Source organism: Microbacterium elymi, assembly GCF_021582895.2.
GTDB lineage: Bacteria > Actinomycetota > Actinomycetes > Actinomycetales > Microbacteriaceae > Microbacterium > Microbacterium humicola.
In genome coordinates this window covers 3,023,281-3,080,951 of record NZ_CP091139.2, presented here as the reverse complement: position 1 = coordinate 3,080,951, position 57,671 = coordinate 3,023,281, and the positions used below count along the sequence as shown (strand labels likewise).

29 protein-coding genes and 30 pseudogenes (2 of these 59 only partly in view) are annotated in these 57,671 nt (G+C 70.8%); 14 read left to right on the top strand and 45 right to left on the bottom strand.

What is annotated here, in order from left to right; genetic code table 11:
- The 13 genes and pseudogenes from miaB to L2X98_RS16700 all read right to left on the bottom strand — a co-directional run.
- A pseudogene (miaB, locus tag L2X98_RS16770) lies at positions 1-968 on the bottom strand (tRNA (N6-isopentenyl adenosine(37)-C2)-methylthiotransferase MiaB) (it extends 591 nt beyond the left edge of the window).
- Positions 969-1,014: 46 nt separating this feature from the next.
- Positions 1,015-1,350 (bottom strand): regulatory protein RecX, encoded by a 336-nt coding sequence (locus L2X98_RS16765; RefSeq protein WP_435526286.1) that lies wholly within the window; start codon positions 1,348-1,350, stop codon positions 1,015-1,017.
- 513 nt (positions 1,351-1,863) lie between these two features.
- A pseudogene (gene recA / locus L2X98_RS16760) lies at positions 1,864-2,853 on the bottom strand (recombinase RecA); the annotation flags it as partial.
- 413 nt (positions 2,854-3,266) lie between these two features.
- A complete protein-coding gene (locus tag L2X98_RS16755) occupies positions 3,267-3,494 on the bottom strand; it encodes a DUF3046 domain-containing protein (protein WP_259611644.1) in 228 nt (75 codons plus the stop codon).
- A gap of 3 nt (positions 3,495-3,497) precedes the next feature.
- Positions 3,498-3,806 carry a helix-turn-helix domain-containing protein gene (locus L2X98_RS16750; protein WP_259611643.1) on the bottom strand — a complete coding sequence of 103 codons (309 nt, stop codon included), beginning with the start codon at positions 3,804-3,806 and terminating at the stop codon, positions 3,498-3,500.
- Positions 3,807-3,960: 154 nt separating this feature from the next.
- Positions 3,961-4,506: a CinA family protein gene (locus L2X98_RS16745; RefSeq protein WP_259611642.1), complete on the bottom strand. Its 546-nt coding sequence runs from the start codon at positions 4,504-4,506 to the stop codon at positions 3,961-3,963.
- Positions 4,503-5,071: pseudogene (gene pgsA, locus L2X98_RS16740) on the bottom strand (CDP-diacylglycerol--glycerol-3-phosphate 3-phosphatidyltransferase). Before pgsA ends, L2X98_RS16745 begins: the two are co-directional and overlap by 4 nt.
- Before the next feature lie 23 nt (positions 5,072-5,094).
- Positions 5,095-7,791, bottom strand: a pseudogene (locus L2X98_RS22500) (DNA translocase FtsK).
- Positions 7,792-8,083: 292 nt separating this feature from the next.
- Positions 8,084-9,764 (bottom strand): annotated as a pseudogene (locus tag L2X98_RS16720) (ribonuclease J).
- A pseudogene (dapA, locus tag L2X98_RS16715) lies at positions 9,761-10,739 on the bottom strand (4-hydroxy-tetrahydrodipicolinate synthase). Before dapA ends, L2X98_RS16720 begins: the two co-directional pseudogenes overlap by 4 nt.
- A 252-nt stretch (positions 10,740-10,991) precedes the next feature.
- A pseudogene (locus tag L2X98_RS16710) lies at positions 10,992-11,540 on the bottom strand (SDR family NAD(P)-dependent oxidoreductase); the annotation flags it as partial.
- A gap of 94 nt (positions 11,541-11,634) precedes the next feature.
- Complete coding sequence (locus L2X98_RS16705; RefSeq protein ID WP_259611639.1) at positions 11,635-12,165, bottom strand: dihydrofolate reductase; 531 nt, start codon at positions 12,163-12,165, stop codon at positions 11,635-11,637.
- Position 12,166: 1 nt separating this feature from the next.
- Positions 12,167-13,004 (bottom strand): annotated as a pseudogene (locus L2X98_RS16700) (thymidylate synthase).
- 40 nt (positions 13,005-13,044) lie between these two features.
- On the opposite strand from L2X98_RS16700, the gene L2X98_RS16695 reads away from it, so the two are divergent.
- The 4 genes and pseudogenes from L2X98_RS16695 to L2X98_RS16680 all read left to right on the top strand — a co-directional run bounded on the left by L2X98_RS16695 (position 13,045) and on the right by L2X98_RS16680 (position 15,365).
- Entirely contained in the window at positions 13,045-13,479 is a 435-nt protein-coding gene (locus L2X98_RS16695) for a thioredoxin family protein (protein WP_259613369.1), read from the top strand.
- Positions 13,472-13,944 (top strand): annotated as a pseudogene (locus L2X98_RS16690) (DUF4395 domain-containing protein). Before L2X98_RS16695 ends, L2X98_RS16690 begins: the two are co-directional and overlap by 8 nt.
- A 52-nt stretch (positions 13,945-13,996) precedes the next feature.
- Entirely contained in the window at positions 13,997-14,422 is a 426-nt protein-coding gene (locus L2X98_RS16685) for an OsmC family protein (protein ID WP_259611637.1), read from the top strand.
- On the top strand, positions 14,415-15,365 hold the full coding sequence (locus tag L2X98_RS16680; protein ID WP_259611636.1) for a TIGR01777 family oxidoreductase: 951 nt from the start codon (positions 14,415-14,417) through the stop codon (positions 15,363-15,365). The genes L2X98_RS16685 and L2X98_RS16680 overlap by 8 nt, the downstream gene beginning before the upstream one ends.
- Here the strand turns inward: L2X98_RS16680 and L2X98_RS16675 are convergent.
- Together L2X98_RS16675 and dapB are read right to left on the bottom strand one after the other, a co-directional pair.
- Positions 15,323-15,775 carry a tetratricopeptide repeat protein gene (locus tag L2X98_RS16675; RefSeq protein ID WP_259611635.1) on the bottom strand — a complete coding sequence of 151 codons (453 nt, stop codon included), beginning with the start codon at positions 15,773-15,775 and terminating at the stop codon, positions 15,323-15,325. The genes L2X98_RS16680 and L2X98_RS16675 overlap by 43 nt on opposite strands.
- The gene (dapB, locus tag L2X98_RS16670) at positions 15,772-16,515 is read right to left on the bottom strand and encodes a 4-hydroxy-tetrahydrodipicolinate reductase (RefSeq protein ID WP_259611634.1); all 744 of its coding nucleotides are present in this window, start codon (positions 16,513-16,515) and stop codon (positions 15,772-15,774) included. The genes L2X98_RS16675 and dapB overlap by 4 nt, the downstream gene beginning before the upstream one ends.
- Positions 16,516-16,568: 53 nt before the next feature.
- On the opposite strand from dapB, the gene L2X98_RS16665 reads away from it, so the two are divergent.
- The gene (locus L2X98_RS16665) at positions 16,569-17,039 is read left to right on the top strand and encodes a GNAT family N-acetyltransferase (protein ID WP_259611633.1); all 471 of its coding nucleotides are present in this window, start codon (positions 16,569-16,571) and stop codon (positions 17,037-17,039) included.
- A 4-nt stretch (positions 17,040-17,043) separates the two neighbouring features.
- Here the strand turns inward: L2X98_RS16665 and L2X98_RS16660 are convergent.
- The 3 genes and pseudogenes from L2X98_RS16660 to L2X98_RS16650 all read right to left on the bottom strand — a co-directional run bounded on the left by L2X98_RS16660 (position 17,044) and on the right by L2X98_RS16650 (position 21,316).
- Positions 17,044-17,645, bottom strand: a pseudogene (locus L2X98_RS16660) (histidine phosphatase family protein).
- Between the two features lie 94 nt (positions 17,646-17,739).
- Positions 17,740-18,522 (bottom strand): aldo/keto reductase, encoded by a 783-nt coding sequence (locus L2X98_RS16655; protein ID WP_259611632.1) that lies wholly within the window; start codon positions 18,520-18,522, stop codon positions 17,740-17,742.
- A 521-nt stretch (positions 18,523-19,043) separates the two neighbouring features.
- A pseudogene (locus L2X98_RS16650) lies at positions 19,044-21,316 on the bottom strand (polyribonucleotide nucleotidyltransferase).
- Between the two features lie 221 nt (positions 21,317-21,537).
- Between L2X98_RS16650 and L2X98_RS16645 the strand changes: the two are divergent.
- A pseudogene (locus tag L2X98_RS16645) lies at positions 21,538-21,821 on the top strand (DUF5302 domain-containing protein).
- A gap of 44 nt (positions 21,822-21,865) precedes the next feature.
- Entirely contained in the window at positions 21,866-22,024 is a 159-nt protein-coding gene (locus tag L2X98_RS16640) for a hypothetical protein (RefSeq protein WP_259611631.1), read from the top strand.
- 2 nt (positions 22,025-22,026) lie between these two features.
- Here the strand turns inward: L2X98_RS16640 and L2X98_RS16635 are convergent.
- A pseudogene (locus L2X98_RS16635) lies at positions 22,027-22,670 on the bottom strand (CE1759 family FMN reductase).
- A pseudogene (locus L2X98_RS16630) lies at positions 22,667-23,840 on the bottom strand (LLM class flavin-dependent oxidoreductase). Before L2X98_RS16630 ends, L2X98_RS16635 begins: the two co-directional pseudogenes overlap by 4 nt.
- Here L2X98_RS16630 and L2X98_RS16625 point away from each other — a divergent pair.
- Positions 23,782-23,940, top strand: coding sequence for a hypothetical protein (locus L2X98_RS16625; RefSeq protein WP_259613423.1), 159 nt, complete (start codon positions 23,782-23,784; stop codon positions 23,938-23,940). The pseudogene L2X98_RS16630 and the gene L2X98_RS16625 sit on opposite strands and share 59 nt — an antisense overlap.
- A 57-nt stretch (positions 23,941-23,997) precedes the next feature.
- Here the strand turns inward: L2X98_RS16625 and efeB are convergent.
- From efeB to efeU, 3 pseudogenes are all read right to left on the bottom strand, one after another.
- Positions 23,998-25,299, bottom strand: a pseudogene (gene efeB, locus L2X98_RS16620) (iron uptake transporter deferrochelatase/peroxidase subunit).
- A pseudogene (gene efeO / locus L2X98_RS16615) lies at positions 25,296-26,524 on the bottom strand (iron uptake system protein EfeO). The pseudogenes efeB and efeO overlap by 4 nt, the downstream one beginning before the upstream one ends.
- Positions 26,521-27,500, bottom strand: a pseudogene (gene efeU / locus L2X98_RS16610) (iron uptake transporter permease EfeU). Before efeU ends, efeO begins: the two co-directional pseudogenes overlap by 4 nt.
- Before the next feature lie 235 nt (positions 27,501-27,735).
- On the opposite strand from efeU, the pseudogene L2X98_RS16605 reads away from it, so the two are divergent.
- Positions 27,736-28,738: pseudogene (locus tag L2X98_RS16605) on the top strand (isopenicillin N synthase family dioxygenase).
- Between the two features lie 119 nt (positions 28,739-28,857).
- Here the strand turns inward: L2X98_RS16605 and rpsO are convergent.
- Positions 28,858-29,126 (bottom strand): annotated as a pseudogene (gene rpsO / locus L2X98_RS16600) (30S ribosomal protein S15).
- A 203-nt stretch (positions 29,127-29,329) separates the two neighbouring features.
- On the opposite strand from rpsO, the pseudogene L2X98_RS16595 reads away from it, so the two are divergent.
- Positions 29,330-30,635 (top strand): annotated as a pseudogene (locus tag L2X98_RS16595) (MFS transporter).
- A 63-nt stretch (positions 30,636-30,698) separates the two neighbouring features.
- Here L2X98_RS16595 and L2X98_RS16590 read toward each other — a convergent pair.
- From L2X98_RS16590 to L2X98_RS16580, 3 genes and pseudogenes are all read right to left on the bottom strand, one after another.
- Positions 30,699-31,266 (bottom strand): annotated as a pseudogene (locus L2X98_RS16590) (YceI family protein).
- A 157-nt stretch (positions 31,267-31,423) separates the two neighbouring features.
- Positions 31,424-31,792, bottom strand: a complete 369-nt coding sequence (locus L2X98_RS16585) for an FKBP-type peptidyl-prolyl cis-trans isomerase (RefSeq protein WP_259611630.1) — start codon at positions 31,790-31,792, stop codon at positions 31,424-31,426.
- Positions 31,793-31,985: 193 nt separating this feature from the next.
- Positions 31,986-33,041 (bottom strand): PrsW family intramembrane metalloprotease, encoded by a 1,056-nt coding sequence (locus L2X98_RS16580; RefSeq protein ID WP_290427308.1) that lies wholly within the window; start codon positions 33,039-33,041, stop codon positions 31,986-31,988.
- A gap of 190 nt (positions 33,042-33,231) precedes the next feature.
- On the opposite strand from L2X98_RS16580, the pseudogene L2X98_RS16575 reads away from it, so the two are divergent.
- Positions 33,232-34,096: pseudogene (locus L2X98_RS16575) on the top strand (fumarylacetoacetate hydrolase family protein).
- Positions 34,097-34,145: 49 nt separating this feature from the next.
- Here L2X98_RS16575 and L2X98_RS21795 read toward each other — a convergent pair.
- The 5 genes and pseudogenes from L2X98_RS21795 to L2X98_RS16550 all read right to left on the bottom strand — a co-directional run bounded on the left by L2X98_RS21795 (position 34,146) and on the right by L2X98_RS16550 (position 39,249).
- Complete coding sequence (locus L2X98_RS21795; protein ID WP_354002834.1) at positions 34,146-34,853, bottom strand: DUF4190 domain-containing protein; 708 nt, start codon at positions 34,851-34,853, stop codon at positions 34,146-34,148.
- A gap of 25 nt (positions 34,854-34,878) precedes the next feature.
- Positions 34,879-36,350, bottom strand: a pseudogene (locus L2X98_RS16565) (aspartate ammonia-lyase).
- A gap of 112 nt (positions 36,351-36,462) precedes the next feature.
- Positions 36,463-37,387, bottom strand: a pseudogene (locus L2X98_RS16560) (metallophosphoesterase).
- 60 nt (positions 37,388-37,447) lie between these two features.
- Positions 37,448-37,780: a peptidase gene (locus tag L2X98_RS16555; protein WP_259611628.1), complete on the bottom strand. Its 333-nt coding sequence runs from the start codon at positions 37,778-37,780 to the stop codon at positions 37,448-37,450.
- The gene (locus L2X98_RS16550) at positions 37,777-39,249 is read right to left on the bottom strand and encodes an inorganic phosphate transporter (RefSeq protein WP_259613367.1); all 1,473 of its coding nucleotides are present in this window, start codon (positions 39,247-39,249) and stop codon (positions 37,777-37,779) included. Before L2X98_RS16550 ends, L2X98_RS16555 begins: the two co-directional genes overlap by 4 nt.
- A gap of 194 nt (positions 39,250-39,443) precedes the next feature.
- Between L2X98_RS16550 and L2X98_RS16545 the strand changes: the two are divergent.
- Positions 39,444-41,569, top strand: a pseudogene (locus L2X98_RS16545) (S9 family peptidase).
- Positions 41,570-41,769: 200 nt separating this feature from the next.
- Here L2X98_RS16545 and L2X98_RS16540 read toward each other — a convergent pair.
- The 5 genes and pseudogenes from L2X98_RS16540 to L2X98_RS16520 all read right to left on the bottom strand — a co-directional run bounded on the left by L2X98_RS16540 (position 41,770) and on the right by L2X98_RS16520 (position 49,226).
- Positions 41,770-42,183, bottom strand: a complete 414-nt coding sequence (locus tag L2X98_RS16540; RefSeq protein WP_259611627.1) for a hypothetical protein — start codon at positions 42,181-42,183, stop codon at positions 41,770-41,772.
- Positions 42,184-43,176: 993 nt separating this feature from the next.
- Positions 43,177-44,205 (bottom strand): ATP-dependent 6-phosphofructokinase, encoded by a 1,029-nt coding sequence (locus L2X98_RS16535; RefSeq protein ID WP_259611626.1) that lies wholly within the window; start codon positions 44,203-44,205, stop codon positions 43,177-43,179.
- 96 nt (positions 44,206-44,301) lie between these two features.
- Positions 44,302-46,459: pseudogene (locus L2X98_RS16530) on the bottom strand (DEAD/DEAH box helicase).
- Positions 46,460-46,729: 270 nt separating this feature from the next.
- A pseudogene (locus tag L2X98_RS16525) lies at positions 46,730-49,020 on the bottom strand (heavy metal translocating P-type ATPase).
- Positions 49,017-49,226 (bottom strand): heavy-metal-associated domain-containing protein, encoded by a 210-nt coding sequence (locus tag L2X98_RS16520; protein ID WP_259611625.1) that lies wholly within the window; start codon positions 49,224-49,226, stop codon positions 49,017-49,019. Before L2X98_RS16520 ends, L2X98_RS16525 begins: the two are co-directional and overlap by 4 nt.
- An 85-nt stretch (positions 49,227-49,311) precedes the next feature.
- Between L2X98_RS16520 and L2X98_RS16515 the strand changes: the two genes are divergently transcribed.
- On the top strand, positions 49,312-50,712 hold the full coding sequence (locus tag L2X98_RS16515) for an MFS transporter (protein WP_259611624.1): 1,401 nt from the start codon (positions 49,312-49,314) through the stop codon (positions 50,710-50,712).
- Between the two features lie 124 nt (positions 50,713-50,836).
- Here the strand turns inward: L2X98_RS16515 and L2X98_RS16510 are convergent.
- From L2X98_RS16510 to L2X98_RS16475, 8 genes and pseudogenes are all read right to left on the bottom strand, one after another.
- Positions 50,837-51,689 (bottom strand): annotated as a pseudogene (locus L2X98_RS16510) (aldehyde dehydrogenase family protein).
- Positions 51,686-52,165, bottom strand: coding sequence for an aldehyde dehydrogenase family protein (locus L2X98_RS16505; protein ID WP_259613366.1), 480 nt, complete (start codon positions 52,163-52,165; stop codon positions 51,686-51,688). Before L2X98_RS16505 ends, L2X98_RS16510 begins: the two are co-directional and overlap by 4 nt.
- Positions 52,161-53,207 (bottom strand): annotated as a pseudogene (locus L2X98_RS16500) (aldehyde dehydrogenase family protein); the annotation flags it as partial. The gene L2X98_RS16505 and the pseudogene L2X98_RS16500, both read right to left, overlap by 5 nt.
- Positions 53,208-53,218: 11 nt before the next feature.
- Positions 53,219-54,219: pseudogene (gene deoC / locus L2X98_RS16495) on the bottom strand (deoxyribose-phosphate aldolase).
- Positions 54,216-54,983, bottom strand: a complete 768-nt coding sequence (locus L2X98_RS16490; RefSeq protein WP_259611623.1) for a hypothetical protein — start codon at positions 54,981-54,983, stop codon at positions 54,216-54,218. The pseudogene deoC and the gene L2X98_RS16490 overlap by 4 nt, the downstream one beginning before the upstream one ends.
- On the bottom strand, positions 54,980-55,921 hold the full coding sequence (locus tag L2X98_RS16485) for a sugar-binding transcriptional regulator (protein ID WP_259611622.1): 942 nt from the start codon (positions 55,919-55,921) through the stop codon (positions 54,980-54,982). Before L2X98_RS16485 ends, L2X98_RS16490 begins: the two co-directional genes overlap by 4 nt.
- Before the next feature lie 92 nt (positions 55,922-56,013).
- Positions 56,014-56,973: a bifunctional riboflavin kinase/FAD synthetase gene (locus L2X98_RS16480; protein ID WP_259611621.1), complete on the bottom strand. Its 960-nt coding sequence runs from the start codon at positions 56,971-56,973 to the stop codon at positions 56,014-56,016.
- A complete protein-coding gene (locus L2X98_RS16475; RefSeq protein WP_259611620.1) occupies positions 56,970-57,389 on the bottom strand; it encodes a hypothetical protein in 420 nt (139 codons plus the stop codon). The genes L2X98_RS16480 and L2X98_RS16475 overlap by 4 nt, the downstream gene beginning before the upstream one ends.
- A gap of 120 nt (positions 57,390-57,509) precedes the next feature.
- Here L2X98_RS16475 and L2X98_RS16470 point away from each other — a divergent pair, with 120 nt between their 5' ends.
- Positions 57,510-57,671 carry the 5' end (the start) of a M23 family metallopeptidase gene (locus L2X98_RS16470; RefSeq protein ID WP_259611619.1) on the top strand. Its footprint extends 273 nt past the window's final position, so only the first 162 of its 435 coding nucleotides appear in the window; its start codon is at positions 57,510-57,512; the stop codon falls past the right edge of the window.

The window sequence follows — 57,671 nt, the reverse complement described above, 5'->3', positions numbered from 1 at the left end:
CGGTCGTGATGGCGGCATCCGGCATCCGCTCGCGCACGCGCTCGAGGATGCCGAGGAACTTCGCACTCCGATACGAGCGGCGCATCGCCTTGAGCACGCGGTCGCTGCCCGACTGGAGCGGCATATGCGCTGCGGCATCACGTTGGGCGTCTCGGCCATCGCATCGATCACGTCATCGGTGAACATCGCCGGATGCGGGCTGGTGAAGCGCACCCGCTCCAGCCCCTCGATCTCGCCGGTCGCCCGCAGCGCTTGGCGAACGCCTGCCGGTCGCCGAATTCGACGCCGTAGGAGTTCACGTTCTGTCCGAGCAGCGTGACCTCGATGGCGCCGTCGTCCACGAGCAGCCGCATCTCGCTCAGGATGTCGCCGGGGCGACGGTCCTTCTCCTTGCCGCGCAGGCTGGGGACGATGCAGAACGTGCAGGTGTTGTTGCAGCCGACCGAGATCGACACCCAGCCGCTGTACGCGCTGTCGCGCTTGGTGGGCAGCGTGGAGGGGAAGACCTCCAGCGCCTCGAGGATCTCCAGCTCGGCTTCGCCGTTGTGCCGTGCGCGTTCGAGCAGGTTCGGCAGCGATCCCATGTTGTGGGTGCCGAAGACGACATCCACCCAGGGTGCCTTGTCGAGCACGGTCTCCTTGTCCATCTGGGCGAGGCATCCGCCGACGGCGATCTGCATGCCCTCGTGCGCGTCCTTGCGGCTCTTCAGATGTCCGAGCGTGCCATACAGCTTGCCGGCCGCGTTGTCGCGGACCGCGCAGGTGTTGATCACGACGACGTCGGCCTCGGTGCCGGTGTCGGCGCGGCGGTATCCGGCGCTCTCCAGGGAACCCGCCAGCCGCTCGGAGTCGTGGACGTTCATCTGGCAGCCGAAGGTGCGCACCTCGTACGTGCGTGCGTGGCCGTCGGCGGTCAGCGCGGCGGGCGAGGGCGCGATCAGGGTCGGCGTGGAGGACGGGGCAGACATGATCTGGCCATTCTACGGGCCGCCCGCGGTGCGGCGGGCGGTGCGGTCAGAGCTCGTCCAGCGCCTGGCGCGCGGCATCCAGGGCGCCCACGCCGTACCCGCGGCGCGCGAGCTGCCCGACGAGCCGCCGCAGCGCCACCTCGTGGTCCAGCGCCCGCATCGACCGGGCCTTCTGCCGCGCGAACTCCAGCGCGCGATCCGCGTCGTCATCCGGGAGCGCTGTCATCGCGGCATCCACGACGTCCCGCGGGATCCCGCGCTTGGCCAGACTCTGCGCGATGACCATGCGCCCCTGTCCCTTGCGCTCCACCGCGCTGTACACGAGCTGGTCGGCCAGGGCCCGGTCGTCCAGGTACCCGCGCCGGATGAAGCCGTGCAGCACCGACGCGATCGCGACCGGGTCGAGGTCACGCTCGGCGATGACGGCCCGCGCCTCGGCCACCGACAGCTGGCGGGTGCGCAGCTTGCGGGTCAGATTGCGTTCGGCGGTCTCCACCTCGGCGCGGGTCTGCTCGTCCAGATCACCCGGATCGTCGAGGTCGGACCCGTCCGCGTCGTCCAGCGGCGCTCGCCAGACCGGATCGGACGACGCCGGCCGCGGTGGAGGCGCGTGCGGCGGCGGATCGGCGGCCTCGGCACCCGGCCGTGCCGGGTCGGCGGTCACGGCCTCGACGGGGACCGCCGGTTCTGTGATCACGGACTCGGAGGGCGCCGGGGCAGTAGCGGGCCGCTCGGCGACGTACGGTGGCTCCGGCGCGGCCGCAGACCCGCCGAACAGCGGGATGACGGGGGCGAGCCGGTCTCGCCCGCCCCCGGTGTCCTGACTCACGGTCACGCCGGCCGGCGCTTGCGCCAGCTCGTCCTCGGCGACCGGCTCGACGGCCTTCGGCACGCCGATGCCGAGCTTCGTCTTGATCTTCTCTTCGATCTCGACCGCGACATCCGCGTTCTTGATCAGGAAGTTGCGGGCGTTCTCCTTGCCCTGCCCGAGCTGTTCGCCCTCGTACGTGTACCAGGCACCGGACTTCTTGACGATGCCGTGCTCCACCCCGAAGTCGATGAGGCTGCCCTCGCGCGAGATGCCGACGCCGTAGAGGATGTCGAACTCCGCCTGCTTGAACGGCGGCGCCATCTTGTTCTTGACCACCTTGACGCGGGTGCGGTTTCCGACCGCATCCGTGCCGTCCTTCAGCGTCTCGATGCGCCGGATGTCGAGCCGGACCGATGCGTAGAACTTCAGCGCCTTGCCGCCCGCGGTCGTCTCGGGCGAACCGAAGAAGACGCCGATCTTCTCACGCAGCTGGTTGATGAAGATCATCGTGGTGTTGGTCTGGTTCAGACCGCCGGTGAGCTTGCGCAGCGCCTGCGACATCAGGCGCGCCTGCAGGCCCACGTGCGAGTCGCCCATCTCGCCCTCGATCTCGGCGCGGGGCACGAGCGCGGCGACCGAGTCGATGACGATCAGGTCGATGGCACCTGAGCGCACGAGCATGTCGGCGATCTCGAGCGCCTGCTCGCCGGTGTCGGGCTGCGAGACCAGGAGCGCGTCGATGTCGACGCCGAGCTTCTTGGCGTACTCGGGGTCGAGCGCGTGCTCCGCGTCGACGAAGGCGGCGATGCCGCCGGCCCGCTGCGCGTTCGCGATCGCATGCAGCGTCAGGGTCGTCTTACCCGACGACTCCGGTCCGTAGATCTCCACGATGCGGCCACGCGGCAGCCCGCCGACGCCGAGCGCGACGTCGAGGGCGATGGAGCCGGTGGGGATGACGGCGACCGGGGCGCGCTCGTCGTTGCCGAGCCGCATCACCGATCCCTTCCCGAACTGACGGTCGATCTGGGCGAGGGCCGATTCCAGGGCCTTCTCGCGGTCCGCGGGTGTGGGCATGGTGTGCTCCTTCTGCACTCGGGCCGTTGGCGGGCTGTCCGCCGCGGGGTGTTCCGTCGCCTGTAGGCTGTCGCGCTCCGTCCGTGGGATGGCCCGGTGGGACGGAGACTGCGACAAGGCGGAGGTGTCGTTCGACGCTGTTCACAGTACGAGCGGGCTCCGACATCCTCTGCCGACGTCTCCCGATCTGTGGACAGAAGCCTTCACGACCCCTGCTGTGCAGGAGCCTACGCCGAACTCGAACACACCTTCGACGACACGCCGTACGCCGGGTGGGTCGCCCGCGGCGGGCGCGGGGGAATCGGGCGGTTCCCGCACCGATACCCCCGCGACTGCACATCAAATCGCCGACTGCACATCAAACCCGGCCAAGTTTCATGTGCACCCGGCCAGATCGTACGATTTCGAAGAGGTCAGGGGCGGGGATGAGGGGCGAGGCGGCCGACGCCGTGGCGATGCGAGACGGGCACGTCCGTCTCCACGCACAGCGCGAGCCAGACCTCGCGGGGCGGGATGCCGTCGTCCAGCGCCTGCGCCGCGGTGCGGTCCCCCAGCGCGGTCAGCGTCAGGTCGGAGACAAGAGCAGCGCCGCGGCTGCCGAACTCGGCGGCCACGGCGCGCTGGAACTCACTGCGCCGCACGCGTCAGCGCAGCGACAGTTCGGGGCCGACCTCGGCGACGAGGTCGTCGGGTACGACATCCGGGAAGGTCTGCAGACCCTCGAGCACGGAGATGCGGTCGCTGACCTGACGCATCACGAGTGAGATCGGCACATCCAGGGCCTCGGCCACCGACGCGAGGATCTCGCTGGAGGCCTCCTTCTGCCCGCGCTCGACCTCGCTGAGGTAGCCCAGTGCCACGCTCGCGCGGCCGGCCACCTGGCGGAGGGTGTGCCCCTTCTGCTGGCGGAAGTCGCGAAGGACTTCACCGATCTCTTGACGAACCAGTATCATTTCGGGCCCCTCCTCACCTGATTCCCTCGCTGTCCGGGTGCACAAGAGTACAACACCCGCTGGGGTCAGACTAATCCCGTGCGCTGTGGAACAAATGGGAATCGCCGAACGAAACAGAACCGAGATCGCCATTGTTCCCGCGGTGCGCACGGACTCATACGGCCTCGACGACCGCGCGCAGGGCACGGCGCACGGTCTCGCGCCGGATCGCGTCCCGATCGCCCTCCAGCAGCAGCGAGACGACCGAGGTGCCCGCCGGGGTGGCCACCCCGATGAACACGGTGCCCGGAGGGTGCCCGTCCGAGGCGCTCGGCCCGGCCACCCCGGTGGTCGAGACGCCGACGTCGGCCGGGACGCCGTCCTGCCCGGTGACACCCCGGACCCCCACCGCCATCTGCCGCGCGACGTCCGGATGCACGGGTCCGTGCACGGCCAGCAGCCCGGCGTCGACGCCGAGGATCGCGTGCTTGAGATCGGTCGCATAGGCGACGACGGCGCCGCGCAGCCGGGTGGACGCCCCGGGCACGTCGACGATGGATGCCGTCAGCAGACCGCCGGTGAGCGATTCGGCCACGCCGATGGTCCAGCCACGGGCGGCAAGGCGGTTCAGGAGCTCGCGCGCCTCCGGCAGCGGCTCGCGACCATCCGGCGCCACCTCGCGGGTCTCCTGCACGGGCTCACCATCGGGCGTCCCGATCATGGCCGCACCGTCCTCCGGCCGCGCACCTCGCTGACCGCGTAGTCGATGCCGCTGGCGATCGTCAGCGCAACGGCGATCGCCATGGTGACGCCGTTGACCCACCAGATCCACTCCCCCACCACATCCCACAGCGGCAGCAGCGCGAGGCTCAGCGCGACCGCCTGCGCGACGGTCTTGAGCTTGCCCATCCAGGCGGCGGCCAGCACGTGGTCGCTGACGACCGCGAACCGGTAGACGGTGATGCCGATCTCGCGGATCAGGACGACGATCGTGATCCACCACGGCAGTGCGCCGAGGATGGACAGGCCGACGAACGCGCAAGCCGGTGAGCGCCTTGTCTGCGATCGGGTCGAGGATCTTGCCCAGATCGGTGACGATGTCATTGCGCCGCGCGATCGCCCCGTCGATGCCGTCGGTGGCGATGGCCACGATGAACAGCACGGCCGCCCACCAGCGCAAGCGGGCCGTCCGCGCCCTGGTCGGCCAGCAGCATCCAGAGGAAGACGGGTGCGCACAGGATGCGCACGCCGGTGATCGCGTTCGGCAGCTGGCGGGGGACGGTCACGGTCTCAGTATCCCAGGGCGGTGTCACTCGCGTCCGGTGAGGCCCCAGGCGTCCTCGTCGTCGTCACCGTCGACCTCGACCACCGGCATCCCCTCGAACTGGCGCTCGACCGGATCGCCGCTGTATGGGTCGGGCGGATTCGTCGACGGGGCGGGCGCCGCCGGCTCGTCGCCGCGCAGTCGGGCCAGCACCTCGGGCAGCTGCTCCGGAGTGACCAGCACGTCCCGCGCCTTCGATCCCTCGGACGGGCCGACGATCTCGCGCGACTCGAGCAGGTCCATCAGACGACCGGCCTTCGCGAACCCGACCCGGAGCTTGCGCTGGAGCATCGAGGTCGAGCCGAACTGGGTCGACACTATCTGCTCGGCTGCCGCCAGCAAGCCTCGAGGTCGTCGCCGATGTCCGCGTCGACCTCCTTGCGCTGCACGACCGCCTGCACATCGGCGCGGTACTCCGGGCGGGCCTGCGCGGTGACGTGCTTGACGACCTTCTCGATCTCGGGCTCGCTCACCCACGCGCCCTGCACGCGCACCGTCTTGGACGCGCCCATCGGCAGGAACAGCGCGTCGCCCTGCCCGATCAGACGGTCGGCGCCGGGCTGGTCGAGGATGACGCGCGAATCGGTGACGCTGGTCACCGCGAACGCGAGCCGCGAGGGCACGTTGGCCTTGATCAGCCCGGTCACCACGTCCACCGACGGACGCTGGGTGGCCAGCACGAGGTGGATGCCGCTGGCCCGGGCCAGCTGGGTGATGCGCACGATCGAGTCCTCGACGTCGCGCGGGGCCACCATCATGAGGTCGGCCAGCTCGTCGACCACCACGAGCAGGTACGGATAGGGCTTGAGGACGCGCTCACTGCCCGGCGGCAGCTGGATCTCGTCGGCGACGACCGCCTTGTTGAAGTCGTCGATGTGGCGGAACCCGAACGACGCGAGGTCGTCGTACCGCATGTCCATCTCCTTCACGACCCACTGCAGCGCCTCGGCGGCCTTCTTCGGGTTCGTGATGATGGGCGTGATCAGGTGCGGCACCCCGGCATAGCTGGTCAGCTCGACCCGCTTGGGGTCGATGAGCACCATGCGCACCTCGGACGGCTTGGCGCGCATCAGCAGGCTCGTGATCATCGAGTTGACGAAGCTCGACTTGCCCGAGCCGGTGGATCCGGCCACCAGCAGGTGCGGCATCTTGGCGAGATTGGCCACGACGTAGCCGCCGCCGACATCCTTGCCGACGCCGATCGTCATCGGGTGCTTCGAGTTCGCGGCCGCCTGCGAGCGCAGCACATCGCCGAGCGTGACGATCTCGCGGTCGGCATTGGGGATCTCCACCCCGATCGCGCTCTTGCCGGGGATCGGGGCCAGGATGCGGACCTCGTTGGATGCCACGGCATACGCGATGTTGTTGGTCAGGGCGGTGATCCGCTCGACCTTCACGCCCGGGCCGAGCTCGATCTCGTACTGGGTGACCGTCGGTCCGCGGGAGAAGCCGGTGACCCGAGCATCCACCTTGAACTGCTGCAGCACGCCGCTGACTGCGGCGACCACCTTGTCGTTCGCCTCGGAGCGGACCTTGCCTGGCTCGCCGGCGGCCAGCGCCTGCACCGACGGGAGGTGGTAGGGCGCGATCGGCAGGTGCTCGCCCGAGCCGCCGATCCCGGTCAGGCCGGGGAGCGTGCCGTCGTCGACCGGCCCGGTGTCGTTGTCGTCGTGCAGTCCGGTGGCGCCGCCGGCGACCTGGCGCTGCGCGCCGGCCAGCACGGCCGGGTCGATGATCTCGGTGACCGCGTCCGGCAACGGGGGCGGGGTGGCGGGCACGATCGGGGCGATCGCCTGCTCGAACCCGCCATGGCTCTCGCCCGACGAGACAGCTCGGTGAGGTCGTCCACACCCGCGCCCTCGTCCGGGTCCTGCTCGCGGCCGGTCTTGTTGCGCCGCCACCAGGGCAGCTTGGGGTCGTCGCCCGCCTCGGTCTCAGGCAGCACGGCGGTCTTGCCGGTGGGCTCCCCCGCCTGATCGGCGCCGTCGGCGCGCTCGGCGCCGAACATCCACGCGTACAGGTCGCCGAGGCGTCGTCCGATCCGGTTCGGGGGCGTGCGGGTGAGGATGAGCACCGACAGCACGGCCAGCAGGACGAGCACCAGCACGGCGCCCACCTGGGTGAGATAGCTCAGCGGCTCGCCGATCATCCACCCGAACAGCCCGCCGGCGGCGCTGAGCGCGGGCAGCCGTCCTTCGGATTCGGGCGGCCGCCCAGCACGTGGCAGAAGCCGGCGATCGACAGGACGAGCAGCGCGAAGCCGATGCCGATGCGACCGTTGTCGTTGACGGATGCCGGATGCCGGAACAGCCAGCCGGCCAGCAGGATCAGCAGCACGGGGAGGATGAACGCGACCCGCCCGACGAGCGCGCCGACGGAGAACGCGCTGATGTTCACCGAGGCGGCCGTACCGATGAGGAACCATTCGACCACCGCGCCGGCGACCGCCAGCAGCACGATCAGGAACGGCAGCCCGTCGCGGCGCTGCTCCTTCTCGAGGGTCTCGGGGCCGAAGGCGCGGAACAGCCCGCCCACCACGTGCGCCAGGCCCAGCCAGGCGCGCACGGCGACCGGCGGCTTCTCGGGCTCGCCGACATACCGCTTGGGTGCCGGCGCAGGCTTGCGGGCGCGCGTCGAGGAGCCCTTCGCGGACGCGCGACTGCTCGTGCTGGTCTTGGCCATTGCTCCACGGTAACGCGGGATGCCGACACTTCCGCGGAACCACGCGGGTAACCGGAGCGCTTCGGGTATCGGCCCTTCGTCTCGCTGCGCTCGCTCAGGGACCTGAAGGGGGGGGTGGCCGCTCAGGGACCTAGGAGGGCGAGCGCTTCGGGTATCGGCCCTTCGTCTCGCTTGCGCTCGCTCAGGGACCTGAGGGGGCTGCGGCCGCTCAGGGACCTGAGGGGGCTGCGGCCGCTCAGGGACCTGAGGGGGCTGCGGCCGCTCAGGGACCTGAAGGAGTGGCGGTCGGGGGCTACGCCTCGATCACCAGCGGCACGATCATCGGCCGGCGGCGCAGCCGCTGGTTCACCCACCGGCCGATCGTACGGCGCACCACCTGCGACAGGGCGTGCGTGTCGCGCACCCCCGACTTGGCCGCCTCGGTGAGGGCCGCGGCGATCTTGGGCTTGACGTCCTCGAACACCGCGTCGTCCTCGGCGAAGCCGCGGGCGTGCACCTCGGGGCCGGAGATGATCCGGCCGGTCGCGGCATCCACCACGACGATGACGGAGATGAAGCCCTCCTCGCCGAGGATGCGGCGGTCCTTCAGGTCGGCGTCGGTGATCCCGCCGACCGTCGATCCGTCGACGTAGACGAAGCCGATGTCCAGCTGGCCGGCGACCCGGGCGACGCCGTCGCGCAGGTCGACCACCGTGCCGTTCTCGCCCTGGATCGCGCGCTCGCGGGGTACGCCGGTGTCGATCGCCAGCTTGCGCGTTCGCGTGCAGGTGCCGGTGCTCGCCGTGGATCGGCATGACGTTGCGGGGCTTGACGATGTTGTAGCAGTACAGAAGCTCGCCGGCGGCGGCATGGCCGGACACGTGCACCTTGGCGTTGCCCTTGTGCACGACCGTGGCGCCCAGTTTGATCAGCCCGTCGATCACGCGGTACACCGCGTTCTCGTTGCCCGGGATCAGGCTGGAGGCCAGGATCACGGTGTCGCCGGGCCCGGGCTCGATGGCGTGGTCAAGGTTGGCCATGCGCGACAGCACCGCCATCGGCTCGCCCTGCGAACCGGTGGACATGTAGACGATCTTGTCGTCGGGCAGGTCCTTGGCCTTCTTGTAGTCGATGAGCACGCCCTGGGGCACGTTCAGATAGCCGAGCTCCTCGGCGATGGTCATGTTGCGCACCATGCTGCGGCCGAGGAAGGCCAGCCGGCGCCCGTGGGCGGCCGCGGCATCCAGCACCTGCTGCACCCGATGCACGTGGCTGGAGAAACTCGCGACGATGACCCGGCGCGGCGCATTGGCGATGATCTGGTCCAGGACCGGCCCGATCGAGCGCTCCAGCGGGGTGAAGCCCGGGACGTCGGCGTTGGTGGAGTCGACCATGAACAGGTCCACCCCCTCTTCGCCGAGCCGGGCGAACGCGCGCAGGTCGGTCAGACGGCCGTCCAGCGGCAGCTGGTCCATCTTGAAGTCTCCCGTCGCCAGCACCATGCCGGCGGCGGTGCGGATGGCGACGGCCAGCGCATCCGGGATGGAGTGGTTGACCGACACGAACTCCAGGTCGAAGGGGCCGACCTTCTCGCGCTGCCCCTCCCGCACCGTGAGCGTGTACGGCTTGATCCGGTGCTCCTTGAGCTTGGCCTCCACCAGCGCCAGGGTCAGCCCGGAGCCGATCAGCGGGATGTCGGCCTTGAGCCGCAGCAGGTAGGGGACGGCGCCGATGTGGTCCTCGTGGCCGTGTGTGAGCACGACGGCCTCGATGTCGTCGAGCCGGTCACGGATCGGGGCGAAGTCGGGGAGGATGAGGTCGACCCCGGGCTGGTTCTCCTCCGGGAACAGCACCCCGCAGTCCACGATCAGCAGCCGGCCGTCGAACTCGAAGACGGTCATGTTGCGTCCGACCTCGCCCAGGCCGCCGAGCGGGGTGACCCGCAGGGTCCCCGGCTCGAGCGGAGACGGCGCGATGACCTCGGAGGGGCTCATCGCGTGGTCCCCGAGACCTTGGGCAGCGCGCCGCCGGCGGCGGCGTTGCGGTCGGGGCGGAAGTTCGAGAAGTCGGCGCCGGGCACATCCTTCACCAGCGCGAGTTCGTCTTCGATCTTGGCCGCCTCCCATTCTTCCGGCCCCACCAGGGGCAGTCGCACGCGGGGACTGGAGATCCGCCCCAGTCCGTGCAGGATGTACTTCGCCGCCACCGTGCCGGGCACGTGCGTCATCACGGCCCGCACCAGCGGCTCCAGCTGCCGGTGGGCGGCGGTCGCCGCGGCGAGGTCGCCGCGATTGACCGCATCCACGATCGTGCGGTACGGCTGGGCGGCGATGTTCGCCGTCACCCCGACCAGTCCGGTCGCGCCGATCGCCAGATGCGGGCAGCACGTTCGCGTCGTCGCCGGAGAAGTACATCAGGTCGGTCTGGTTGAGCACGCGCGAGACCTCGCTGAAGTTCCCCTTCGCGTCCTTGACCGCCAGGATGTTCGGATGCTTGGCCAGGCGCACGATCGTCTCGTACGCGATCGGCACCCCGGTGCGGCCCGGGATGTCGTAGAGCATCATCGGCAGGTCGGTGGAGTCGGCGATGAGCCGGAAGTGCGTGAGGATGCCGGCCTGGGTCGGCTTGTTGTAGTACGGCGTGACGACCAGGATGCCGTCGGCACCGGCCTTGGCGCTGTCCTGATAGAGCTGGATGGCGTGGGCGGTCTCGTTCGAGCCGCCGCCGGTGATGACCTTCGCCCGTCCGGCCGCGACCTCCTTGCCGACCTCGACCAGCCGGATCTTCTCCGGGTCGGTGAGCGTGCTCGTCTCGCCGGTGGTGCCGGTGACCAGGATGCTGTCGGCACCGGCGGTGATCACGTCGTCCATGTGCTGCGAGACGGCGGGCCAGTCGACCTCGCCGTCCGCCGTCATCGGCGTGATCAGCGCAACCATCACCTGCCCGAAGGGGTTGCCCGTGTGCGTCATTGTCTCAGGGTATCCGGTCCGGCCGCCGCCGAACTCCCCCGTCAGCGTCCGCGGCGGCCGATTCCCGCGGTGAGACGGTCCGGCAGGCAGCGGCAGCATGCGTGCGATCACCTTGTATCGCAGCGACGGGATCGACACCGCCCGCCCCCGGGACAGATCGCGCAGCGCCGCACGGACGACGGTCGCGGCATCCAGCCAGAGCGCACCGGGGATCCCCTCCTGTCCCGGCGGCAGACCCAGCCGCTGGTGGAAGCGGGTGTGCACGAAGCCCGGACACACCGCGGTCACGGTCACGCCGCGCGGCCCGTAGGTGACGTTCGCCCAGCGGCTGAAGCTCACCAGCCACTGCTTCACGGCGCCGTATGTCGATCGCGGCATGAATGCGGCGATCGAAGCCACGTTCAGGATGCGGCCGTGCCCGCGGGCCAGCATCGGCCCCAGTGCGGCGTGCATGAGCCGCAGCGCCACCTCGTCGTGCAGACGCAGATGCGCCACCTCGACCTCGACGTCATTCTGCTCGAACGCCAGCGGCAGGCCGATCCCGGCATTGTTCACGAGGATCTCGATCGGGCGCTCCGGGTCGGTCAGCCGTGCCGCCACCGCGGCGAGCGCCGTGGCATCGAGCAGGTCGGCCACGAGCACGTCGGCGCCGCGCCCTCGCGCGCCCACCTCGCCCGCGACCGCCCCGAGCGCACCGCGATCCCGTCCGACCAGGACGAGGTCGGCGCCGCGGTCGGCGAGCTGTCGCGCGAACTCGGCGCCCAGGCCCGAACTCGCCCCCGTCACCAGCGCCGTCACCATGGGTGACAGGCTAACGCCTGGCGGCGCGCGGCGTCCGGGGTCACGAGTGCTGCCGAGCCTGGCGAAGGTCGCCGCGCGGCAGCCACCGCACGCGTCAGCGCTCGTAGCGCACGAACCGGTAGCGCACACCCGAACGGGAGGTGTGCCACCCGATGGCGGCGTCCGGATCGGCGTGAGCGCCGGCGTCCGGATCGGACGCCACTGCCCGCCACCCGTCGACCGGCGGCGCCGTCGTGTCGCCGGAGACGGCGAGGTCGAGCTCGGTGACCTCGAGCCGGTGGGCGCGCGGCATGGCCTCGCGGAACACCTCCCCGCCGCCGATCACCCAGATCCAGTCCGGATCGTCCGAGGCGGCGAGGGCCAGTCCGTCGTCGAGGGATGCCGCGCGCTCCGCGCCCTCGGCCGCCCAGGCGTCGTTCCGGGTGATCACGATGTTGCGCCGGCCGGGCAGCGGGCGGAACCGGTCGGGGAAGGAGTCCCAGGTGCGGCGACCCATCACGACCGGTGCGCCCAGGGTCAGCTCCTTGAAGTGGGCGAGGTCCTCGGGGACGTGCCACGGCATGCCGCCGGTCGCGCCGATGATCCCACCGTGCGCCTGCGCCCAGATCAGGCCGATCCGCGCCATCTCAGACGGCGACCGCGCCGCGGATCGCCGGGTGATGCCGGTAGTCCTCGACGACGAAGTCCTCGAAGTCGTAGTCGAGGATCGATGCGGGCGTGCGGGCGAAGCGCAGCGTCGGGTACGGGTAGGGTTCGCGGGTCAGCTGCTCTCGCACCTGCTCGAGATGGTTGTCGTAGATGTGGCAGTCTCCGCCGGTCCAGACGAACTCGCCCGGCTTCAGACCCGTCTGCTGCGCCACCATGAGGGTCAGCAGCGCATAGGAGGCGATGTTGAACGGCACCCCGAGGAACAGGTCGGCGCTGCGCTGGTACAGCTGGCACGACAGCGTGCCGTCGGCCACATAGAACTGGAAGAACGCGTGACACGGCGCCAGCGCCATCTGCGGGATCTCGCCCACGTTCCAGGCCGAGACGATCAGCCGCCGCGAATCGGGGCTGGTGCGGATCTGCTCGATCACCTGCGTGATCTGGTCGATGTGCTCGCCGCCGGGCGTGGGCCATGACCGCCACTGCACGCCGTAGACGGGACCCAGCTCACCCGCGGCATCCGCCCATTCGTCCCAGATCGTGACGCCGTGCTCCTGCAGCCAGCGCACGTTGGACTCGCCCCGCAGGAACCACAGCAGCTCGTACGCGATCGAGCGGAAGTGCACCCGCTTGGTGGTGATCAGCGGGAACGACTCGGCCAGATCGAAGCGGAGCTGGCGGCCGAACACGCTCGTGGTGCCGGTCCCGGTGCGGTCGTCCTTGTGCGTGCCGTGCGCCAGCACATCGCGCAAGCAGGTCCTCGTACGGAGTGGGGATGCTCACACCGCCACGATACCCGCTGACACACTCCGTCATCCGGCCCCGCGCCGCGCAGGACGCGGCTACCGTGACCGATATGCCCCTCTGGATCGCCGTGCTCGCGGTCGCCGTGCTGGTCGCCGTCACCCTGGTGGTCGGCGGGATGCTGCGCCACCGTGACGGACGCGCCCGCCGCGTCGCCGATCGCACTATCGATGTCGCCACGGCCGAGACCGGGCCGCGGGGCGAACGCGCCACGCTCGTGCAGTTCAGCACCGAGCTGTGCGCACGATGCCCGCAGGTGCGCCGGATGCTGGATGTCATCGCCGGCGAGCGTGCGGGCGTCCTGTTCACCGAGGTCGACCTCACGCGCCGGCCGGATCTGGCCAAGCGCCTGCACATCCTGCAGACCCCCACCGTGTTCGTGCTCGACGCCGACGGCTTCGTGCACACCCGCTTCGCGGGCGTGCCGGCCGCCCAGGCGGTCACCGGCGAACTCGACCGCCTGATCGGAGACCCCGCCCGTGTCTGATTCCCCCGTCGGCATCGACCCGCGCGGCCCGCGCTTCGGCGCCGCCATCACCTCGGTGCTCCTGCTCGTCACGGTCCTTCTCGCACTCACCGAGGTCGACAGCACCGGCCCCGTCACGCCCGCCTTCGTGCTGCTGCTGGTGGTGGCGCTCCTGTTCCTCTGGGGCGTACTCTGGCCGCGCACGGCGCCCTGGGGTGTGCTGTTCCGGAAGGCCGTGCGACCTCGGCTGAGGGCGCCCGAAGAGCTCGAGGACCCGCGCCCGCCGCGCTTCGCGCAGGGCGTCGGGCTGCTGGTGAGCGTCATCGGCCTCGCGCTCGAGCTCGTCGGTGTGCCGTGGGGCTGCCGATCGCGGCGGCGGTCGCGTTCGTGGCCGCGTTCCTGAATGCCGCGTTCGGCGTCTGCCTCGGCTGCCGGCTCTACCTGCTGCCGCAGCGCGTGGGCGCGGTCGGCCGCGCCGCGGCGTAGCCGTCGTCGACGCCGCCGATTAGGCTGGCGGCACACCGACGAGGGAGCAGAGATGAGCGTCACGAGCGAAGCCACCGCCCAGTGGAAGGGAACGCTGTTCGAGGGGTCCGGCCAGGTGAGTCTGACCAGCTCCGGGCAGGGACCGTATCCGGTGAACTGGAAGGCGCGCAGCGAAGGGTCGGACTCGGTCACCACCCCCGAGGAGCTCATCGCGGCGGCGCACGCGTCCTGCTTCAGCATGGCGCTGTCCAACGCCCTCACCCAGCATGGGACGCCGCCGGAGAGCCTGCAGGCATCGGCATCCGTCACCTTCACCCCGGGCACCGGGATCACCGGCAGCCACCTGAACGTGTCAGCGGTCGTACCCGGCATCGAGGAGTCCGACTTCGAGCGCATCGCGGAAGAGGCCAAGGCCGGCTGCCCGGTCTCGCAGGCGCTCGCGGGCATCGAGATCACCCTCGAGGCCTCGCTTGGCTGAAGCCTCCGCCGGTCCCCGCCGCGTCGTCGTGGCGGGGGCCTCCGGTCTGATCGGCCGGGCGCTGGTCGCCTCGCTGCGCGCAGACGGCGTCGCCGTCACCCGACTGGTCCGGCGTCCGGCGCAGAGACCGGACGAGGTCGCCTGGCTCACCGACTCCCGTCCGCTGGACCCGGACGTGCTCGCCGGCGCCGAAGCCGTCGTCGGCCTGAACGGGGCGAGCATCGCCCGGATGCCGTGGACCGCGCGCTACCGCAGCACCCTGCTGTGGAGCCGGATCGCCCCGACCCGCACCCTGGCGACCGCGCTGCGGGCGCTCGGGGACGACGCGCCGGCGTTCGTCAGCGCGTCCGCGGTGGGCTTCTACGGCAGCGCGCCCGGGCGCACGCTCGACGAGCACGCGCCGAGCGGCGACACGTTCCTGGCCGATGTCTGCGGCGAGTGGGAGAAGACGGCAGCCTCCGCCGGGCGCGCGCGGGTCGCCCTGCTGCGCACCGCCCCGGTCGTCCACCGTGAGGGCGTGCTGAAGCCGCTGATGCTGCTCACCCGGCTGGGAGTCGCCGGCCCGCTGGGCCGCGGCGTCCAGGCGATGCCCTGGATCTCTCTGTCGGACGAGGTCCGGGCGATCCGGCACGTCATCGACGGCGACATCGACGGGCCGGTGAACCTCGCCGGTCCCACCCGGGCGACCGCCAATGATCTGGGCTTCGCGCTGGCGGTGCGGATGAACCGGCCGTACCTGGTGCGGACGCCGTCCTGGGCGCTGCGCGCGGTGCTGGGGCGGGATGCCGCGGACGCCCTGCTGCTGGCGGATGCGCACGTCGTGCCGGCCGTGCTGGCGGCGTCCGGCTTCCGGTTCCGGCATCCCACCGTCGAGGACGCCGTCGCGGATGCCGTGCCGGATCAGGACGCGGAGCGGTCCGCGGCCTCGAGCCGCAGCGACTGACGGATCGCCGACCGGGCACGCCGGCGGTCGCCGGCCGCGTCGTAGGCGAGCCCGAGCCGATACCAGGCGCGCCAGTCGTCCGGATGCGCCCGCACGTCCTCGCGGAATCGCGGGAACAGTGCCTCGGCCTCGGCGCGGACCGGTCGTCCGCTGGGGTGGACGGCGACCTCGTCGGCCGGCATGCCGCCTTCGGCCTGAAGACGCAGCCCGACCCGTTCGGCGCGCACCCCGAACCACAGCTCCCGCCCGATCGCCCAGGCGGCCACGAGCGGGAACACCACCAGTGCCGCGCCCATCACGATCGCGACGACTGTGCCGCTGGTCAGCAGCGCCCAGGCCCACCGGGCGATCACGACGAAGTAGACGACCAGGACGGCCGCGATCAGCGCGACCGAGATGCGGGTCTTCATGCGCCGCGCAGGCCGATGTCCAGAAAGCTGTCCAGCCCGACGATCACGCCGTGCGCGTCGGCGGCATGCCGAAGCGCGAGCCGGATGCCGGGCGTATAGGCGGCGGCCGGCTCGACCGTGTCGTGCACGATGGTGAGCGACTCGCCGGCCCCGGAGAGCACGACCTCCTGCCGGGCGATCACCCCGGGCCGGCGCAGCGAGTGCACGGGGACGGAGGCGACCTGCTGACCGCGCGCGCGCTGATCGACGTGCGGGGCCAGCACCGGACCCTGTTCGGTGCGGGCGGCGGCGACCAGCTCGGCCGTGCGCACCGCGGTTCCGCTCGGCGAGTCGACCTTGGTGTCGCGGTGGGCCTCGACGATCTCGACCGAGGGGAAGAACGGCGCCGCCGCGGCGGCGAGTGCGGAGCCCAGCACGGACCCGAGGGAGAAGTTCGGGACGAACACCGCCCCCGTCCCGGAGGCTTCCACCAGGGGGCGCACCAGTGCGATGCGCTCGGTCGACCAGCCCGAGGTGCCGACCAGGATGTTGATGCCGCGTTCGGTGGCGGCCCGCACCACGTCGATCGACACCGCCGGAGTGGAGGCGTCCACCACCAGATCGGCGCCCTCGATCTGCGCGAGGTCGTCGCGCGAGGACAGCGCCGCGTGCACGGAGAATCCCGGCTCGTCCTCCACGACCGCGCGGATGATGCCGCCGAGCTTGCCGGTGCCCCCCACGATGGCCACGCGTGTCGTCATGGCTCCAGCCTACGGTGCGGGGCGGTGGGAAGACGCGCAGGTACGCTCGACTCATGGTGTCGCTGTCCCCCACACCCGTCGACGATCCGACCGCCCGTGCGCTGCTCGACGAATACGTCGCCATGCGGGCCGCATCCTTCCCCGGCACCTACACGCCGGCGCATCCGCCGCGAGCGATGTTCGACCCGCCTGCCGGGGTGTTCCTCGTGCTGCGCGACGATCAGGAGGCGCCGGTGGGGTGCGGCGGGATCCGCCGCCTGCCGGACGGTGAGGCGGGCGTGCGCTACGAGGTCAAGCACCTCTTCCTCCAGCCGTCGACCCGCGGACGCGGCTGGGGCCGGTTGCTGCTTAACGAGCTGGAGCGGCGCGCCCGCGAGTGGGGTGCCGCTGGGCTCGTGCTGGACACCCATCACACCCTGGAGGCGGCCGGCGGCCTGTACGCGGCATCCGGGTTCGTGCCGATCGAGCCGTACAACGACAACGCGAACGCGACCCGGTGGTACGGGAAGCGGCTCGAGCCCTGAGGCCCTAGACCGGGAGCGGCTCGGGCAGGCCGGTCTGCAGTTCGAACGGCAGGTGCCCGAGGTCGTTGAGCGTGACCAGGCTCCACGGGCGGCCGTTCTTCTGCGCGATGACGGTGAGGCCGCAGTGCGCCTGGTTCAGAGTCATCCAGCGCCACTCCGGCATCTGCAGCACTTCGCGCACGAACCAGCTGATGACGAAGTTGTGGGTGATCAGCAGCTCGTGCACCTCGCCGGGCTTGCGCACCAGGAAAGCGTTGACGGCGTCATTCATCTGGGCCCGGCCGGCATCGATCTCGGCCTCGGTGACCGAGCCGAAGAACGGCTCGTACACGGCCGGGGTCTCATCTGTCATGCCGGTGGGCACGCAGTCGAACAGCAGCGCGGACGGCTGCGGGTCGACGGAGGGCAGGCGGTCGGCGACGGCCCGGGCGGTCTCGGCCGCGCGCTCAAGCGGCGAGTGCCAGACGGCCGAGAGCGGCAGCCCGAGAGCCGGTCGGCCAGCGCCTCGGCCTGTCGCCGTCCGCGCGCAGACAGCGGCCCGTCCGCCACGCCCTGCTCGGCATCCTGATGCTCACCGTGCCGCACGAGATAGATGTAATGCGTCACGACGTCCTTCTTCATCGGCGGAGGTTGTCGGGCCCGAAGGCCCGCCTCCAGCCTATGCGACGAATCGGATGCCGGACCCGGACGGCGGGGATGTTCAGTCGGATGCGCGGGCGATCTCGGCCAGGTGCGCGCGGCTGAGCCGCACGCCGACGCCCTGCACGAGCTCTTCGACGTGGGCCGGCGCGAACGCGTTCACGATCGGCGCGACGACGGTCGGCTGGGCCAGCAGCCAGCCCACGGCCACTGCGGCCGGCGGCACACCGAGTTCGGTGCCGATGGCGTCCAGCGCGCGCAGCGTGCGGGTGCCGCGGCGATTCATGCTGCCGGCCAGCTGCACGCCGCGCACCGAGCGTCCGGCCTGGGCGCGAGAGCGATGCCGACCCGCCAGGTAGCCATGCTCGAGCGCGTGCGACGGGGTGACCGCCATGTTCTGCGCACCCGCGACCAGCCGCAGATCGCCGCTGAAGTCGCTCCGGCGCAGCAGGTTGAACGGCACGTCGAGCACCGTCAGACGCGGGTACCCGGCCGAGGCGAGGATGCGCGCCTCGACGAGCTGCTCGGCACTGAAGCCGAACGCGCCGACGCTGCGCGCCTTGCCGGACTCGACCAGCCATTCGGCGGTCGCGAGCGTGTCTTCGACCGTGGCGACGCCGTCCGAGGCGTTCAGGTACAGCACGTCGATGTGATCGGTGCCCAGGCGGGTGAGGGATGCCTCGACCGCCCGCACGAGGTTCACCGGATCGAGTCCCGGGTTGTCCGGATGCGCTCCCACCCGGATCGCCAGCACGACCTCGTCGCGGACCCCGCGGGTGCGCAGCCACTCGCCGATGATGTGCTCGCTGCGCCCGCCGGCGAAGCTGTCGGAGGTGTGCAGCACGTTGCCGCCCAGCTTGCAGGTAGGCGTCCAGGATCTCGTGGCTGGATTCCAGGTCGACGTTCCAGCCGAACTCGGCGCCGCCCAGCATGAGCGGGAACACCGTCATCCCGGTCTCGCCGAGGGTCACGCGCACCTGTGCCCCGATGGGCTCGCCCTGCACCGGGATCGGCGCCGACGGATGCGGCGGCGCGCGCAGGACGGGGGGAGCGGGCGTGACCGGCGCCACCGTGCGCCGATGCCCCTCGCTCGTCCGTGTGACCGGACCGTCGCCCGCGGCTGCCATGCTCACCCCCTCGCGAATCAGCCGGGATTCGCGACCACTGGGATTCGCGCCCCCGGCGCTTACTTAGAGAGTAGGTCAGATGTGTGACACTCCCCTGTCTTGGGGTGGCCATTCCGTAAACATTCGGTAACTCTTTTGGGGATGCTGTGCGGACTGTCCCCTGTTCGGGGGACGAATCCGCCGGTGGACGACGGATGCCCGCCCCCTTGCGGGGACGGGCATCCGGAGTCGGAGGCGCTCAGCCCTCGACCGGGGCCTCCGCGGGCGCGTCGGCGACGGCATCCTGCTCGGCCGCCTCCTCGAGGACCGGCTCCAGCGACAGCTTGCCGCGGTCGTCGACCTTCGTGATGCGCACGAGCAGCTTCTGGCCGACGCCCAGGACGTCCTCCACGTTGTCCACCCGCTTGCCGCCGTTGATCTTGCGGACCTCGCTGACATGCAGCAGGCCATCCTTGCCGGGCAGCAGTGAGATGAACGCACCGAATGTCGCAAGCTTGACGACCGTGCCGAGGAACTGCTCCCCGACCTCAGGATTCGTCGGGTTCGCGATCGCGTTCACCTGGGCGCGAGCAGCCTCGGCCGACGGACCGTCGACGGCGCCGATGTAGACGGTGCCGTCCTCCTCGATGGAGATGGTCGCACCGGTCTCGTCCTGGATCGAGTTGATCGTCTTGCCCTTCGGGCCGATCAGCTCGCCGATCTTGTCGACCGGGATCTGCACGCTGATCACGCGCGGCGCGGTCGGCGCCATCTCGTCCGGAGCATCGATCGCGGCGTTCAGGACGTTCAGGATCGTCAGACGGGCGTCGTGCGCCTGCTTCAGCGCGGCCGAGAGCACCGACGACGGGATGCCGTCGAGCTTCGTGTCCAGCTGGATGGCGGTGACGAACTCGCTGGTGCCGGCGACCTTGAAGTCCATGTCGCCGAGGGCGTCCTCGGCTCCCAGGATGTCGGTCAGCGCCGCGTAGCGGGTCTGGCCGTCGACGGTGTCCGAGACCAGGCCCATCGCGATGCCGGCGACCGGGGCGCGCAGCGGCACACCGGCGTTCAGCAGCGAGAGGGTGGACGCGCACACCGATCCCATCGACGTCGAGCCGTTCGAGCTCAGCGCCTCGGAGACCTGACGGATCGCGTACGGGAACTCCTCGCGTCCCGGCAGCACCGGCACGAGAGCGCGCTCGGCCAGGTACCCGTGGCCGATCTCGCGACGCTTGGGGCTGCCGACCCGGCCGGTCTCACCGGTCGAGTAGGGCGGGAAGTTGTAGTGGTGCAGGTACCGCTTGTGCGTGACCGGCGACAGCGAGTCGATCTGCTGCTCCATCTTCAGCATGTTCAGCGTGGTCACACCCAGGATCTGGGTCTCGCCGCGCTGGAAGATGGCCGAGCCGTGCACACGCGGGATGACCTGGACCTCGGCATCCAGCGGACGGATGTCGGCCAGGCCGCGACCGTCGATGCGCACGCCCTCGGACAGGATGCGTCCGCGCACGATCTTCTTCGTGACCGCCTTGTACGCCCCGGAGAACTCGGTCGCAGCGACCTCGGCAGCTCGCCCGCGGCCACGGCGGCCGTCAGTTCGGCCTTCACGCGGTCCTTGAGCGCGTCATCCGCGTTCTGACGCTCGACCTTGTCGGCGATCTGGTAGACACCGGCCAGCTCGTCGTAGGCGCGCTGTGCGACGAAGTCGTACGTGCCCTGCGAGTACGGCAGGAAGACCGGGTAGACGCCGATCTCCTTCGAGGAGTGCGCCGCCATCTCGGCCTGTGCCTGGACGAGCTGCTTGATGAACGGCTTGGCCGCCTCGAGTCCGCCGGCGACGACCTCTTCAGAGGGCTTGGTGGCGCCGCTCTTGATGAGGTTCCAGCTGTGCTCGGTGGCCTCGGCCTCGACCATCATGATCGCGACGTCGCCGTCATCGAGCACACGACCGGCAACGACCAGGTCGAAGACTGCTTCTTCGAGCAGCTTCGCGTTCGGGAAGGCGACCCACTGGTCCTCGTGCTGGCCGTGACCGGGGATCAGCGCGAGGCGGACACCGGCGATCGGGCCCGAGAACGGCAGTCCGGAGATCTGCGTCGACGCCGAGGCGGCGTTGATCGCCAGCGCGTCGTAGAACTCGCCGGGCGCGATCGAGAGCACCGTGATGACGATCTGGACCTCGTTGCGCAGACCCTCCACGAACGAAGGGCGCAGCGGGCGGTCGATCAGACGGCACACCAGGATGGCGTCGGTGGAGGGACGACCCTCGCGGCGGAAGAACGAGCCGGGGATCTTGCCGGCGGCGTAAGAGCGCTCTTCGACGTCGACCGTCAGCGGGAAGAAGTCGAACCCTTCGCGCGGGTGCTTGCCCGCACTGGTGGCCGACAGCAGCATGGTCTCTTCGTCCAGGTAGGCGGCGACAGAGCCCTGTGCCTGCTGGGCGAGGCGTCCGGTCTCGAACCGGACGGTGCGGGTGCCGAAGCGGCCGTTATCGAGAACGGCCTCGGCGGCGGTGATTTCAGGACCTTCCAAGAGGTCACTCCTTCTTCGTTCAGACTCGTCCGCGCGTATCGCGGGCGAGGTCGTGCGAAGGAGCAGGAACAGACAGATATGAGCGCGCGACGGCGTCGCCGTCACGTGGACCGCTTGCGCTGGCCACCAGTAGAAGATCACCCTCCGCACGGAGAGGAACCCACCACAGGGGACCAGCTTCCTGCCGGCCTGCTCCAGGAGCTCAGTATTCACTTGAGCGGATGCCCGAAGGCAGCCTTCACGAGCCTACCAGGGGAACCCGGGAATCCCCTCGGGCACGTGCTGTGGCCAGGATGTCGTGGCTGGCCTATCGTGGAGACATGAGCGACGACGACACCGCGGCCGGTGCCGCATCCGATGACGTGAAGCGCAAGTTCCGCGAGGCGCTCGACAAGAAGAACGCGCAGCGCAGAACGGCGCGGCCCACCTGGATGGCCAGGGTGCTGTGCAGGAGCCGCACGGGCGCGCCGGCCACAAGCGCGAGTTCCGCCGCAAGAGCGGCTGATCCGCGCTGCCACAGTCCTGATCCGCACGGCCAAGGAGCGCGAAATGGACGACGACGACATCCCCGTCACCTCGGACGACGAGCGGGAGGTCCCGCTGGAGGACGAGGCGGAATTCGATCCTCCGCCCGCCACGCTCGACCCCGACGAGCGCATCGAGGTCGAAGACGAGCTCGACGAGTTCGAAGCCGGGTTCGAGGGCTGAGGCTACTCCTCGGGGATCCCGCCGAGCAGCTTCGCGAACGAGTTTCCCCCGCCCAGGTAGGTCTCCGGATCGAACGGATCCGACGCCCGGGCCGGCGCTCGTCCGGCGACCGCGTCGGCCAGTTCGACCGCACCCCTCTCGATCCGATCGTGCAGCGGCGCGACCTGATCGCCGGTCCCGCCCCAGTCGGCGGAGGCCGCGAACACCCCGGTCGAGACCGGGGCGGCGTGCAGGTAGGCGAACAGCGGTCGGATGGCGTAGTCGATCGCCAGGGAATGGCGCGGGGTGCCGGCGGTCGCGCCGATGAGCACGGGCCTCCCGGACAGCGCGTCCTTGTCGATCACGTCGACGAACGACTTGAACAGGCCCGAATAGCTGGTCGTGAAGATCGGCGTGACCACGATCAGCGCATCGGCCGAGACGACCGTGTTGATCATCGACTCCAGCTCCGCCGAGGCGAATCCGGTGAGCATGTTGTCGGTGATCGCGTGCGCGTAGTCCCGCAGCTCGAAGGTGTCCACGGATGCCTCGACCTCGCGCGTGCTCAGCGCTGCACCGTGGCGGCGGCCAGCCGGTCGGCCAGCATGCGCGTGGACGACGGGGTGGACAGCCCCGCCGAGACCACGGCGATGCGACGCGCGCTCATCGGGCACCGCCCAGGCCGAACGCGGCGCCGGCCGGAACCGGGCTGTCCTGATACGGCGAGCCGCCGGTGACGTTGTCGCCGCGGTTGGCGTTCGGGCGCGGCTGGCGCACCGGGCCGTCGCCGTAGGCCGCCTGCACGAGAGACGCGTGGGTGGGGGCATCCGGCACCTCGGCCGGACGGTTCTGCGCGAGCTCCCGACGCAGCGCGGGCACGACTTCGCCGCCGAGCAGGTCGAGCTGCTCGAGCACCGTCTTCAGCGGCAGGCCGGAGTGGTCCACGAGGAACAGCTGGCGCTGATAGTCGCCGAACAGGTCGCGCATGCCCGCGTAGCGGTCGATGACCTGCTGCGGCGAGCCGACCGTCAACGGGGTCATCTTCGTGAAGTCCTCCATCGACGGGCCGTGCCCGTAGACCGGGGCGTTGTCGAAGTAGGGGCGGAACTCGTTCACCGCGTCCTGCGAGTTCTTGCGCATGAACGCCTGGCCGCCCAGCCCCACGATGGCCGTGGAGGGCGCCCCGTGCCCGTAGTGCTCCCACCGCTGGCGGTACAGCTCGATCAGGCGCTGGTAGTGCTCGGCCGGCCAGAAGATGTTGTTCGCGAAGAAGCCGTCGCCGTAGTAGGCGGCCTGCTCGGCGATCTCGGGAGTGCGGATGGAGCCGTGCCAGACGAACGGCGCGACGCCGTCCAACGGGCGCGGGGTGGCGGTGAACCCCTGCAGCGGCGTGCGGAACTTGCCCGACCAGTCCACGACATCCTCGCGCCACAGCTTGTCGCAGCGCGTAGTTCTCGATCGCCAGTTCCAGCCCCTGGCGGATGTCCTTGCCGAACCAGGGGTAGACCGGACCGGTGTTGCCGCGGCCGAGCATCAGATCGGCGCGGCCGCCGGAGACGTGCTGCAGCACGGCGAAGTCCTCGGCGATCTTCACCGGATCGTTGGTGGTGATCAGGGTGGTCGCGGTCGACAGGATGAGGTTCTTCGTCTGCGCGGCGATGTAGGCCAGCGTCGTGGTGGGCGAGGATGACCAGAACGGCGGGTTGTGGTGCTCGCCGATGGCGAAGACCTCCAGCCCCACCTCTTCGGCGTGCTTGGCGATCGTCAGGGTCGCCTGGATGCGCTCGGCCTCGCTCGGAGTCTGCCCCGTGGTGGGGTCCTGGGTGATGTCGCTCACCGTGAAGATGCCGAACTGCATCCCCGGCCAGGTGCTGGTCTCGCTCACGATCGGTTCTCGCTTCCCGGATGCGGGCGGGCATCCGTTTCTATGCATGTGAATGTATTCTATGCAACGCGGACACGCCCAGGGTATTCCCGCTGGAGGCCGTCGCGGATCAGGCGAACAGACCGGCGCCGACGTACGAGCCCGAGTCGGCTCCCGGCGGCACCGCGAACAGCGCGGCGCCCACGGTGACCAGGTACTCGGCCATCAGGTCCTTGGCCACCGATCGCTTGCACCCGGATGAAGCGCTCGGGCGCCTTCTGATAGGAGAGGAAGAACAGGCCGGCCGCGAGATCGCCGGTCGCGTCGTTGCCGTTGACGAAGTTGTAGCCGCGGCGCAGGAGGCGCACCCCGTCGTTCAGATCCGGATGCGCGAGGCGTGCGTGCGCCTTGGGGTCGATGGCGGGCCGACCCGCCGCATCCTTCTTGTGGAAGTCGAGGGGCGTGAACTCGGTGCCGCCGGACAGCGGGGCGCCCTCGCCCTTGTCGCGGCCGATGATCTGCTCCTGTTCGACCAGGCGCACGCGGTCCCAGGTCTCGATCCGCTGCTGGATGTTGCGCACCGCCAGGTAGGAGCCGCCGGCCAGCCACGCCGGCCCGTCGGCGGACGAGACCCAGACATGCTCGTCGAGCGCCTTCGGATCGTCCGCGAGGATGTTGGCGGTGCCGTCCTTGAAGCCGAACAGGTTGCGCGGCGTCGACTGATCGGCGGTGGTCTTCGAGGTGCGGCCGAACCCCAGCTGCGACCAGCGGATGCGCGCCCGGCCGAAGGCGATGCGGCTGAGGTTGCGCACGGCGTGGAATGCCACCTGCGGGTCGTCGGCGCAGGCCTGGATGCACAGATCTCCCCGCACAGCCGGGCGTCCAGCTGATCGCCGACGAACGGAGGCAGGTCCTCCAGGGGTGCCGGCCGCCGTCCGGCGAGGCCGAAGCGGTCGACGCCGTGCGTGCGGAACAGCCCCGGCCCGAACCCGATCGTGATGGTCAGGTTCGCCGCCGACAGGCCCAGCGCCTCGCCGGTGTCATCCGGCGGGGCCTGCGGCGAGCCGTGCACGGCACCGGTGGCACTGACGTCGAGCCCCTGGGTCAGGCGCGATGCGGCGTAGGACCAGTCCTTCAGCAGCGAGATGAGATCGACGCGGGTGGCGTCGGCGGGCACGTCGAACGCGGCGAAGTGCAGATGCTCCTGGACGGGGGTCGAGATGCCGGCCTGGTGCGCGCCGTGGAACGGATGCGTGCCGCCGGCCGGGTGGCCGGCGGAGGAGGCGACGCTCGCGCCGATCGCGGCACCGCCCAGTCCCCCGACCAGCAGCCCGCCGGCGCCCGCGCCGAACAGGCCGAGCAACCCGCGCCGGCTCAGCCCGGTCACGGGAGCCTCGTCCGGCCCCGGGGTGTCGGCGGGCTCTGCGGTCACGACAGGACCGTCGCGGTGAGCTGCGAGAGCGGCTCGGCGAGCGTGTTGATCAGGTTGGTCAGGTCGCTGCGGTCCTGGTCTGTGAGCTTCTCGTACGCGACGTAGCCCTTCTCGGCGCTGCCGTAGGTGGCCAGCTTCTGCCTGCAGGGCGGCGTAGCCCTTGTCGATGCGCGCCACCAGCGACGCGCCGCTCTCGCCCTTGCTCTCGGCCAGGTCGCGCACGAGCGAGAACGCCATCTTCGATCCCTCGACGTTCGCGGCGAAGTCCCAGAGGTCGGTGCCGCTCCACCAGTCCTCTTCCCCGGTGATCTTGCCCTTGGCGACCTCGTCGAGCAGGCCGATCGCGCCGTTCGAGAGCGCCGCGACGCCCTGCTGCTCGAGGGTGCCGGCGAACTCGTCGCCGTGCACGTAGTCGTACAGCGACTGGACGTCGGTCACGAGCTGGCCGCCGATCGTCTTGCGCTCGGCTGCGGTGGAGGGCGCCCAGTCCTGCCATGCCGGGGTGGCGCCGTCGGCATTGCGCGCGTCCTTGGCCGGCACCCAGAGATCCTTCTCGATGCGGTGGAAGCCGGTCCATTCCAGACCCTCCGCCTTCGCGTCGACCTCGCGGTAGTCGATCTTCGGGTCGAGGTCGCCCAGGGACTCGGCGATCGGCTCGATCCGCTCGTAGTACGCGCGCACCCGCGGGAACTGCTCGCGGGCCGCCGCGTCGTCTCCCGCCTCGTACGCGGCCGCGAACGTCTTGACGGCCGGCAAGCTGCCCGGTCTGATCCTTGACGAAGGCGACGTACAGGTCCACGGCGTGCGTCTTCTGCGCCGCATCCGATCCGGTGGCCGTGACCGCGTCGCCGCTGACCGTGAACGCGGCGCGGCCGACCCCCTCACCGACCATTCCCGGCTTGCAGACGGTGAAGTAGTCGCCGGGCTGGGCGACGACGGTCAGGGTGCGCCGGGCGCCCGGGGCGATGTTCTCGACCTCGCCGACGATCCGCAGTCCGTCGTGCGCGAGCAGGTAGAACTCGGTCACGGCGGTGCCGGCGTTCGTCACGTCGAAGGCGAGCGTGCCGCTGGCGGCCGATGCGGTCGAGACCGTGCAGTCGCTGTCGGTCGAGGTCACCGTCAGCGCGTCGTCGGTGGCCACGTCGCTCTTGGCCACGCAGCCGGTCAGAGCGAGGGCGGCGACGCTGAGGGCGGCGGACAGGGCGAGGGCGCGATGCGCGGTCATTGTGCTCCTTGATGGGGGCGTGCGGGGGCGAAGGCCGGCGCGGCGGCATCTGCCACCGGGGCGGACGGGGATGCCGCATCCGCCGCGGGCGCCGGAGTGACGGTGCGCCGGGGCGATCGGATGCCGCGGAGGAAGAACGTGCCGACCACGGCGATGTAGGCGACCCAGGCGATCACCTGCAGCCAGCTCATCTGCGGCATGAATCCGATGACGGCCTGCAGCACAGTGGCGAGGGCGCCGCCGGGCGCGATCACGCCGGACATGTCGAACGCCCAGCCGAAGGGGAATCCGGACCAGCCGACGGCGACGGCGCCGGTCGCGGTGACCGGTGCGAGCGCCGAGAACGGTCCGGGCAGCACGCCGGCCTCCTGCAGATCGTGCAGGGCGTACGCGAGCACGCCGGCCGCGACGACGACCAGGAAGCCGCCGGTCCACGCGAAGAACACGCGCAGGTTCAGCCGCAGCATCCCCGGGCCAGCAGCCAGCCGACCGCCGCTGCGATCAGGAATCCGGCGAGTGCGCCCAGCAGCACCATCGGCGACGTGCCGAACGACTGCGTCATCGACCACAGCAGCAGCGCCGACTCGATGCCCTCGCGGGCCACCGAGACGAAGCCGACGAGCACCAGCGCCCACAGCGTCCCCGACGCCAGCGCCCGATCGAGGCTGCCCTCGAGCGCTTTCTTCATGTGGCGCGACGTCTTCTGCATCCAGAAGATCATCCAGGTGACCATGGCCACCGCCACCAGCGACAGGGTGCCGCCGAGGATCTCCTGCCCCTGGAACGTGAGGGCGTATTCGCCGAACGTGAGCACCGCGCCCACGCCGAGCGCGAGCACGATCGCCAGCCCCACGCCGATCCACAGCCGGGGCAGCACGTCCCGGCGTCCGATCCGGGCCAGGTAGGCGGCCAGAATGCCGACGACGAGGGCCGCTTCCAGTCCCTCGCGCAGGCCGATGAGGAAGGTTGCGAGCACGACGGGTCCGATCTCGATCGAAGGGGGCGACGGCGGCCTTCGCGTCGAATCGACGCCCCGCACCCGTGCGAACCCGGAAGTCAGGTAAGGCGAACCTCAGTAAGTACGACCTTACTCCTCGACCGCGCACTCGCTCAAGCCGAACCCCCGGCGTCGGCGACGTCATATCCCGTCATCCCGGTTCACACCGGGCAACATCCACGCCGTGGCGGCGACATCCGCCTACCGTCGAGCCATGAGCGAGACGAGTCTGCCGGTCCTCGACCTGTCGCTGCTGGATCACGGGCCCGACGCCGCGGCACGGTTCCGCGACCAGCTTGCGCGTCGCCACCCACGACGTGGGCTTCTTCTATCTGACCGGCACCGGCGTCTCCCCCGGTCTCGAGGCGCGGCTGCCAGGCACGGCACGAGCGTTCTTCGCGCTGCCGGAGGCCGACAAGCTGGCCATCGAGAACGTGCACAGCCCGCACTTCCGCGGCTACACCCGCGTCGGCGGCGAGCGCACGCGGGGCGAGGTGGACTGGCGTGAGCAGATCGACATCGGTCCCGAGCGCGAGGCCGTCGACTGGGACGGGGCGCCCGGGTACGCGCGGCTGACCGGGCCGAATCTGTGGCCGGCGGCCCTGCCGGAGCTGCGCGAGGTCGTCACCGAGTGGGAGGACCGCCTGCGCGGGGTTTCGCGGCGACTGCTGCGGGCCTGGGCGCGGGCCCTCGGCGCGGACGAGTCGTACTTCGACGCGCACTTCGGCGAGCCGTCGACCCTGACCAAGATCGTCCGGTACCCCGGCAGGGAGGACCCGGCGCAGGGGGTGGGCGCGCACAAGGACTCGGGCGTGCTGACGCTGCTGTGGGTGGAGCCCGGGAAGGGCGGGCTGCAGGTGCGACGCGACGGACGGTGGGTGGATGCCCCGCCCGTGCCGGGGGCGTTCGTGGTGAACATCGGCGAGCAGCTAGAGTACGCCACGCAGGGCTATCTGAAGGCCACCGACCACCGGGTGATCTCCCCCACCTGGCCCGACGACCGGATCTCGGTGCCGTTCTTCTTCAACCCGCAGCTGGATCGGGCGCTGCCGCTGATCGCGCTGCCGGCCGAGTTCGCCGCCGACGCCACGGGCGTGACGCAGGACCCGGCAAATCCGATTCACGCGCTGTACGGCGAGAACGCGCTGAAGTCGCGGCTGCGGGCCCATCCCGACGTCGCGGCCCGCTGGCACGCCGACCTGATCACCGGAGAATGACGAGGGCCGCCCCCTCCCCACGCCACTCCACACATCGCTGCGCGATGCGCGGAGCCTCCGGCGCGTGGGCCCAGGGGCGGCCCTCCAAGAACGTTTGGAGCGATTGAACGCTGGTCGCGTTAGCGGCGAAGTCCCAGACGCTCGATCAGCGTGCGGTAACGCGCGATGTCGATGTCCTGGAGGTAGCCGAGCAGACGGCGGCGCTGACCGACGAGCAGGAAGAGCCCACGACGCGAGTGATGGTCGTGCTTGTGCTCTTTCAGGTGCTCGGTGAGGTCCTTGATGCGCTGCGTCAGCATCGCAACCTGCACCTCGGGGATCCGGTGTCACCGGGGTGCGTCGCGTACTCTTCGATGATCGCCTTCTTGACGTCTGATTCCAGTGCCATAAAGTGATCCCCTTCCTTCTCGTTGCGCGGTGCCCGACGCCTGATGCGCGAGCTCTCTTTCTCCGCGGCCGATTCTCACGGCAACCGCATCAGTCTACAGCATCCGCCGCCGCCCTCTCCGGGCCCGCGGTGGCACTCGCCCGCGTCGGCGACCGGTAGCCTCGTTTCGTGCAGGACGCGGAGCGGGCGGGATCGGCCCGGTGATGGCCCGGCTGTCGCGCGAGCACTTCATCGACCTGCGACCCCTGACCACCTCGCCCGCATTCGCGCGGCTGTGGGTCGGATCGACCCTGTCCGGGCTCGGCGGACAGCTCACGATCGTCGCGATCATGCTGCAGATGTACGCGATCACGCACGACACGTTCGCGGTGTCGATGATCGCGGTCGCCGGCCTGGTGCCGATGATCCTGGCCGGGCTCTATGGCGGGATGCTGGCGGATGCGTTCGATCGTCGGGTGGTCGCGCTGCTGGCGGCCACGGTGACATTCGCCTCGACGCTGCTGCTGGCCGTGCTCACCTGGGGCGGGTGGGAGACCGTGTGGTGGCTGTACGCCCTGAGCATCGTCAACTCCGCCGCCAACTCAATCGTGATGGCCGCCCGCTCGGCGATCATCCCGCGGCTCATCCCGATCACGCTTGCCGGCGGCATCCGCCCTGCAGGGCATCTCGACCGGCCTGATGATCATGGCCGGCCCGGCGCTGGCGGGCGTGCTGGTGGCCGTCTCGGGGTACGGCTGGACGTACACGATCGACGTGGTCATGATGACGTCGCTGTTCCTCGGGCTGTGGACGCTGCCCTCGATCCGCCCCGAGGGCACGATCGTGCGGCCGGGGCTGGAATCGCTCAAGGACGGGTGGCGTTTCCTGAAGCGCGCGTCCAACATCCGTCTGCAGTACCTCATCGACATCACGGCGATGACGTTCGGCCAGCCGCTGACCCTCTTCCCCGCGATCGGGGCGGTGTTGCTGGGCGGAGGCGCCATCACCACCGGCGTGCTCACCGCCGCGGTGGCTGCCGGCGCGTTCCTGTCGAGTCTGTTCTCCGGCCCGATCGGGCGGGTGCGCCGGCACGGGCTGGGCATCGAGCGCGCGGTGATCGTGTACGGGGCGGCGATCCTGGCATTCGGACTGGTCCTGGTCGCCGCCGCGCTGCACTGGTTCGCCCCGGCCCAGGTGGGGCCCGATTCGGCGAATGTCGCGCTCATCGCGACGGCCGCGGTCGTGCTCGCGGTCTCGGGCGCCGCCGACAATGTGAGCGCCATCTACCGCTCCACCATGATGCAGTCCGCGGTGCCGGATGCGATCCGGGGACGCCTGCAGGGCATCTTCATCGTGGTGGTCGCGGGCGGGCCGCGGGTGGGCGCGCTCTACGCCGGAGCGCTCGCGACCGTCACCGCGCTCTGGTTCCCGCCGCTGCTGGGCGGCCTGATCATCATCGGGCTGGTCGCGCTCCTGGTGCGGCTGAACCCCCGGTTCCGCGCGTACGACGCCCTGCACCCCGAGCCCTGACGCGTCCGCGGACGACGAGAGGGACGGATGCCGCGGCATCCGTCCCTCTTCGGGTCATTCCGGTCAGTCCTGCTGCAGCGCGCCCTGCAGGTCGAGCTCGATCGTCACGTCCTTGCCGACGAGCACGCCGCCGGTCTCCAGCGCAAGCGTTCCAGGTGAGGCCGAAGTCCTCGCGGTTGATGACCGTCTTGGCGGTCGCACCGGCCTTGTAGTTGCCGTAGGGGTCGGTGCCGAAGCCGCCGAAGTCGAAGTCGAACGTCGCCGGCTTGGTGATCCCGCGGATGGTCAGGTCGCCGTCGATGAGGAACTTCTCGCCCTCCAGCCGCACGCCGGTGGAGCGGAACTCCATCGTCGGGTGGTTCTCCACATCGAAGAAGTCGGCCGAACGCAGGTGACCGTCACGGCCCTCGTCCTTCGTGTCCAGCGAGGTGACGTCCACCGACGCCTCGACCGTGGCCTCGAGCGGGTTGGCCGGGGCCGTCAGGGTCGCGCTCTTGACGCCGAAGGTGCCGCGCACCTTCGAGATCATCATGTGGCGCACGCTGAACTGCACTTCACTGTGGGAGGGGTCGAGCACCCACGTGCCGGGCTTGTAACCTGCGATCTCGGGGGTGATGGTCGTGTCCGTCATATCGTTCCTTCTGCTGTCGGGCGCCCGGAGCGGCGCGGTATGGAGGGGATAACCGGAGCACCCACAGGTCTATTCCCGTGCATGCAAAGAGAGCGGATGCCCCGGGAGAGGCATCCGCTCTGTGCGACGGATCTGTGCGACGGATCTGTGCGACGGCTCAGCCGACGGCGACCAGGTCGATCACGAAGATGAGGGTCTTGCCGCCGAGGAAGTGTCCGCCGGCCGGACCGTAGGCCAGGTGCGGCGGGATGGTGAGCTCACGGCGTCCGCCCACCTTCATGCCCGGAATGCCCTCCTGCCAGCCCTGGATCAGACCGCGCAGCGGGAACTGGATCGTCTCACCGCGGGTCCACGACGAGTCGAACTCCTCGCCCGACTCGTACTCGACGCCGGCATAGTGGACCGTCACGTTGTCGCCGGCCTTGGCCTCGTCTCCGTCGCCCACGATGAGGTCGCGGATGACCAGTTCGGACGGGGCGGGGCCCTCGGGCGCGTCGATCTCGGGCTTGGTGCGGTTCTCAGTCATGCCTCCATCCAACCCGACGGTGCCGATGCGGTCAACGCGGCGGCGAGGCCTTGACGAAGCATCGGGCCCGTGTCACCCTGATATCAGGTCAACTCAGCGCTCGGTAGACACGCAGGCATCGCCGCGGCACCGGGCGCTGAGTCTTTGCGCGCGGGGTTGCTGAGGGCCCCGCCGGGGTCCAGTCGGCCGGCCCTCACGGGGCGAACAGGGCGTGGCGGGCGCCGATGGTGCGCGCCAGGAGTGTCTGCTGGTCGGCGGCCGCCCGGGGGTCCCGCCCGGTGACGATGCGCTGCCGGACGGCGGCCAGGGCCGTGGCATCCGCAATGAACCCCTTCATCACCCGGGTGCGGTCGCCGCGCAGTGTCTGCGCCCACGCCAGGGCCTCCCGTCGCCCGCGGGGCGTGGCGAGCATCTCGACCTCCTGCGGGGTGAACCACCCGGCACCGGCGTACTCGCCGAGTCGCTGACGGGTCAGGCGCCGCTCCTCCCGGCGCAGCATGATGACGCCGAGCACGAACAGCACGAACAGCGGCAGCTGCAGCATCGCGTACAGCGCGAAGAAGTCGAAGAACTGGGCGGACGCGTTCCACAGTCCGTGCAGCAGGGCCGCGCCGCACATCCCCACGATCCAGGGGGCGACCGCGGCGGCGGCGCTCGCCCCGCGGCGGGCCGCCAGGCCGAGGGCGAAGCCGGTCACGCTGGTGAACATCACGTGCGCGAACGGCGAGAGGATGCCGCGCAGGAAGAACGTCGTGGTCAGCTGGCCGGTGCCGCCCTCGATCAGGCTCACCGCGAAGTACTGGATGTTCTCGGTGAAGGCGAAGCCGGCCGCGACCAGGGCGCCGTACACGATGCCGTCGACCGGCCCGTCGAAGGCGCGGCGTGCGATCAGATAGATCAGGAACACCCCCAGGCCCTTGGCGAACTCCTCCACGATCGGCGCCTGGACCACCGCCTGCAGCGCCTCGCGCGTGGCCTCGCGCGGGGCCGAGCCGTCGACGCCGAACAGCACGGTGAGCAGCAGATCGACGCCGAGGGCGATGCCGACCGCCGCGATCGCCCCCCACGCGACGGCCAGGACGACCAGGCTCCGCGGCTCGGGCTCCCACCGATCGATCAGGCGCACCGCGAACAGCACGGCGCCCAGCGGCACGAGCGCCACGATCATGCCGATGATCGCGGCGGCCGGGCCCAGCGCCTCGAGGAAGTACGCCACCAGGGCGAATGCCGCCACGACCAGCACAGCCACGATCCACACCGCCGCCCGGCGTCCCCGGCCCGGCGCCGTCGGCAGCGCGGGCAGCGGCGGCGCAAGCCGGCGCTCCACCCGGCGCCGGCGGGTGGGAGTTCCCGTGCGCGAGCGGCGAGGGGAAGGACATGCCGATCAGCATAGAGGCCGTCCGGGCGGGCGGCAGATCCCACAGCGGTAATCTGGAGGGATGCGTTTCGCCCATGTGACCAGTGCCGAGAACCCCGATCCGACATTGGCCGTGGTGCAGGACGACCGGGCGCACCGCGTGCGCGACATCCTCCCCGGCGGACCCGTGACGCTCGAGCAGCTCATCGACGGCGGCGACGCCCTGCTGGATCAGGTCCGGGCCGCGGCGGCGGAGGCCGGCCCGGGGCATCCGCTGGACTCGTTCGCCTTCGCCTCGGCCGTACTCGCACCGCCGGTCGTCCTGGCCGTCGGGCTGAACTACGCGGCGCACTCGAGCGAACTCGGGCTGAAGGCCGACACCGCGCCGACGGTGTTCACCCTGTGGCCGAACTCGCTCACCGGGCACGAGCACACGACGGCCTGGCGCCGTTCGGTCAGCGAATCGGTCGACTATGAGGCCGAACTGGGCGTGATCATCGGAAAGCCGGCGAAGGATGTCGCAGCCGACGATGCGCTCGACCATGTATGGGGCTACACGGTGGTCAACGACATCACCGCTCGCGACATCCAGTTCTCCGAGGCGCAGTGGTCGCGGTGCAAGTCGTTCGACGGCTTCACCCCGACCGGGCCGTTCGCCGTCACCGCCGATGAGATCCCCGACCCGCAGGACCTGCACATCTGGACCGTCGTGGACGGGCACACCGTGCAGGACGCCACCACCGGGCAGATGATCCGCCCGGTCGCGACGCTGGTGGCCCACCTGTCGACCTCGTCGACGCTTGCCGGGGACGCTGATCTCGACCGGTTCGCCGGGAGGGGCGGGCTACTCGCGGGAGCCGCAGATCTTCCTGCGCGACCGCTCGACGGTCACCGTCGCCGTCGACCGGATCGGCGAGCTGACCACGCACTGCCGGATCCTGGACTGACACGACGAAGGCGGCGGGGCCGGGGCCCGCGCCGCCCTCGATGCCGCGATCAGTACCGGTTGATGCCCGAGCAGTCGAACGGGATGCCGAACACGTTGGTGACCGTGGTCGGATCGACCAGGCATGCCTGGGTGGCGGCGGCCAGCGACGCGAAGAACGCGATGGCGATGATCAGGCCGATGATCGAGAGCACGACCAGGATCGCGCCGATGATGATGGCGGCCAGGGCGAAGCCGTTCTTCTGACCCGCCTTCTTGCTCTGCACCATCGCGATGATGCCGAGGACCAGGCCGACCAGCGCCGTGATGCCGGTCACCAGGCCGGCGAGCGAGCAGATGAAGGCCACGATCCCGAGCACCCGGCCGGGGGCCTGGGCCGGTGCCGGCTGACCGTACGCCGGCGGCGCGGGCGGGTAGGCCGGGGCCTGCCCGTACGCCGGCGCCTGCCCGTAGGCCGGGGCCTGGGCGTAGCCCGGAGCAGCCGGCTGTCCGTACGGCGGCGCGGCCGGCGGCTGCTGTCCGTAGGCGGGCGCGGGCGGCTGCGTCGCGGCGGGCGGCTCGGCGGCCGGCGGCGCGGGAGCGGCCGCGGGCTCGTCCGGGCAGCCGGAGGCTGGGCCGGGTTCGTCGGCGGCTGCGGGTTCTCGGAGTCGGGGACGTTGGTCATGCGGACACCTCCGGTGAGCGGTTGGATGACTCCACGCTAGCGGTGATGGCCGCCACTCCACAGCCCCCACCGCATCGTGTCGTGGGCGCAGCATCCCACCCGTGCGGACGATCCGCGCCTCAGGCTCCGGGGTCGGCTACCACGTTCTCGGCCGCCTGCATGATCGGGACCGCCGCCGTGACCGTCTCGAGTCCGGACAGCCGGGCGGGCGAGAGCCTTGGTGACCTCGTCGCGGCTCATCAGTCCCGCCTCCACCACGAGATCCGCGATGTTGTGCCCGGTCAGCAGCGCCGTCTTGGCGAGCGCGGCCGACGCGGCGTAGCCGATGAACGGCGTCAGCGCGGTCACCACCCCCACCGAGGAGCCGACCATCGCACCGAGCCGCTCGCGGTTCGCGGTGATCCCGTCCACGCAGTTGACGCGCAGCGTCCACATCGCCTGGCGCATCCACGTGATGGACTGGAAGATCGAGTGCGCGATCACCGGCTCGAACGCGTTCAGCTCGAGCTGGCCGCCCTCGGCCGCCATGGTGACCGTCAGGTCGGCGCCGGCGACGGAGAACGCCACCTGGTTGACGACCTCCGGGATGACCGGGTTGACCTTGCCGGGCATGATGCTGGAGCCGGCCTGCACGGCCGGCAGGTTGATCTCGCCGAAGCCGGCCTGCGGGCCGGAGGAGAGCAGCCGCAGGTCGTTGCAGATCTTCGACAGCTTCATCGCGTTGCGCTTGAGCGAGGACGAGAACGACATGAACGAGCCGGTGTCGCTGGTGGCCTCCACCAGGTCGGTCGCCGTGGACAGGTCGATGCCGGAGATCTCGCGCAGGTGACGCAGCACCGCCGGCGCATAGCCGGGGTGCGTCGTGATTCCGGTGCCGATGGCGGTGGCGCCCATGTTGATCTCGGTGAGCAGGCTCGCGTTCTCGGCGAGGCGCTTGCGGTCTTCGTCCAGAGTGGTCGCGAATCCGTGGAACTCCTGGCCGAGCGTCATCGGCACGGCATCCTGCAGCTGCGTGCGACCCACCTTGAGGATGTCGTGGAACTCGACGGCCTTGGCCAGGAACGACGTGCGCAGCAGGTCGAGCTCGTCGAGCAGGGAGCGCAGCATCAGCGACAGTCCGACCTTGATCGCGGTCGGGTAGACGTCGTTGGTGGACTGGCTGCGGTTGGTGTCGTCGATCGGGCCGAGGAACGCGTAATCGCCCTTCTCACGGCCGGCCAGTTCGAGCGCGATGTTGGTGATGACCTCGTTCGCGTTCATGTTCGTCGACGTGCCGGCGCCGCCCTGGATGACGCCCACCACGAACTGGTCGTGGTACTTGCCGTCGATCACCAGCTTGCGCGGCGCGGTCGATGAGGTCGGCCTTCTCGGCGGGCAGCACGCCGATCTCGGCGTTGGCCCGTGCCGAGGCCTGCTTGACCATCGCCAGGCCGCGGACCAGCTCGCTGTAGACCGAGATCGGCCGCTTGGCGATCGGGAAGTTCTCCAGCGCGCGTTCGGTGTGGACGCCCCGATAGGCGTCTGCCGGAATCTCCAGCGAGCCGAGCGAATCGGTCTCGGTGCGGGTGCGCATCGTTGCGTCCAAAGCCATGGTTGCTTCCTTGTGGGTCGCGGCGGAATCGGGATGTCTCGAGCCTACCCGTCGGCGGCGGAGCGTCCGCTGTACGCCGCGTACAGGCAGACCGGCCGGACTGGCCGCGGCGTCAGCCCCGCGGTGTGCGTGGCGGCTTGCGGGAGAACGCCTCGAGCCGCTCCTGCGGGCCGAGGTCCGACATCCGCTCGTGCCACGCGTCGTCGAAGTAGTCCGCCGTCTCGGCCTCGACCACCGGAACGACCGAGTGGGTGATCGTGTCGTCGTACACGTGCACCAGGTGGAACGACTGCCCGGCATCCATTCCGTTCACCCGTGTCGCCGGACGGGCCAGATCCATCGTGTAGCAGGTGGCCGCCGCCACGCTCACCTCGACCCCGGCGAACATGCCGTGCGTGGAATAGTGCAGGTGCCCGGCGAGGATGCCGCGGACATCGGTGCCGGCGATGGTGGCGGCCAGGCGGTCCTGGTGCCGCAGCTCGAGGATGTCGAACAGCGGCAGGTGGCTGGGCAGCGGCGGGTGGTGCATGGTCAGGATCGTGCCCAGCGGCGCCGGGGACGCCAGCTGGTCGGCGAGCCACGCCAGCTGCGCGTCGTCCAGGTCGCCGTGGTGCCAGCCGGGGACGGAGGTGTCCAGGGCGATCAGGCGCAGTCCGTCCAGGTCCCACGACCCGATCACCGGCTCTTCGGTCGGCTCGTGGTCCAGCAGGTCGCGGTGCAGCTCGGGCCGCTCGTCGTGATTGCCGGCCACCCAGACCAGCTTGCGCGCCGAGCCGGTCGGCGAACGGCTCGACCGTCGCCCGCAGCCGCGTGTAGGCCTCGGGTTCGCCGAGGTCGGCGAGGTCGCCGGAGAACACCAGCGCATCGGGGCGCACGGCCAGGCGTTCGATGGCGGCGAGGGTCCGGTCGAGGTTCGCCGACGTGTCGTACCGGCCGCCCAGTCGACGGTTGGCGGCGACGAAGTGGGTGTCGCTGACGTGCACGATCAGGCGCTGTGCGGGCGCGTGCGCGCCGAACGAGACGGATGCATCGGCCATGCCCCCACTCTAGGTGCGGGCACCGTCACGGACCGGGCGACTGGAGTCCGGTCGCCCGGATCAATGCACGACGATGAGGAGGATGCCGCAGAGGACCGCCACCGCGCACAGGCCGAACGACGCGTAGGCGCCCAGCTGCGCGACGCGCTTCTGCCCTTCACTCAGCGGGCTCTTCCTCGCGGCCTTGGCGGCCGCCTTCTCGGCCTTGGCCGCCTGCTTGGCGCTGATCACGGTGATCGCATCGGTGAACTCCGCCGGCGCCACCACCGGCACCCGCCCCGCCCGCACCAGCAGCCGCAGTCCGATCGAGTACAGGCCGACGACCAGCACGGCGGCGACCAGGGCCACGGCGAAGACCTTGACGAACGCGATCCAGTCGATCTCGATGGTCATTTCGCGCCCTTCCCGGCCGAAGCCTTCTTGCCGCCCTCGCCCTTGCCCTTGTGCTCATCGGGCTTCTTCTTCGCGCCGGACTTCTTCTTGCCGTCCGCGGTCTTGTGCGCATCCGACTTCTTCTTCGCGTCGGCGTGCTTCTTCTCGGCCGCCGACTTCTTGGCGTCGGCCTTGGCCTTGGCCTTCTTCTCTGCGCGCGCCCGGGACTCCTCTTCGGCGCGTCGGCGTTCGAGCTCGCGCTCCTCGGCCTTGCGCCGAGCGCGCTCCTCGGCCTTGCGACGCTCCTCCTCGCGGATGATCGCACGCTGGCGGCGGGTGGGCGGCGGGTTGCGCTTGACCTTCACGGCCCGGCCGGACTCGGCCACGTCGCTCATGGCGTTGGCGGCGGTCACCGTGTTGCGGCGCGACCGGAGGAAGAGGGCGACGATGATGACGACCGCCAGGACGGCATCCAGGAGGATGCCCCAGCTGCCCAGCCAGCCGACGATCAGCGCGGCGAAGGCGCCGACCGCCCCGGCGGCGGGGAGGGTGAGCAGCCAGCCGATCGCGATCCGGCCCGCCGTGCCCCAGCGCACGCTGGATCCGCGGCGTCCGAGTCCCGAGCCGATCACCGATCCCGATGCGACCTGCGTGGTCGACAGCGCGAAGCCCAGGGCACTGGAGGCCAGGATCGTGGCGGCCGTCGACGTCTCCGCCGAGAAGCCCTGCGCGGGCTTGACGTCGGTCAGCCCCTTGCCCAGCGTGCGGATGATGCGCCAGCCACCGAGGTAGGTGCCCAGGGCGATCGTGAGCGCGCACGCGAGGATCACCCAGAGATGAGGCTCGGCCTGATCCTGGCTCTGCCAGCCCGCCATGATGAGCGTCAGCGTGATGATGCCCATGGTCTTCTGGGCGTCGTTCGTGCCGTGGGCCAGCGCCACCAGCGAGGAGGTGAAGATCTGCCCCCAGCGGAAGCCGCTGCGGCCATCGGGCTTGGTGTCGTAGCGCCGGGTGAGCGCATAGGCCATCCGCGTGACCAGGAACGCGATCACACCGGCGGTCAGCGGAGAGATCACGGCCGGGAGGATGATCTTGCCCAGCACCTCGCCGAAGTTCACGCCGGACACGCCGACGCCCACGAGCGTCGCGCCGATGAGGCCGCCGAACAGCGCGTGCGAAGAGCTGGAGGGAAGCCCCAGCAGCCAGGTGAGCATGTTCCACGCGACGGCGCCGATGAGTCCCGCGAAGATCAGCGGCAGGAACGTGACCGGATCGGTGATCTGGTCTTCGCGGATGATGCCGTGCGAGATGGTCTGCGACACCTCGGTGGACAGGAACGCCCCCACCAGGTTCAGACAGGCTGCCAGCCCGACGGCGACCTTGGGTTTGAGCGCGCCCGTGGCGATGGGCGTGGCCATCGCATTGGCCGTGTCATGGAACCCGTTGGTGAAGTCGAAGAACAGCGCCAGTGCGATGACCAGCACGACAATGAGAGCCTGCGGTTTCCACCGTGCGCTTTCCGGGAGTGAGGGGAGGCGGGACAACTGCCGACGGGATCGGCCGGTGCGAACGAAGAGTTCACGCAAGACGCGTCCCCGGCTTCCCGGGGCAGGGAAATCCTCTCACGGTCGGCTCGGTTCCGTGAACCCCGCGCACTCAGGCACGGCGACTAGCGTGGAACACCGTGACCGATCAGAGCACCCCGGCCGCGGCATCCCGCCCCGCCCCCATCGCCGACCGCCAGCCGACCCTCCGCGTGCACCACGGCGACGAGGTCGTCGACGCATACGAATGGCTGCGCGCGAAGGACGATCCGCGGGTGTCCGCCCATCTGGAGGCGGAGAACGCCTACACCGAGGCGCGCACCGCGCACCTCGCGCCGCTGCGCGAGCGGATCTTCGACGAGATCAAGGGCCGCACGCAGGAGACCGACCTGTCGGTGCCCACCCGGCGCGGCGACTGGTGGTATTACGGCCGGACCGTGGAGGGGCAGCAGTACGGCATCCAGTGCCGTGCGCCGCTCGCGTCGCCGGACGACTGGACGCCGCCGGAGCTCTCCCCCGAGGTCACGGTCCCCGGCGAGCAGGTGCTGCTGGACGCGAACGTCGAGGCGGACGGGCACGAGTTCTTCTCTCTGGGCAGCTTCGAGGTGTCGGACGACGGCACGCTGATGCTGTACGGCGTGGACGTGGCCGGCGACGAGCGCTACACGCTGCGGGTGCGGGATTTGCGCACCGGCGAGGACCTGCCCGACACGATCGAGGGCACGTTCGCCGGGGCGACGTTCTCCCCGACGGCGGGTTCGTCGTGTACACCACCGTGGACGAGGCCTGGCGTCCCGACACGGTGTGGCTGCACGAGCTCGGGACCCCGGTGGCCGACGACGCCGCGCTGTTCCACGAGCCGGACGAGAAGTTCTGGGTCGGCGCCGGGTTCACCCGCAGCGAGAAGTACCTCGTGATCGGGCTCGGATCCTCGGTGACCAGCGAGGAGTGGCTGGTGGATGCCGCGGACCTGCGTGCCGCGCCGCAGGTCGTCTGGCCGCGGTCCGAGGGCGTGGAATACGAGTGCGATCACGCGATCGTGGACGGACAGGACGTGCTCTACATCCTGCACAACCGCGATGCGCTGGACTTCGAGCTCGTGCGGGTGGCGGCATCCGACCCCCAGGGAGTCCGCCAGGTCGTCGTCGCGCACGAGCCGGGTCGACGCCTGCTCGGCATGTCGACGTTCCGCGATTGGGCGGTGCTGGGGTATCGGCGCGAGGGGCTCGCACGCTTGGGCCTGCTCGATTACGCGACCGCCGGCATCCGCGAGCTGACCTTCGACGAACCGCTGTACTCGGCCGGTCTCGGGGGAACCCGGAATGGGCGCCTCCGGTGATCCGGATCGGCTACGGGTCGTTCGTGACCCCGGGCACCGTGTACGACCGGGTGGTGGCCACCGGCGAGATGCTGCGCAAGCGGCAAGCCGGTGCTCGGCGGCTACGACCCGGACGACTACGGTCAGGCCCGGGTCTGGGCGACGGCGCACGACGGCACCCGGCTGCCGATCTCGCTGGTGTGGAAGCGCTCGTTCGGCGAGCCCGGCTCGTCGCCGCGCCCCGTCCACCTCTACGGGTACGGGTCGTACGAGCACTCGATCGACCCGGGCTTCTCGGTCGCCCGGCTGTCCGAGCTCGACCGCGGCGTCGTGTTCGCCGTCGCGCACGTGCGCGGCGGCGGCGAGATGGGCCGGAAGTGGTACGAGGACGGCAAGCTGATGCGCAAGCGCAACACCTTCACCGACTTCCTGGACTGCGCCCGGCATCTCATCGCCGGCGGCTACACCACCCCGTCCCGCCTGGTCGCCGAGGGCGGCTCGGCCGGCGGGCTGCTGATGGGCGCGGTCGCCAACATCGGACCCGAGCTGTTCGCCGGGATCCTCGCCGACGTGCCGTTCGTGGATGCCCTGACCACGATCCTGGACCCCTCGCTGCCGCTGACCGTGATCGAGTGGGACGAGTGGGGCGACCCGCTGCACAGCCCGGCGGTGTACGCGTACATGAAGTCGTACTCGCCCTACGAGAATGTGCGGGAGGATGCCGCCTACCCGCGGATCCTCGCGGTGACCTCGCTCAACGACACGCGCGTGCTGTACGTGGAGCCGGCCAAGTGGGTGGCGCGTCTGCGCGAGGTGGGCGCCGACGCGATGCTGAAGTGCGAGATGGTGGCCGGACACGGCGGGGTCAGCGGCCGCTACAACGCGTGGCGCGAGCGCGCCTACGAGCTGGCCTGGCTGCTGGACGTGCTCGGCCTCGCCGAGCAGTAGCCCGGGGCGATGCCCCGGCCCGGGCCGGCGCCCCCGCCCGGCACGCGACCGGCTCGGCGCCCCGGCCCGGGCCGGGCCGGGCCGGCGCGAATCGCCGAGACAAGGGAATCACCGTGAGACTCGGCGCATTTCGCTGGGTCTCGCGGAGGATCCCTTGCCTCGACGCCGGGATGCGGCGGATGCCGCGGTGTCGGCCTGCTTCACCGGCAGCGACCGAGGGTTGGCTGCGAGCGTGGCGAGCATCGCGAGCTGCCGCGGGCGGATCCGCTCCAGGCCGCCCAGTGCGAGCTTCTGATCCAGCGACCGCCACCGGATGGCATCCCCCACTCCCAGCGGATGAATCCGCCTTCGTGGCGGCGCAACCGATCCTCGCGCGTCTTCTCAACGACGAAGTGCGCCTTCATGGCGGCGGCGTCGTTCGCGTCGTACTTGCCGTAGCCGTCGGATTCGCCGATCCGGCGCAGGCGCCGCCAGTAGAAGTCGACCCGATCCCGCGCGCCTTCGTAGGCGAACCCGACCTGCAGCTCGGGCTCCTCGTACCCGAGCCATTCGGTGACCGCACGGCTGAGCGACTCGCCGGCCGACTCGGCCAGGGCCGTCGCACGGTCCTGCACCCAGTCGAGTTGAGCGCAGCCCGCGTCGATTCGACTGCCGTCGCCCGTGCTCGCCCACCGCGAGCGTCTCGTCGTTCGGGGCGAGCAGTCGCAGCACCCGGTCGGCCACGGCGAGCGCAAACGCCGGGGGAAGCACGCGGCACAGATCGACCGCGGTGTCCTGCAGGGAGGTCACCGTCAAGCCGTCGACCGTGACCGTGCTGCGCTCATCCCGTGTTCCGTGCACCACGACGTCGCCCTCGCGCCAGGACCGGCCGTCCGGGCTGAGCAGGTGGATGTCGCGAGGCTCGCCGAACAGCGGCAGGCCGTGCGGGGCGCAGGCCGATTCCAGACAGAACACCGGCGCCGACCACGTGCGGGCGACCGCCTCGATACGCACGGCATACCGCTCCCACGGTGCCAGCGGGCCCCATTCGGACCTGCGCACGTAGGCGCCGGGGCGCACGCGGTGCAGCGACCCGTCCCGGTCGAGCCGCTCCACCTCGGCGGGCCGTTCGCGGGTCAGCAGGAGTGCGGTTTCCGTTGCGACATCCATCTGTCCAGCATGGATGCCGGCACCGGGCCGGTTCCGGCCCGTGGGCGGAACTGTGGACAGCTCGCGCGATCACGGCTCCCACGCGCGTCTGGGGAGGAGCCGGCGGGTCCCCGCGCCGCCGGATCCCCGTGCGGCGCTGCCGCCGAGACCGGGGATCCTCCGCGAAACCGGGCGCGATCCGCGCCGAGACCGGGGATTCTCCGCGAGACCCCGTCGCACGTCATCGGTCTGACGAGGATCCCCCGGTTTCGCGAAGATCGGGGGCGTGTCGACCGCGCCCGGGCCGGCGCGTCCGGGACGGGCGCGGCGGGGCGCAAGCGGGGCGGGGCGCGAGCGCGGACGGGACGGGCGCGGCGGGGCGCAAGCGGGGCGGGGGCGCAGCGCGGACGGGACGGGCGCGGCCGGGCCGGCGCGGACGGGACGGCGCGGACGGGACGGGCGCAGCCCCGGAGGGGCTATCAGCCGAAGAGGGCTGCGGCCTCGTCGTAGCGGTAGCGGGGGACGGTGTTCAGTTCGCCGAGGGCGTCGGCGAACGGCACCCGGACGATGTCGGTGCCGCGCATCGCGACCATCTGACCCCAGGCGCCGTCCATGATGGCATCCGCCGCGTGCAGTCCGAGCCGGGTCGCGAGCACCCGGTCGAAGCCTGACGGCGAGCCGCCGCGCTGGATGTGGCCGAGCACGGTGGAGCGCGTCTCGATGCCGGTGCGCCGTTCGATCTCGGGCGCGAGCACCTCGCTGATGCCGCCGAGCCGCGGCCGGTTGAAGGCATCCATGCCCTTGTCGCTGTAGGCCTCCTCCATGCCGGTGAGGGTGAACCCCTCCGACACCACGACCAGCGGCGCGCGGCCGCGATCGTGCGCCTTCGTGACCAGGTCGCAGATCTCGTCGATCGACATCGGCACCTCGGGGATGCAGATCGCGTGGGCGCCGGCCGCCATGCCGGCGTGCAGGGCGATCCAGCCCACGTGTCGACCCATCACCTCGGCGACCATGCAGCGCTGGTGCGAGTCGCCGGTGGTGCGCAGCCGATCCATCGCATCGGTGGCGATGTTGACGGCGGTGTCGAACCCGAACGAATAGTCGGTGGCCCGCAGGTCGTTGTCGATCGTCTTGGGCACGCCGAGCACGTTGATGCCGTCGCCCGACAGCCGGTTGGCCGCGGCCAGGGTCCCCTCGCCGCCGATCGCGATGATCCCGTCGATGCGGTGGCCGTACAGGGTCTTGGAGATGTTCTCGGCACCGCCGCGGGTGCCCTCATACGGGTTGGTGCGACTGGTGCCCAGGATGGTTCCGCCGACCTTCGACAGGCCCTTGACCTCGTGCCGCGTCAGCGGGAAGAAGTCCCCGTCGACCACACCCCGCCAGCCGTCGCGGATCCCGACGAACTCGAGATCGTAGGCCGTCGTCCCCTTCAGGACGACGCCGCGGATCACCGCGTTCAAGCCGGGGCAGTCGCCGCCGCTGGTCAGGATGCCGATCTTCATGCTGTGATCCTTGCTTCGGGGAGGGATGTCGGCGACTCTGCCACACACGACACTACTGCCCGCGGCATCCCGCCTGCCAGCGAAGCAGACCCGACGTCACTGGGCGCCCAGGGCCTGCCGGGTCAGGTGCATCAGCGCCGCCAGCTGCACCGAATCGCTCGAGGTCTCCTCGGCCGCCTCACCGTCCAGCGCGCGCGCCGCCAGCCCCTGCTTGGAGTCGATCAGCTCGGCGATCTTGGTGTCGATCGTGTGCGCGGCGATGATCCGCCATGCGGTGACGGGCTCGTCCTGCCCGATGCGGTGCACGCGGTCGATGGCCTGCGTCTGCTCGGCCGCGGTCCAGCTGAGCTCGGCGAGCACGACGTTCGAGGCCGCCTGCATGTTCAGTCCGACACCCGCTGCCGTCAGCGAGCACACCGCGACGCCGACCGCCGGGTCGTTGTTGAACGCGTCGATCGCCTCCTGCCGGGCAGGCGTCGACTGGTCACCGCGGATCGAGACGTGCGGGATGCCGGATGCCCCGAAGTGCGCCTCTGCGGCATCCATCACGTCGATGTGCTTGGCGAAGAAGACGACCTTGCCCACCGAGCGCTCGAGCTGGACGGCGTAGTCCGCCGCCAGCAGCGCCTTGGCCTGACCGATCTTGCGGACCATGGTGAACACGTTCTCGGAGCCCGTGCCGGCCGCCTTCGACTCCTCGAGCTCATTGTGCGCGACCAGCCGGACGATGTCGTCGTCCACCTCGCCGTGCGCGAGGCCCCGGTCGCCGCGCGCCTCGATGACGCGGCGGTAGCGGGCGGCCAGGCGCTCGCCGAGCTCGCGCTCGGCCTGGCGGATCGACCGGCCGTACTCGTCGTCCAGCTCGACCGGCAGGTCGGCGATCATCTTGTCGGGCAGGTCGGCGGCGACATCCTTCTTCTTGCGCCGCACGATGCCCATGGAGATGACGGCGCTGCGCGCCTCGGGGTAGAACGCCTTGTCGGCGGGGGTCAGACCGGTGGCATCGAGCTTCTCCATCAGCTCCGGACCCGGCTTCTGCCCGTTGGTCCAGCCCAGGAACCGCCAGATCGCGTCGAAGTCCTCGACGTCGTTGATCAGCGGGGTTCCGGTCAGCGCCAGCAGCAGCGGATCGGCGACCTGCTCGCGGATGCGGCCGGCCAGCGCGAGCACGTTCTGCGACCGCTTGCGAGCTGAGGTTCTTGATGAAGTGCGCCTCGTCCACGACGAGCCCCTTCAGCCCCAGCGAACTCAGCCACGACAGGTGGCGATCGAGGATCTCGTAGTTGACGATGAACACGTCGGCGAACGCGTCCACATCCTCGCCGTCGCCGGAGATCACCGTGGCGCGGCGCTGCGGCGTCCACCGCTTGCACCTCGCGGGCCCAGTTCATCTTCACGACGTTGGGCACGACGGCCAGCAGCGGATACGCGTCCGCGACGGATGCCGCCAGCACGGACTCCGCGGTCTTGCCCAGGCCCGGCTCATCGGCCAGCAGGAACGAGCGGTGCCCGTCGCGCACGGCCTGCAGGAACCGGGACTGGTGCGGCATGACCTCCAGGCCGCGGGGCGAGAGCCGGTCGAACTCGGGCACCGGGGGCAGGTTCATCGAGGCCGCTCCCCCGCCGGCGCCGGACTCGAACGCCTTGTACAGCGGGCCCATCAGCTCCCAGCTGTCCAGCCGCCGGCGCTGGCTGCCGTTGGCGGCAGGCCGGTTGAGGTCGGGCGCGAGGAAGGGGTTGGCCTCGCGGCGGGTCTCGACCTGCGGCGGGACGACCTGGCGCTCGGCGAGCGCGGCCGGCACGACCGTGGGCTGCTGGATCGGCACGGCATCGGTGATGATGAGCTCGTCCGGGGCCAGCTCCGCTCCGGACTCGAGAGCCAGTCCCGGCGCATGCGCTTGGCGACCGGCGAGGTCGCCTGGTCGACCTCGAGCAGCTGGATCAGCGAGGTGTCACGCGCGGCGGTCTTGGCCAGGATCGTCGCGACGCCGTCGAGCCGCTTGAGCAGCTCGGCGCGGACACCGTCGGCCAGCTCGGTGTCGGCCTTGACCCGGGCGCGCTCCTCGCGGACGAGGAAGGCGATCACCTGGAACTTCACCCGGTTGGTGGGGCCGAGCTTGCCGCGCTGCGCCTTGGCCTCGACCTCACGCACCTTGCGCGCGAGGATCGGGATGATGGGGGCCTCGTCATCGCGGCGCGCGGCCGACGACTTGCGTCGCCGTGCGGGTGACGTGGCGGTTGCCGTGGTCGGCATGCTCCTCCTGAGCGTGAATGGCCGGTCGGTCCCGAAGATCCGGAACCGGCGGTGCTGCGTTGCTCCGCGGGCGGGTGGCGCACGGACGCGGGCCGGGGCGATGGCTGGCAACCCCGCTTCTGCGGGTGCCGTTCCCCGCGCACCATTCTACGGCATAACCGCCGCGATCCCGTGAGCCGACAGCGCGGATCGGCGAATCCCTGCTCATCGAGCCGGGATCCGCCGATCAGGGGCCGCTGCGCAGGGACCCGTGCGGGTCGGCGCGGCCGGTCAGGGCGCGGAGCGCAGGCGCAGGCTGTTGAGCACCACGAACACGCTGGAGAACGCCATCGCGGCGCCGGCGATCATCGGGTTCAGCAGCCCGAGGGCGGCCAGCGGCAGCGCCGCCACGTTGTAGGCGAAGGCCCAGAACAGGTTGCCGCGGATGACGCGCATCGTCCGTCGGCTCAAGCGGACCGCGTCCACGGCCACGCTCAGGTCGCTGCGCACCAGGGTGATGTCGCTGGCGTGCATGGCGGCGTCGGTCCCGCCGCCCATCGCGATGCCGAGATCGGCGGTGGCCAGAGCGGCGGCGTCGTTCACGCCGTCGCCGACCATCGCCACCCGGTGCCCGGCGGCCTGCAGGCGGGTGATCTCGGCGACCTTGTCCTCGGGCAGCACCTCGGCGCGGACCTCGTCGATGCCGACCTCGCCGGCGACGGCCGCCGCCACAGACCGGTTGTCACCGGTCGGCAGGCACCGCGTTCAGTCCGAGCCGATGCAGGGCGGCCACGGCATCCGCGCTCTCGGGCCGGATCGTGTCGGCCACCGAGAACACGGCGCGCACCTGTGGGCGCCCCTGGTCATCGGGCCAGCCTGCGACGATCGCCGTGCCGCGCTTCTCGGCCGCCGAGACGGCATCCGCGAAGCGCGCCGGGATCTGTGCGCCCTGTGCGGCGGCGAACGACGGGCGTCCGGCGAACACCGGCACGCCGTCGACCGCTCCGGTCACGCCCCGTCCCGCGTGGTTGCGGAAGCCGGTGAGCTCACCCGACGGGTCGGCCTCCGCCGTGATGGCGCGGGCGACCGGATGCTCGGATGCCGACTCCAGCGTGCCGATCAGGTGCAGGGCCGGCGACGGGTCGGCGCCGTCGGTGAACACCGACGCCAGGCTCATGCGCCCGGTGGTGACGGTGCCCGTCTTGTCCAGCACGACGGTGTCGATCCGCTCGGCCTGCTCCAGCGCCTCGGGCCCGGTGACCAGGATGCCCAGCTTGCGCGCCGCGCCCGGTCCCGACCAGGATCGCGATCGGCGTGGCCAGGCCCAGTGCGCACGGGCAGGCGATGATCAGCACGGCGACCGCGGCGGTGAAGCCCGAGGCCAGCGGGTGCCCGGCCAGCAGCCAGCCGATCAGGGTGAGCACGGCCAGCGCGATCACGATCGGCACGAACACCGCCGAGATGCGGTCGGCCAGGCGCTGCATCCTGCTCTTGCCCACCTGTGCGTCCTCGACGAGCCGGGCGATGCGCGCGAGGCGCGTCGCCTCGCCGACGGCGGTGGCCTCGATCACGAGCCGGCCATCGGCGACGATCGTGCCGCCGGTGACGGCGTCCCCCGCCGCCACGTCCACCGGCACCGATTCGCCGGTCAGCATGCTCTGATCGACCGATGCCTCGCCCTGCCGCACGAGCCCGTCGGTGGCGACCTTCTCGCCGGGGCGGGCGACGAACACGTCGCCGGACGCCAGCTGCCCGATCGGCACGCGCGCGCCGGACGCCAGCTCGACGTCCGTGGCGCCGAGCTCGAGCAGTGCGTGCAGGGCGCTGCCGGCGCGGCGCTTGGAGCGCTGCTCGACGAAGCGGCCCAGCAGCAGGAAGACCGTGACCGCGGCGGCGACCTCGAAGTACACCAGCGAGGTGGCGTCGACCGGGCGCTCGAACAGCGAGAAGCCGTGCGTCATCCCGATCTCGCCGGCGCTGCCGAACAGCAGCGCCCACACGCTCCACAGGTATGCGGCGCCGGTGCCCAGGGTGATGAGGGTGTCCATCGTCAGGGCGCCGTAGCGCAGGTTCGCGAACGTGGCCCGGTGGAACGGCCAGCCGCCCCAGAGCACGATCGGGGTGGCCAGCACGAGCGAGAGCCACTGCCAGCCGGCGAACTGCCATGCCGGCACCATCCCGAGGAGGACGACCGGGAGCGCCAGGATGGCGCTGCCGATCAGCCGGGTGCGCAGGGTCGTGCCGCCGGGGGCGTCGTCGACGTCGTGCGCGTGCCCGGATGCCTCGCCCGGGGCGGGCTCGGGGCCAGCGGATGCCTCGTGCCCGTCATCGGCGGAGGACCCCTGCGATTCCGGCGCCGGATGGCGCACGCGGGCGTCGTATCCGGCCTGGCGCACGGCCGCCACCAGCCGCTGCTCGTCGAGGCCGGGCGGGAAGCTGACCCGCGCCGACTCGGTTGCGAGATTGACGGCGGCCGTCACCCCGTCCACGCTCTGCAGCCGCTTCTCGACCCGAGCCACGCAGCTGGCGCAGGTCATCCCCTCGATGTCGAGGGTCGCCTCGCGCAGAGCGGTCTCCGTCATGACACCGCACCCCGGGCGGTGTAGCCGGCCTCGGCGACGGCGGCGGCGACATCCGACTCGGTCGCCGGGCCGGTCACCGCGACGGTGTGCGCCTCCAGGTCGACCGCGACCTCGGTCACGCCCGCCAATGCGCCGACCTCGCGGCTCACGGACTGGGCGCAGTGGCCGCAGGTCATTCCGTCGACGCGATAGGTGACAGTGCTCATGGTTCTCCTCGGTTGTTCGGTTCGATCATCACAACCATATACCCCCTGGGGGTATTCCGGACCGAATCTGCCCTATCGTTTCGGTGTGGACAAGACGAAAGCGGATGCCGCGGCATCCCCCACCGGCACGCAGCGCCGGGTGCTGCTGATCGCGATCCTCGCATCGTTCGTGTCGTTCCTGGACGGCACGGTGGTCACCGTCGCCCTCCCGGCGATCCAACGCGACCTCGGCGGCGGTCTGGTCACCCAGCAGTGGGTGGTCGACTCGTACCTGATCACCCTCGGCGCGCTGATCCTGGTCGCCGGCTCGCTCAGCGACGTGTTCGGCCGGATCGTCGTGCTTCGCACCGGCCTGATCGGGTTCGCCGTCGCCTCCATCGCCATCGCGGCGTCCCCGGACCCGCTGTTCCTGGTGCTCGCCCGCGGCGTGCAGGGCATCGCCGGGGCGCTGCTGGTGCCCAGTTCGCTCGCGCTGATCACCTCGACGTTCCGCGGTCCGGCACAGGCGCGGGCGATCGGCACCTGGACCGGGGCGACGACGGCCGCGATGCTGGTGGGGCCGGTGCTGGGCGGCGTGTTCGTCGATCTGGTGTCGTGGCGGCTGGTGTTCCTGATCAACGTCCTGCCGATCGCGCTCACGCTCTGGCTGCCGGCGACCCTGCACCACCGCGATCACCGCGAGCCGGGCGCACGCGTGGACTGGCTGGGCGCCGTGCTGTGCACCGTGGGGCTGGCCGGCGCCGTGTTCGCCCTGATCGAGCAGGAGCGGCTGGGATGGGCGTCGCCCGCGATCTGGGGCACGATGACGATCGGCGTGCTGTGCCTGATCGGGTTCGTGGTGCGCCAGCGCTTCGCCGCCCAGCCGATGATGCCGCTCGGCCTGTTCCGCATCGGCAACTTCTCGGCCGGCAACCTCGCCACCGTGTTCGTGTACGGAGCGCTCTCGCTGAACGGCCTCGTGCTGGGCGTGTACCTGCAGCAGGGGGCCGGACTGCCGGCCACGCTGGCGGGCCTTGCCAGCCTGCCGTCCACAGTGATCATGATCCTGTTCAGCTCGCACGTGGGCAGCTGGGCGGGGAGGATCGGGCCGCGGCTGTTCATGACCGTGGGTCCGCTCGTGATGGCGGGGTCGGCGGTGCTCCTGCTGACCGTGCGCGAGGACTTCGACTACTGGACCCAGGTGCTGCCGTCGGTGATCCTGTTCGGGATCGGGCTGACCCTGACCGTGGCGCCTCTGACCGCGGCCGTCCTCGGATCGATCGACCCCGGACGGTCGGGAATCGCCTCGGCGGTCAACAACGCCGTCGCGCGCGTAGCCGGGCTGATCGCCGTGGCCACCCTCGGGGTCATCGTCGGCGGCGTGCTCGACCTGGCCGGCTTCTGGCGCGCGGCGATCGTCACCGCCGCCCTGATGGCGCTCGGCGGCGTCGTCTCGTTCCTCGGCATCCGCAACCCGGCGAGGGACGTCGATCCGGTCGCCCGATAACCCCGCGCGACGACGCCTTCATCTGTCGCTCTTGCGCGCGAACGCCGCGCCCGGTGCGCAAGAGCGACAGCTGAGCCGACCATCACCGCCGTCCGGCAGCGTCGGCAGGTACCGGATGCCGCGGTCAGATCATGCTCTTGGGATGCCAGACGGTCTTGACCTCGGTGAAGGTGGCGATCCGCTTGCGGCGACGGTGTCGGCTCGCCGGGCGGGAGGACGCGCTTGAGGGTCTCGGCCGCGCGGATCTGCAGGTCGACCCAGTCCAGTTCGGCGGCGCCGGCCAGGTCGAGCGCGTTGACGTCGGCGTGATCGGCCAGCCACGGGGCGAGCTCGGCCGGCGACCCGGTGAGCACGTTGACGACGCCGCCGGGCATGTCGCTGGTGGCGAGCACCTCGGCCAGGCTGATCGATGACAGCGGATGCCGCTGGCTGGCGATCACCACGACGGCGTTGCCGGCCACCAGCGCCGGGGCCACCGCCGCGGTCAGGCCGAGCAGCGCGTCGTCCTGCGGCGCGACGATCGCGACCACGCCGGTGGGCTCGGGCACCGAGATGTTGAAGTACGCGCCGGCGACCGGGTTCAGCCCGCCGGCGACCTGCGCGTACTTGTCGCACCAGCCGGCGTACCAGACCCAGAGGTCGGTCGCGGCATCCACCTGCGTCGCCGCGGCGGCGGCGCTCACGCCCTCCTGCGCGACGATCTCGTCGATGAACTGCGCACGGCGGCCCTCGAGGATCTCGGCCACGCGGTACAGCACCTGGCCACGGTTGTACGCGGTCGCCCCCGCCCACCCGCCGTGTGCGCCGCGCGCGGCCCGGACGGCGTCGCGCGCGTCCTTGCGCGAGGCCAGCGCGGCATTGGCGAGGAACTCGCCCTTGGCCGAGAGCACCTCGTAGGTGCGGCCGGATTCGCTGCGCGGGAACGCGCCGCCGATCGCGAGCTTGTACGTCTTGGGCACGGTCAGTCGGGCGCTCATCGGCGGGCCTCCTTCTTGGTCGTCGTTTCGACTCGGTCGCGCTTCGCGCGGCTTCGCTCAACGACCGGGAGGGCCCCGGCACCGGCGGGCTTCAGATACGCGGCCAGGCCGTGCCGCCCGCCCTCCCGGCCGTAGCCGGACTCCTTGTAGCCGCCGAACGGGCTGGCCGGGTCGAACCGATTGAACGTGTTCGCCCAGACCACGCCGGCACGCAGCTTGTCGGCCACCGCCAGAATGCGCGACCCCTTGTCGCTCCAGATGCCCGCCGAAAGACCGTACGGCGTGTTGTTCGCCTTCGCGATCGCCTCGGCCGGCGTGCGGAAGGTGAGCACCGACAGCACCGGGCCGAACACCTCTTCGCGGGCGATGCGATGGGATGCCTCGACCCCGGTGAACACCGTGGGAGCGAACCAGAACCCCTTGTCCGGGATGACGCAGTCGGCCGTCCAGCGCTCGGCGCCCTCCTGCTCGCCCACGTCGCTGAGCTCGCGGATGCGCTGCAGCTTGCTCGGCCGAGTTGATCGCGCCGATGTCGGTGTTCTTGTCGAGCGGATCGCCCAGCCGGAGGGTGGACAGCCGGGTCTTCAGCCGGTCGATGACCTCGTCGTGGATCGACTCCTGCACCAGCAGCCGGCTGCCCGCGCAGCACACGTGGCCCTGGTTGAAGAAGATGCCGTTGACGATGCCCTCGACGGCCTGGTCGATGGGCGCGTCGTCGAACACGATGTTGGCGGCCTTCCCGCCCAGCTCGAGGGTGAGCGACGTGCCCGTTCCGGCGACGGTGCGCGCGATCTCACGGCCGACCGCGGTCGATCCGGTGAACGCGATCTTGTCGACGTCGGGATGCCGCACCAGGGCGGATCCGGTGCCGCCGGCGCCGGTGAGGATGTTCACCACCCCCGGCGGGAGGTCGGCCTGCTGCAGGATCTCGGCGAAGATCAGTGCCGACAGCGGAGTGGTCTCGGCGGGCTTGAGCACCACCGTGTTGCCGGCGGCCAGGGCCGGGGCGATCTTCCACGCGAGCATGAGCAGCGGGAAGTTCCACGGGATGATCTGGCCGGCCACGCCCAGTGAGCGCGGGTCGGCGCCGAGCCCGGCGTAGTCGAGCTTGTCGGCCCAGCCGGCGTAGTAGAAGAACCAGGCCGCCACCAGCGGCACGTCGACGTCGCGGCTCTCCTTGATCGGCTTGCCGTTGTCCAGGCTCTCGGCGACGGCCAGTTCGCGGGCGCGCTCCTGCACGAGCCGGGCGATGCGGAACAGGTATTTGCCGCGGTCGCGGCCGCTCATCTTCGCCCACACTCTGGTGTGCGCGCGCCGCGCGGCCGCCACCGCGGCATCCACATCGGCGTCCGAGGCCGCGGAGATCTCTGCGATCGGGGCCTCGTCGGCCGGCGAGATGGTCGTGAACGAGCCGCCGGTGCCGTCGACGAACTCGCCGTCGATGAACAGGCCGTAGCGGTCCTTCAGGTGCAGGATGCCGCGCGATTCGGGCGCGGGCGCGTATTCCAGGAATCCCATGATGTCCTTCTTCAGTCCAGAGTCACGTAGTCGGCGCCGGAGTAGCGTCCGGTCGCGAGCTTCTGCCGTTGCAGCAGCACATCGTCGAGCAGACTCGATGCGCCGAACCGGAACAGGTGCGGCACCAGCCAGTCCTCACCCGCGGTCTCGGCGACGGTCACGAGGTACTTGATGGCGTCCTTGGAAGTGCGGATGCCGCCGGCCGGCTTCACCCCGATGCGCTCGCCGGTCAGGCGATGCCAGTCCCGGACGACCTCGAGCATGAGCAGGGTCACCGGCAGCGTGGCGGCCGGCGCCACCTTGCCGGTCGAGGTCTTGATGAAATCGCCGCCGGCGAGGATCGCCAGCCACGAGGCCCGCTTGACGTTGTCGTAGGTGTTCAGCTCGCCGGTCTCCAGGATCACCTTCAGGGCGGCCGAGGTGCCGTCGGCGCGGCGGCACGCCTCCTTGACCTGGACGATCTGGTCGAACACCGTCGAGTAGTCGCCGGCCAGGAACGCCCCGCGGTCGATGACCATGTCGATCTCGTCCGCGCCGGCCTGCACGGCATCGCGGGTGTCGGCGAGCTTGACGCCGAGCGAGGCGCGCCCGCTCGGGAACGCCGTGGCCACGGCCGCCACCGAGATGCCCCCTGGTCGGGGTCGCCGTGCCGGGCGCCCAGCGCCTCGACGGCGTACGGCACCATGTCGCCGTACACGCACACGGCCGCCACCGGCGGGCATGCCGGGTCACCGGCATCCGGATGCTGCGCCTTGGCGACCAGCGAGCGCACCTTGCCGGGGGTGTCGGCGCCCTCCAGCGTGGTCAGGTCGATCAGGCCGATGATGCGATCCAGCGCCCAGGCCTTGGACGTGGTCTTGATGGAGCGGGTGCCCAGGGCGTCCGCGCGCTGGCTGAGGCCGACCGCGTCGACCCCGGGCAATCCGTGCAGGAACCGGCGCAGCGTGCCGTTGTCGGGCGCATCGCCGAGCACGTCCACCGCCGTGCGGCGGCTGAGTTCTTGTGTGGTCATCTCTCCTCCAGAGGTGGCTGGTGTTCGTGGGAGGTGGGCACGGCGCCCGTGATCCTGGTGTCGGCCAGCAGGGCGTCCACCAACTCGTCGGGCGCGATCCCCCGACGAGCGGCCTCGTCCTGGAGTCGACCGATCGCGGTGTGCGACAGGCCGTGCGGGCGCGCGTCGGGCATCAGCAGCGACAGCACCGGCACCACGACCGCGCCCAGCGCCGCCAGGATCGCGGCGATGCCGAGGGTCCGCGGGAACACGGTGTCGTCAACGGCGTCCGGCGCCCAGATCAGGACGCCGATCAGCACCGCCACGACCGCGAACAGACCGAGCGTGATGAACAGGCCGACCCGCACGGCCACGCGCCGGCGATCGGCCAGCAGCAGGAGCAGACACGCCAGCGACGCGGCGATCGACAGCATGACCGCCGTGCCGGTCAGCTTCGAGGTCAGCTCCCACCAGGAGTCGGATCCTCCGGTGTACCAGACGGTCCAGATCACGAGCGCGGCGGCGATGACCGAGACGATCACGCCGGCGACACCCACCGACTGCAGCGGCTTGCCGAGCAGGGCGGCGCAGCACAGCACGGCGACGCTGAACGCGCCCACGACGGCGGTGGTGCCGATCACGCGAGCGGCGGTCTCGCCCAGGTCACCGCCCAGCAGCACGATGATCCCGCCGATCGCGGCGATGGTGAACGCCACGATGATCACGGCGACGACGACGCGACGCAGCCGCGAGACCGGGGTGGCGGGTGAAGAGATCGTGGTCATGCGTCCTCCAGCAGGGAACGGGCGGTGGCCTCATCGGTGACGACCACCGTACACAGCCCGGACGCGATCACGGTGCGGGCGAGGTCGTGCTTGGCGGCCCCGGCGGTCACGAAGATCGCGGTGTCGGCCTGCCGCAGCCGCGCGAGCGGCATGCCGACCGTCCGCGCGTCCAGCGCCGGGTCGACGATGTTGCCCTCGGCGTCGATGTAGCGGCCGAGCACGTCGCCGACGGCGCCGCGCTGCTGCAGGTGCCGGATGCCGTCGGCGTCGAGGTAGCCGTTCTCCACGTGCGCGGAGGTCGCGTCGCACACGCCGGCGGAGAACACGTAGGCGTCGGCGTGCGCGGCGGCGGACAGCACCGCGGCCACCGTGCGATCGGACTGGATGGCGCGGGCGGTCTGCTCCTGCTCGAGGATCGCGGGACTGGGCAGGAGGACGGCCGCGCCGGACGCCCGCTCCGCGATGGTGGCGGCCAGGTGCGCGGCGCCGCCGGGACGCCGGTTGACGCTGACTCCGCCGTTGACCTGCACGACCGTGACCCCGCGCGCCCATCCGTCGGGCAGGTGGGCGGCGACCGCGGTGAGCGTGCGGCCCCAGCTGACACCGAGGGTGCGCGGCACCGGGCGCAGCGCGCGGAGGTGATCGGCCGCGGCCTGGGCGACGCGGTCGGTCAGTGCGACCTCATCGCCCTGGGGCGAGGGCACCACCACAGCGTCGGACAGCCGCGGGGACGCGGCGACCAGGGCCCGCTCCAGCCCGAGCCGGCGCGCGCCGGGGTGGACGATCTCGATCCGCACGATGCCGGTCTCGCGTGCACGGGTGAGCAGACGCCCCACCTTGAAGCGCGAGACGCCGAGGAGCGCGCCGATCTCATCCTGCGTGCGACCGGCGTCGTAGTAGAGCTCGGCGGCGCGCACCGACAGCAGCTCCTCGTCCACGACATCCTCCTGCCGTCGAGGATACGCCGGTCACAGCATCCGTGCACGTACGTGCACATATGAGCAGAGCCGGTGCTGCGCGTGCTCATCCGTCAGCTCAGCAGTTCGCGCACCCGCCGCACGTCGTCGGCCATCTGCGTCTTCAGCGCCTCGACGCCGTCGAACGCGACCATGCCGCGCACCCGGTCGGCGAACTCGACCTCTACCCGGTGGCCGTAGAGGTCGAGGTCGGTCTCGTCGAGCACGTAGGCTTCGACCACACGGCGCGGCACGTCGTCGAACGTCGGATTCGTGCCGACGCTGATGGCCGCCGGATACCGGATGCCGGGGTGCAGCCCGTCGCCGGAGGCCTCGTCCACGAGCCAGCCGGCGTACACGCCGTCCGCCGGCACGAAGCCCTCCATGTCGGGAGACAGGTTCGCGGTCGGGTAGCCCAGAGCGCGCCCGCGCTTCAGCCCGTGCACGACCTCGCCCCAGACCCCGTGGGTGCGACCGAGGAGCTTGGCCGCGGTCACCACATCGCCGGCCGCGAGCACCTCGCGGATCCAGGTGGACGAGACCCGCCGCTCGGTGGTGACGGCGCGGACGTCGTCGATGATGTCGACGCGGTACCCGTACTCCGCACCGCGCCGCTCGAGCAGCTCGGGCCTGCCCGCGCCGCCGCGCCCGAACCGGAAGTCGCGGCCCACCAGCACGGTGCGCACGTCCAGCGCCTTCACCAGCACCTGCTCGATGAACTCCTCGGCCGGCTGTGCGGCCATCTCCTGATCGAAGCGGAGCACCAGCGCCGCGTCGATCCCGCTGGCGGCCAGCAGCTGCAGCTTCTGGTGCAATCCGATGAGGTCCTCGGGGCAGAGCTCGGGTCGCAGCGTGGCCAGCGGGTTGCGGTCGAAGGTGACCGCCACCACCTTCACCGCGGCATCCGCGGCATCCACCTTCGCGCGTTCCAGGATCGCCCGGTGTCCGGCGTGCACGCCATCGAACTTGCCGATCGCCACGACCGACGGGCCGAAGTCGGCGGGCACCTCAGACGGGTCGCGGAAGACGATCATCGGGCGCTCACCGCCCGGTGGGATGCGGCATCCGCCGTCGCCGGACGGTGGGTGATCAGCCACCACAGCCCGAAGAACGGCAGCACCAGCGGGATGAACACGTACCCGATGCCGAAGAACGACCACACTGTGGGCTCGGGGAACAGGTCGGGGCGGGCCAGGCTCAGCGTGCCGATCGCGAGGACGCCGACCAGCTCGAACGAGATCGCGACCCAGGCGATCCGGTACCAGGCCGGTCGCCGAGAGAAGATCAGCGCGAGGGTGGCCAGGATGTACACGATCGCCGAGGCCGCCGACAGGGTGAAGGCGAGCGGCGCATGGTCGAACCGTTCGATGATCTGCACGAGCGAGCGACCGGTGGCACCGAGCGCCAGGACGGCGTAGACGACGACGAGGACGCGGCCGATGCCGGTCATCCGGCGAGGCGGGCGAGAAGGGGATGACATGACCCCTCGATCCTACTTCGACCACGCCCGGCGCCCTCACTCTGCAAGTCACATACACCACTTCAATCTCAGCAGTAGACAGACACACCGTTGGGTGACAATATTTACCGACGGACGGCATCCGACCGCATCCTCATCCGCCCTCTCACCGAAGTGCCCCACATGCGATCGATTCGTTCCACCCTCCCCTCCGTCCTCGCCGCGGCCGCGCTCGTCCTGGCGCTGGCGACCCCGGTCTCGGCCGCCGCGGCC

Coding starts and splice junctions, on each gene's coding strand:
- L2X98_RS16665 (WP_259611633.1), top strand. CDS start 16,569: ATGGTGTCGCTGTCCCCCACACCCGTCGACGATCCGACCGCCCGTGCG.
- dapB (WP_259611634.1), bottom strand. CDS start 16,515: ATGACGACACGCGTGGCCATCGTGGGGGGCACCGGCAAGCTCGGCGGC.
- L2X98_RS16585 (WP_259611630.1), bottom strand. CDS start 31,792: ATGACTGAGAACCGCACCAAGCCCGAGATCGACGCGCCCGAGGGCCCC.
- L2X98_RS16750 (WP_259611643.1), bottom strand. CDS start 3,806: ATGATACTGGTTCGTCAAGAGATCGGTGAAGTCCTTCGCGACTTCCGC.
- L2X98_RS16475 (WP_259611620.1), bottom strand. CDS start 57,389: ATGACCGGCATCGGCCGCGTCCTCGTCGTCGTCTACGCCGTCCTGGCG.
- L2X98_RS16675 (WP_259611635.1), bottom strand. CDS start 15,775: ATGAAGACCCGCATCTCGGTCGCGCTGATCGCGGCCGTCCTGGTCGTC.
- L2X98_RS16695 (WP_259613369.1), top strand. CDS start 13,045: ATGCCCCTCTGGATCGCCGTGCTCGCGGTCGCCGTGCTGGTCGCCGTC.
- L2X98_RS16480 (WP_259611621.1), bottom strand. CDS start 56,973: ATGATCGTCTTCCGCGACCCGTCTGAGGTGCCCGCCGACTTCGGCCCG.
- L2X98_RS16640 (WP_259611631.1), top strand. CDS start 21,866: ATGGACGACGACGACATCCCCGTCACCTCGGACGACGAGCGGGAGGTC.
- L2X98_RS16625 (WP_259613423.1), top strand. CDS start 23,782: ATGCGCTCGGCCTCGCTCGGAGTCTGCCCCGTGGTGGGGTCCTGGGTG.
- L2X98_RS16745 (WP_259611642.1), bottom strand. CDS start 4,506: ATGATCGGGACGCCCGATGGTGAGCCCGTGCAGGAGACCCGCGAGGTG.
- L2X98_RS16705 (WP_259611639.1), bottom strand. CDS start 12,165: ATGGCGCGGATCGGCCTGATCTGGGCGCAGGCGCACGGTGGGATCATC.
- L2X98_RS16555 (WP_259611628.1), bottom strand. CDS start 37,780: ATGACCATCGAGATCGACTGGATCGCGTTCGTCAAGGTCTTCGCCGTG.
- L2X98_RS16685 (WP_259611637.1), top strand. CDS start 13,997: ATGAGCGTCACGAGCGAAGCCACCGCCCAGTGGAAGGGAACGCTGTTC.
- L2X98_RS16520 (WP_259611625.1), bottom strand. CDS start 49,226: ATGAGCACTGTCACCTATCGCGTCGACGGAATGACCTGCGGCCACTGC.
- L2X98_RS16490 (WP_259611623.1), bottom strand. CDS start 54,983: ATGACCACGATCTCTTCACCCGCCACCCCGGTCTCGCGGCTGCGTCGC.
- L2X98_RS21795 (WP_354002834.1), bottom strand. CDS start 34,853: ATGCTGCGCCCACGACACGATGCGGTGGGGGCTGTGGAGTGGCGGCCA.
- L2X98_RS16535 (WP_259611626.1), bottom strand. CDS start 44,205: ATGAAGATCGGCATCCTGACCAGCGGCGGCGACTGCCCCGGCTTGAAC.